The sequence below is a fragment of the Haloferax sp. KTX1 genome (genome assembly GCF_902410085.1).
In the GTDB taxonomy this organism is placed as follows: Archaea; Halobacteriota; Halobacteria; order Halobacteriales; family Haloferacaceae; genus Haloferax; species Haloferax massiliensis.
Genome location: NZ_CABPRH010000018.1, coordinates 1 through 57,164, shown reverse-complemented (window position 1 = coordinate 57,164; position 57,164 = coordinate 1). Strand labels below are relative to the sequence as shown.

The following is a 57,164-nucleotide window of genomic DNA, read 5'->3' as shown; positions in this document are numbered from 1 at the left end:
GGGCAGATGCTCGCCAACTCGCGGCAGTACATGATCGTCAACCCGTGGTTCAGTCTCTGGCCCGGCCTCGCGATTCTCGCGACGGTCGTCGGCTTCAACCTGCTGGGCGACGGCCTGCGCGACGCAATCGACCCGCGGTCGAACGACTGACGATGCACGGACGACACCTCTCACCGACCGTCCGCCGCGGGGCCGGGAGTCGCCCGGCCGCCGCCAGTCGCTCGCCCGCCGAACTATCGCTCCCTCCCCGGGGCGGCGTCGGCACTCGCTCTCGCGGTTCTGCAGAGGCACCCATCTCACGCGCCGACGCCCCCCACGATTCCACGACCAATGTCTGACACGCTACTCACCGTCCGCGACCTGCACACCCACTTCCGCACCGACGCGGGGACCGTCCGGGCCGTCGACGGTATCTCGTTCGAGGTACAGCGCGGCGAAGTGCTCGGTATCGTCGGCGAAAGCGGCGCGGGAAAGAGCGTCGCGGCGCGGAGCATCATGCGTCTCATCGACTCGCCGGGCGTCATCGTCAACGGCGAGGTCCGCTTCGAAGACGACCTGCTCGTCGGCGTCGAGCGCGGCGACGACCCCGATGGCGAACCCCGACAGGACCCCGAGATGCTGTCGAGCCGCGAGATTCGCGAGCGCGTCCGGGGCCGCGAAATCGCGATGATATTCCAGGACCCCACGGAGAGCCTCAACCCGGTGTTCACCGTCGGCGAGCAGTTGAGCGAGATTATCGGGCTCAACCGCGACGTGTCGGCGGCCGAGGCCGAGGCCATCGCGGTCGAGCGCCTCCGCGAGGTCGGTATCCCCGAGGCCGAACGCCGCATGGACGACTACCCCCACGAGTTCTCCGGCGGGATGCGCCAGCGCGTCCTCATCGCGATGGCGTTCGCGTGCGAACCGAGCCTCGTCATCGCCGACGAACCCACGACGGCGCTCGACGTGACCGTCGAGGCGCAGATTCTCGACCTCGTGAAGGACCTCGCGGCGCGCTACGACACGTCGTTCGTCTGGGTCACCCACGACATGGGCGTCGTCGCCGAGATATGCGACCGCGTGGCCGTGATGTACCTCGGCGAAATCGTCGAGCAGGCGACCGTCGACGACCTCTTTCACGACACGAAACACCCCTACACCGAGGCGCTCCTCGGGTCGATTCCGCGGCCCGACCGCGACGTGGACGGCCTGTCGCCCATCGAGGGCATCATGCCCGAGGCTATCAACCCGCCGCAGGGCTGTCGCTTCCACACGCGGTGTCCGCACGCCCGCGAGGCGTGTCTGCACGCCCACCCCGACGCCCGCGTCGTCGACGAGGGCGAAGACGAACGCGGCGACGGAGCGACACACCCCGCCGGCGGGGCCGCCCTCACCGAAGTCGCCGCCGCGCCGCACCGAGCGGCGTGCCTGCGAAACGACGCCTTCGCGGAGGCGGGCTACTGGGAGAGCGCCCCGCTCGACGACGCCGAGTCGGTGTCGGCTTCGACCGCCGCCGAGTCGGCTTCCGATTCCGCCGGTGACACCACCACCGACGCTCCCGACGCCTCCGATGCCACCGACGACGTTCCGGCCGTCGCCGCCAGCAACGGCTCCACCGTCGCCCCCGACGCCGACCCGCTTCTCAGCGTGCGCGACCTGCGGAAGTACTTCGACGCGAGCGACGGCTTCCTCGACCGCCTCCGGTTCGACCGGGACGCGGGACTGCTCCCCTTCTCGGTCGACCGCGAGCACGTCCGCGCGGTCGACGGCGTCTCGTTCGACATCCAGCCCGGCGAGACCCTCGGCCTCGTCGGCGAGTCCGGCTGCGGGAAGTCCACGCTCGCGCGGACGCTCCTCCGGTTGGTCGACCCGACCTCCGGCGACATCGTCTTCGACGGGGAGAACCTCGCGGAGCTCTCGAAAGAGGAGCTTCGAAAGCGCCGCAAGCGCATGCAGTTCGTCTTTCAGGACCCGCAGGCGTCGCTCGACCCGCGGATGACCGTCGGCGAAACCGTCGAGGAGCCGATGCGGGCCCACGGGCTCTACGAGGGCGACCGCGAGGGGCGGGCGCGCGAACTGCTGGAGACGGTCGGCCTCGACGCCGGCCACTACAACCGCTACCCGCACCAGTTCTCCGGCGGCCAGCGCCAGCGGGTCAACCTCGCGCGGGCGCTCTCTGTCGACCCCGACTTCATCGTCTGCGACGAACCGACCTCGGCGCTCGACGCGTCGGTGCAGGCGCAGGTGCTCAACACGATGAAAGAGCTCCAAGACGAGTTCGGGCTGACGTACCTGTTTATCAGCCACGACCTGAGTGTCATCCGCCACGTCTGCGACCGCGTGGCCGTGATGTACCTCGGCGAACTGGTCGAACTCGCCGACAAGGACGACCTGTTCGAGTCGCCGAAGCACCCCTACACCCGGGCGCTCCTCTCGTCGATTCCGGTGCCCGACCCGCGGGTGTCCCGCGAGACCGTCCCGCTGTCCGGCGACGTGCCGTCGCCGATTCACCCGCCGAGCGGCTGTCGGTTCCACACCCGGTGTCCGAGCCTCGTCGCCCCGGCGGAACTCGGCCTCGGCGACGACGAGTGGGACCGCGTGCGCCGGTTCGTCAGGGCCGTCCAGCGCGAGTCCCCGGACGTCGCCGCCGACGACGCGCGGGCGACGTACTTCCCCGACGGTCTCCCCGCCGGCGACGCCGGCACGACCGTCGAGCGCGCGCTCTCGCTCGCATCCGAGGGCGCGTGGCGCGACGCCGCGTCGCTCCTAACCGAGACGTTCGTCGAGCCGAGCGCCTGCACCTCCGAGGTGCCGGCGCTGGAGTCGCCCGACGGACTCGACCGTATCGTCAGCTGTCACCACTACTCCTGAAAAAGCGCCGCCGTCTTTTCGTCGCGTTACTCTGACCCGAATCGGTCGGCGACCTCGCCCACGGTTTCGAAGGCGACGCCCGGCGCGTCGGCGACGTGTTCGACGAACGATTCGAGCCGGGCGAGCCGGTGGGCCTGCCCGATGACCTGCGGGTGCATCGTGAGGACGAAGACGCCGCCGTCGACGTTGTCGACCATCCAGTCGAACTGCTCGCGCCACTGGCGGAACACCGCTTTCTCGTTCGCGTAGCCCCGCTCGCGGTTGAACGCGAACGCCGGGAAGTCGTCGCGTTGCCACGAGACGGGCACCTCGACGATGTCGGTCTCGGTGCCGCGTTCGAAGGGGGCGTCGGCGGGCGCGGCCCACCCCTCGCGGACGCGGTACGGCTCGAAGTCGGTCGCCATCTGGCTGGAGTCCCACTCGAAGCCGAGTTCGTCGAGGATGCCGAGCGTGTGGGTCGAAAAATCCCACGAGGGCGAGCGGTAGCCGGTCGGCCGCCGGCCCGTGAGGTCCACGATGCTCTCGACGCCGCGTTTCACGTCGTCGTACTCGGCCGCCCTCGACTCGTACTGTCCCGGTCGGGTGTGGGACCAGCCGTGGTGTTGGATGTCGTGGCCGCGGCTCCACACCTCCTCGGCGGCCTCGGGGAAGCTATCGATGGTGTGGCCCGGCGTGAACCACGTGGTCTCGACGCCGAACTCGTCTAAGCGGTCGAGGACGCGGGGCGCGCCCACGTCGACGCCGAACAGCCCTCTCGACAGTTTCGTCGGACTGTCCGGCGACTCGAAGGAGTGTATCCACGAGGAGACGCCGTCGAAGTCGAACGTGAGGCAGACGCTGTGGTGAGTCACGCTTCGACCTACGAAAATCGATGTGATAGCTGTTTCCATGCCGCACCCCCGGCCGGCGACCTATCGTCTCCTGCCCCGCGAGTTATCGAAACGCCGGCGCGACCTGTTCGGCGAACAACTCGGCGCTCGTCGTCTCGGGGAAGTCCACGAACTCCACGACGACTTCGCCGAAGCCCATCTCGTCGAACGTCGCCAGTCGCTCGCGGACCTGCTCGGGCGTGCCGACGAGCGGGTACTCGCTGTCGGCGACGTGTTCGGGTTTGAACCGCGGGAAGTGCTCGTCGAGGAGGGCGTCGAGTTCCACCTCGTCCTCGCGTATCAGACACCGCGCGAACCACGAGCGCTCTATCTCCTCGAACGGCCGGCCGTATCCCTCGCAGTGGCGTTCGAGCACGTCCAGTTTGTGTCGCATCACCTCCGGCGGTCCCCAGAAGTTCCACGAGTCGGCGAACTGGGCGGTGATTCGGAGGGTGAACGACTCGCCGCCGCCGCCGACCATGACGGGCGGGTGCGGGTCTCGGACGGGATACGGCCGGCACATCGCCTCGTCGAGGGTGTAGTAGTCGCCGTCGAAGCTGACCGTCTCCTCGGTCCACAGTCGCTTGAGCATTCGAATCGACTCCTCCAGCATCCGAAGGCGAGTCGGCGCGTCCGGCCAGTCGTAGCCGTAGGCCCGCGCCTCGCTCTCCTTCCAGCCGGCTCCCATGCCGAGCTTCAACCGCCCCTCGCTCACGGCGTCGAGGGTCGCGGCCTGCTTGGCGAGGAGCGCGGGGTTCCGGAAGTGGTTGTTCACCGTCTTCGGGTAGAGGTACACGTCTTCGGTCTCGCGGGCGATACCGGCCAGCGTGACGAAACACTCCGTCGTGGGGCCGGTGCCGGTCATGACGTGGTCGGGGACGGCGACGCCGTCGAAGCCGAAGTTCTCCATCGCCACGGCGAACCCGACCTGCGCGTCCCACGAAATCTCGTCGCAGAACGCCAACTGGGAGTGAACGGAGTCGCCGGCGCTGGTCGGAACGTTGACTGCGAACTGCATACGAACGGCTCACGCGCGACCACGAAAACAGTTACCACTTCTCGCATCGCGCCACCCGCTGCTACACTTCACTCGCCGCCACCCCAACACGTACTACGGTTCGCGCCCTCCCGAACCACATGACGGACCACCAGCGCGCGGCAATCGTGACCGGCGCGTCAAGCGGCATCGGTCGGGCGGTCGTCGAGCGACTCCGAGCGGACTACGACCACGTCGCCTGCTTCGACGTCGCGACCGGCGAGACCGACTGGGACGACGAGCGCGTCCACGAGTTCGCGGTCGACGTTCGCGACCCCGACGCGGTCGCGGACGCGGTGGCCGCGGTCGAATCGGTCGCCGACGTGGCGGCGCTCGTGAACAACGCGGGCGTCTCGCGGGCCGTCTCTCTCGCGGACCTCGACCCCGACGAGTGGGACCGCGTCCTCGACGTGAACCTCAAGGGGCAGTACGTCGTCGCCCGCGCCGTCGCCCCGGGAATGGTCGAGCGTGGCGAGGGTGCCATCGTCAGCGTTTCCAGCGTCGCCGGCCTCCGCGGAAGCGCCACCGGCGGCGTCCACTACTCCTCGTCGAAGGCGGGCGTCTTCGGGCTGACGAAGGGGCTGGCGAAACAGCTCGGCCCCGAGGTGCGCGTCAACTGCGTCGCGCCGGGACTCGTCGAGACGCCGCTTCTCACCGAATCGAACCTCTGGACCGAGGAGTCGCTCGCCGAGTACGCCGCCGACCTCCCGCTCGAACGTATCGGGACGCCCGAGGAAGTCGCCGACGTAGTCGCGTTTCTCTGCGACGGCGCGAGCTATATGACGGGCACGGTGCTGACCGTCGACGGCGGTTCGATGCTCCGGTGACGCGATGTGCGACTTCGCTCGGGGGGTTTCGCGTCGCGCCGACTGAGCCGGTCCGGTATCCAAACATATCATACTACGTTTCATATATGAATTCCGAAACTACTGTTCTTCGTTCGAATCCTCGCACGACTCGTCGTCGGTTGCTCTGTCCGGTGGGTCTCGCCGGTGGCCTCGACGCGTCTCGCGCGTCGGCCGCGATGCGCAGTCCAGTTAGAAAACGCGCTATTTCGTCCTATACAGGTCTCTGAACCTCTCTACGTCCCGTGTCTCAGAGGTAACGACAGGACGGGCGTGGTCGGACTAAATTGCCGTGCTCCGGTAGTCCGCGACTCGGCGACGAGACAACTGGCTACTTCCGTCTATCCGAGGGTCAAGGCGTCTACAGCGGGCGGTAACCCGGAGACACGGCTGAATCGGTGGACGGGGATAGTCGTCTTGGTCGAGCGAAAATCGGCCGGCCGGGTGTCGGGGAGAGAACTCGAACAAAATATATCCAAAAATTGGTTATTCTGTAGTTCACTCGGATACCGGAGTATTCTGACACCACTGTCGTCCCGCAACGTTGAGCCTTTCAAAACATATTACGCCGCCGCCGCTGTACCGGACGCTCGGGCACAACCATGGACTACGTCAAAGAAGATGACACGGTCGTCGTCAGGCTGGACCCCGGCGAGCGGGTCCTCGATTCGCTCGCGTCGGTGCGCGACGAGTTCGACATCGAACACGGCTTTCTCACGGGTATCGGTGCGGTCGACTCCGTCACGCTCGGCCACTACGACGTGGACGATCAGGAGTACCTCGAAGAGGAGTTCACGGGCCAGTTCGAGGTGACGAGCTTCCTCGGCAACATCGGCCCCGACAAGATTCACACGCACATTCAGGTCGGCACGCGCGACTTCGAGACGCTCGGCGGCCACTGTTCCGGCGCGCGCGTCTCCGGGACGTTCGAGGTCGTCATCCACCTCGGCGAGACGCCGTTGACCCACCACCTCGACGAGCGGACCGGCCTCGACGTGTTCGACATCTGATTAGAGACGGGCCACGCCGAACCGAGCGAGTCGCGGTGCGGCCTCTCGGTCGTTTTCCTGTGCGCCCGCTGTGTGTCGCGAGCGGCGCGCTCGTGGGGTGGCGGTGGCGATGCGGAGAAAGAAAAGTCGGCGCTGTCGGGGCGTCGGCCGGTGGTGGAGGGCCGAAGCGAGGGGGAGGGCGTGCGGTCGGCGGACTGGCCGACGCCCCGAACGCGCCGAACGAGGGGTCCGGGGGGCGTCCGCCGACGCGGGTTCCGCCGCGGGGACGCGGCCGGGGACCGGTGGTCGCGTCGCCGTCGGCGGGGCAACCGCCGTTCCGTCTGAGTGCGGCCGGCGGCAACTATTCGTAGTCGGTACCCCACATTGTCGGTTCCTCGGTTACTACCGTGTGTAACGTGAGTAGCGCGAGTAGCATGTGTACGTCGGTATGTGTGGCTTCAGGCGCTCTACAGTCGGCTCGTGCGCGAATCTCCCAATCGAATGACTTTCGACGCGGGGGGTCGTGGCCGAGAGTGATAGATGAAACGACACCTCCGCGTTCACATCGTCCCCCTGTGGCGCGAACACGACCGCATCGTCGGCCCCATCGAGGACGACCGGCCGGATAAGGTCTACCTCCTCGAACACGACGACCCGTCGGTCGAGCGCCCGACGTATCACGAGGCGGTCGTCGACCGCATCGCCGACGTAATCGGTTCCTCGCCGGACGTCGAGTACCTCGACCTCTTCGACATGTACGAGGTGATGGGCGCGATTACGACCATCGCCGACTGGCACCCCGACGACTTCGTCCGCGTCAACGTCACCGCCGGCACCAAGCGCGCGGCCGTCGGCGCGACGATGGCCTGCATGGACGAACACACCGACGCCGAACCCTACGTCGTCGACCCCGAGGTCCGGCCGCACGGCCTCGACGCGCCGGTCACTGAGGGCTTCGAGCGGGCGTCGCTCTTGACCACCTACCAAATCGACTCTCCGTCCCCCGACCAGGTCGCCGCGCTCGCCATCATCGAGGCCCACGACACCGACGCCAAACACGCGAAAAAGAAGACGCTCATCACCGAGGCGGCCCGCTACGGCCTCGACTTCATGCGCGGCCGCGTCGACGGCGACGCCGCCGACTACGACCCCGTCACCGGCGACTACAACGTCCTCGACAACCGCGTCACCGCGACGCTCGAACACCAGGGCTACGTCACCGTCACCCGTCGCGGAACCCGCCGGTATCTCGAACTCACGGAGGAGGGCAGACAGACGCTCCGCGCGTTCCGCCACCGGGCCGAATCGGTCGTCTCGGACCTCGAAGCCCGGACCGAAGACCCCTCCGAGAACGTCGATTTCGCCCTCGACAACCCGGTCGACGCGCTCGTCGAAAATCGGTAGGGATAGTCGCCACTCTCGCACCCCGAGGGTAACTGTTAGTACAGTCGAGAAGATATGCTGACATATATGCCCTCCAACAAGCAGACGCGCAGAGCCGTCCTCGCGGCCGGCGGCGCGACCGCCCTCGCGTCGCTCTCAGGCTGCGTCGCCCGCGCGTTCAGTGCCCTCGACGTTGAGCGCGACTACCGACGCGACGCGCCGGTCGGCGACGTGGCGGGCGCGTGGCCGACCTACCAGCGCGACTTCGCCAACACCGGCCACACGACCGACCCCGGACCCACAGCGGACGCGAGCGTCGAGCGAATCGCGTCCGGCGACGCGGCGCTCGGCACGTCGGTCGCGCTCGCCGACGGTCGCGGCGTGCTCGGCTACAGCGACGGCGAGGGCGAGGACGGCGTCTACCGCGCGCTCGACCTCGATTCCGAGACCGCTCCCGCCGAGTCCGACGACGCGTGGACCGTCGATTACGCGCACGGCAAATCCACGCCCACGCTCGCCGGCGACGCGATGTTCGTCTCGACCGCCGAGTTCGTCGCGGCCTACGACGCTCGAACCGGCGAGCGGTGCTGGCGGACGAGCGAGGGCGGTTACGGGACTCCCGAGAACGCCCCGGTGCTCTCGGCGGGGACGCTCGCGGACGGCGGCGGGTCGACCGTCTTCGGGCGCGACCCCGCGACCGGCGAGGAGCGATGGAGCTACGACGCCGGCAGGGCGTCGCCGGGACTCGTCGCCCGCGACGGCGTCGTCTACACGCCAATCGGCGTCGACCACGAGCAGACCGGCGTCGCCGCGCTCGACGCCGCGACCGGCGAGGAGCGGTGGCGGCGCGAGGACCTCCCGCAGACCGGCGTCCCGCTCGCGGTGGGCGACGCTCACCTCTACTACGACGCCCACCGCGGGAACGTGTTCGCCCTCGCCCTCGAAGACGGGTCGACGCAGTGGCGGGCGTCGGTTCCGCTCCCGGAGAACGGCAGCCCGCGGACCGCCGTCGCGGGCGACACGCTTCACGTCCAGTCCTCGCGGGGGAGCCTCGCCGCGTTCGACGCCGCCGACGGCGCGACGAACTGGTCGCTGTCGCTCGATGCGGATACGTTCTCTCGGCCGCCGGTCGTCGCCGGCGACACCCGTTTCGTGGCGAGCGACGACCGCCTCGTCGCCGTCTCGGCGGCGTCCGGCGAGGAACTGTGGTCGAAGGCGCTCGATGTCAGACCCACCGGCGGTCTGTCGGTCCGCGGGTCGGAACTCTACTTCGCCGGAACCGGAAGGGACCCCGGCGTGTTCCGCGTGGCGGACTGACGCCGGCGGGTCGTCGCCGCCGCGCTCGGAAGTTGCGCCGACCGACGACGCCGTCTCCCGTCAGTCGAACGTGTACGTCCGATACCGTCGAATCGCGTACCGGTACGCGCCGTAGGAGACGCCGACGGTCACGAGGAGGTACAGCCCGAGTCCGACGGCGAGAAGCGGCGTCGCCGAGAGGTGGCCGGTGACGCCGAACCACGTGGCGACGAGGCCGATGACGGTTCCGGGGCCGACGACGAACATGAACGCCATCAACACGAGCGTCGAGGGAACGACCGTCTTCGCGCCCCAGAACTCGCGTTCCTCGTATATCGGGTAGGCCGCGCCGATGCCGACCGCGAAGGCCGCCGCGGCGACGCACATACAGACGCCGACGAGCGCGAAGCCGACCGCCGACAGCGGCGACGTGCCGAGGGCGACCGTCGCAAGCGGGAGCGCCGCGGCGACGGGAACGCCGAGGACGATCCCGGCGAGCACGCGCCCGCGGACCAGCGCCCGCGGCGCGGTCGCGGTCAACAGCAACAGCGGGAACTGCGGGCGGTCGTCGCCGAGGGGGTTGAGGCCGAACGTCGCGCCCGCCAGATAGGTCCCGAGGCCGGCCCCGCTCGCCGCGAGAAGCGGCCCGAGGCCGTCGGCCGAGGACTGGACGATGGTCGTCCCGAGCGGGCCGAGGAAGAACACCAGCATGACGAGGTGCGTGAACTTCTGGGGGTGGCGGACGCCGCGGACGAGCAGGCCCCACGCGACGCGGCCGCCTTTCGTCGCCGACAGCGGCCCCGGGACCGAGAAGCCGCCGGGCGAGCCGTTCGCCTCCACGTCCGCCGCCGCCGACGAGCCTCGGTCGCCCCCGGTCGCGCGGTCGGTGAACCAGAGCGCACTCGCCTGTCGGGTGGCGACGACGAGGCCGACGGGCGTGAGCGCGACGATGGCCGCGAAGGTGGCGACGGCGACCGCAGAAAACGGTCTGGCGAGCGGCGTTCCGACGAACGCGAGCGCGAGGTAGTCGCCGAGCGGGCCGATCGCCAGCGTCGCCGCCAGCCACTCGACCGGGAGCGACCCGTCGGCCAGCGACCGACCGACCGACTGCGAGACGAGGACGAACGCGACCGTCGCGACGAAGCCGACGACCTTGAGAACCCGCCGGACGCCGGGCAGGCGCTCGAACGCACGGAGCACGGCGATGCCGGCCGCATAGCCCCAGACGGTCGTACAGCACGCGAGCGGGACGACGACGAGGGCCGCCGTCACCAACAGCGACGGCGCGCCGAGACCGGCCGTGAACGTCGCGGCGACGACCGCGAACGGGAGTCCGAACCAGAGGGCGATTCGCCCGATTTCGGCCGCGATGAGTCCGATGACGACGGCCCGCGGATGGACCGTCGTCAACACGAGCGACTCGTGTTCGACGCGGCCGATTCGTTCGAGCGTTCGGAACGTCGCCAGAAGCGCGAGCGCCACGGGCACCCCGGTGGCGGCGAGGTCGAAGAAGGGAATCTCGGTCACCGACTGCGCGCTTCGGCCGGCGACGTAGACGACCGGGAGCGAAAACAGGAGGCTGCCGCCGAAAAACAACAGGAGTAACAGGAGCCCGACGATTCGGCGCGTCTCGGAGGCGTATCCGCGGAGGCTCCGCACGAACTCGGCGCGCCCGATTCGCAGGCCGTGGCGAACGTCGCGTCGGAGGCTCATTCGTCTTCGACACCCGACAGTTGCGGCTCGTCGCTCGTGACCGCGAGGAACGCGTCTTCGAGCGAGCCCTCGCCGCCCGTCTGGGCGCGCGATTTCACCTCGTCGGGCGTCCCCTCGGCGACGACGCGACCGTCGAACAGGACGCCCACCTCGTCGGCGACGGCCTCCACGACGGGGAGGATGTGCGTCGAGAGGAAGACGGTCGACCCCGAGTCGGCCACGTCGCCGATGGACGTCCGAATCTGTCGGGCCGCGCGGGGGTCGAGCCCGGAGGTCGGCTCGTCGAGAAACAGCACGTCCGGCTCGTGGAGCACGCTCTGGATGAACGCGGTCTTCTGTTTCATCCCCTTCGAGTACGTGCCGATGCGCTTGTTCGCGTCGCCGACGAGGTCGAACTGGTCGAGCAGGTCGTCGATGCGCGTCTCGGCCGTCTCCGACGGCATGTCGCGGAGGTCGGCGACGTAGTCGAGCTGTTCGCGGGCGCTGAACTCGTCGTACAGCGGCGGCGTCTCCGGGAGGTAGCCGACGTGGGGCGCGAGGTTCCCGCGGTCGCTCACGTCGAGTCCGCAGATGCGGACCGAGCCGCTCGTGGGCTGTGAGAGCCCCGTCAGGATACGCATCGTCGTCGTCTTCCCCGCGCCGTTCGGCCCGAGAAAGCCGTACACTGTTCCGCTCGGAATCGACAGCGAAACGCCGTCGAGCGCGACCTCGGAGCCGTAGGTCTTCCTGAGGTCGACCGCTTCGATGGCGACGGCCGCGTTGGTGGAGGGCATGGGACGACCCCCGATTCACCCTCCGGACGCCTAACGGTTGCGACTTGATACGCGAGCGACAGAACCGCGTCGATTCGCCCGCCGTCTCAGGGAGTCGTCGCCTCGGGGTTCGTCGGGCGAATCGACCGATAGAACGCCGTCGAGTACGCGGCGAAGAAGCCGCCGATGAGCCCGCTGAAGAGCACGAGACCGACCGCGAGGGCGACCATGCCGACGATACCGACCGTCGGGAGACTCGAAAACGCCGACGCGGCGGGAGCGCCGGCACCCGACCCGGCCACCGCGGCCCCTTGATGCCGGAGCGACGGGGTGAGCAGGAGCGAGATGACGACAGCGACCGCGCCGGCGAGGACGCCGCCGAGGCCGGTGATGACCGAGTAGCCGAGGACCGAGACGATGTTGCGCCTGACGCAGGAGACGCTTCGTTTGATGCCGTCGACCGCGCCGAGGTCGTCGATGACGATGGCGTGGCCGAAGAACTGCACGACGAACACCACGGCGAGGTAGGTGAGGACCACGGCGAGGACGACGACGGCCAGAATCGCGAGCGCGACGGTACTCGTCTCGCCGCCGGCCCCGAGGACGGCGATGCCGACGAACACCGAGGCGAAGACGCCGACGAACGACAACACGAAGTTGACGACGAGCAGGGAGAAGTACACCACGAGCAGCGAGACGTAGTGTGACTTCCCCTCGCTGACGAACGTGCCGAGCGAGGTGCGACCGTCGATGGCCTCGTTGGCCATGCCGAGGACGCCGCCGAGGAAGAACGGGGCGATGAATATCGTGAGTCCGCTGAACCCCAGCGAGATGATGCTCCCGATGAACGGGCTGACCGCCTGCGCGAACACCGACGGGAGTTGAATCAGGCTGAACGCCATGGCGACGACGAACAGTATCGGGTTCCGTCTGAGAGAACCCGCGGCCGTACCGATGGATTGGAGGGCTGCCATACCGGCCACGTCTCGACACCGCACAATCAATGTTTGGTTGACAGGTCGTCGCGTCACCTCCGCTCTCGGACCCACGAAACGGCCGATGACGGCCGTGAGAAGGCTCGTTGGCCCGGGATTGTAATTACACGAGTCCCGGCGTGGTCGTCGCTTTCACGGGTGACCGGCCCGGTCACGGAGGAACGCGTCGACGGCGGCCGCGACTCGTTCGGGGTCGTCACCCGGGCCGCCGTGACCGAGTGCGTCGAACTCCACGAACCGGCTGGTCGGGAGGGCGTCGTGGACGTTTCGTGCGCTCTCGCGGAGGAAGTCGGGGCCGTCGGTGCCGGCCAAGACCACGGCGGGCGCGTCAACGTCCAAGCGGGCCGGAAGCCGGTACTGCTCGACGGCGCGGTTCATCCGGACGACCTCCTCGGCGAGGGCCACGCAGTCTGGCCAGACGGGCCACTCGTCGAGCCACGCGTCGAGGTCGTCGATGCCGTCGGGGTGGAGCACCTGCTCGACGTAGCGTTTGACCGCCTCGCGCCGCGCTCCCGCCTCGACGAGCGCGGCCATGCGCTCCGAGAGGTCCGCCTCGCTTCGGTACGCCTCCGGAAGCACCGCCGGTTCGTAGGCGGCGACGGCGGCCACCCGCGCGTCGGTCGCCGCTTCGAGGGCGGTGAGCGCGCCGTAGGAGTGACCGAACAGCACCGGGTCGCGTCCGGTCGCCGCGCGAATCGCTTCGACGAGTTCCCGGACGCACTCGACTTCGCGCTCCAGCACCGCCTCGGCGGGCGTCGACTCGGCGTCGTCCAGACAGGTGCCGAAGCCGGGTCGCTCCGGGACGACGACCTCGTAGTCCCCGAGATGCGGGACGACCGGGTCCCAGAACGCCGGCGGTGCCATCCCGCCGTGACAGCACAGGAGCGGCGTGTCGTCTCCGAATCGGTCGTCGGTCAGTTCGGCTCCGGGTTCGAATCGAATCGGTTGCATCGCGGTCTCGCTTGTCGCCGGCGGCGGCTAAGTCGCACTCTCAGTCGTGCGGCGCTTTAAGTGCACTCCCGGGACGCCGACCGCCTCGGCCGCTTCGACACGCCCATGACCGACCGCCGAGAGAGCGGACGTATGGGTCTCATCGCCGAGTTCGACATCGACTGCGACGCGCTCCCGCTGACCGGGGTCGCGGCGGCGGTCTCGGAGGCGACGCTCGCGCTGGAACTCCAGTACAACCACGGCGAGCGCCCGATGTTCGTCGTCACGGTCACGGGGGGGTCGGCGCGGGCGCTCGAAAGCGCCATCGACGACTCTCCCGACGTGGCCGACTGGACCCGAATCGGCGAGTCGGGCGAGACACGCCGGTATCAGGCCGTTCCGGCGCGGAGCTTCGAAGAACAGCTCGGTGACAGCCTCGACGACCTCGCCGGGCTGGAATCTCTCGCCACCGCCGACGCCATCATCGAGCGCATCGAGGTCCGGCCTGCGGGCTGGCGACAGACCGGCTGGTTCGCGGACCGCGACGCGTTCGGGCGGTTCGCGTCGTTCTGGCGGCGGAACGCCGGTTTCGACCTCCGACGCCTCGCCCGCGACGGCGACCCCGAACCCCCGGGCGAGGGACTCACCGACCGACAGGACGAGGCGCTCCGGACGGCGTACGAACTGGGCTACTTCGACATCCCCTGCGGGGCCACCCTGCGGGAGGTCGCCGACGAACTCGGCATCACCGCCTCCTCGGCCTCCGAACGGCTCCGACGGGCCCAGACCCGGCTCATCGCCGGGACGGTGGCGACGACGTGGCCGCCGCTTCCGGACTGACGACCCAACGACCCGAAGAACCAACGAGCCGACGGCCTGACCGGTTGAGTCGCGCCCGGCGGCCGGTCTAACTCAGTCGAACGACTGCGCTCCGGCCGGCGAAGTAGACGCCGCCCCCGGCGACGCTCGGGCCGATGTCGAAGCGTTGGCGCTTGCCAGCGGCCAGCTCTTGTCGCGTGTTTCCGGTGGGGGCGTCGAGGACGGTTACCGCTCCACCGCTGTCGTCGTGCGTCGGGACGAACACCCTCCCCGCGCCGACCGCGATGCCGCTCGCATAGCTTCCGGCGTAGCTTCGATTATCCCAACAGCGAGTGCCGTCCGCCAGCGCGAGCGTGACCAGTCGGTCGTCGGTCGCGACGTACACCCGACTCCCGTCGGTCGCGATGGTCTCGGGCCGTCTCGGTCGACTCTCGCCCCTCGTCTTTCTCGGTTCGAGCCGATAGCGCCAGCGCCGTTCGCCGGTCTCGGCGTCGAATCCGAGCACGATTCCGGCCTCTGTCCCGACGAGGACGGTCCCCTCGACGACCGAGACGTTACACGCGATTCGGGCGCTCGTCTTCGCACGCCAGCGCTCCGTCCCGTCAACCGCGGCCAGCGCCCGGACGTAGGTGTCGTCGCCGGCGGTGTAGACGGTGCCGCCGGCGACGGCGGGCGTCGAGTTGGACGGGAACCCGGTCGCGGCCCGCCAGCGGGTCTCGCCGGTCGAGAGCGCCAGCGCGTGCGTCGCCACGCCCGCTTGGACGTAGACGGTGTCGCCCGCGACGACGGGGCTCGCCCCGAAGATGCCGCCGCCGAGTCCCTCCCGTTTCCAGCGTCGGTCACCCGTCGCCGCGTCGAAGGAGTGGGTCTCCTCGCGGGTCACGACGACGAGCGTTCCGCCGCCGACGGCGGGCGCGGGTTCGGGGTCGGTGAGCGGTCTGGTCCACGCTCGCTCGCCGGTCTCGGCGTCGACCGCGGAGAGTTCGTCGTCCATGTCGTGGACGTAGACGGTGCCGTCGGCGACGACCGGGACGTGATGGCCCACGTGAGTCTCGACGGGGGCCGTCCAGTCGATGGTGAGGTCGCCCTCGGGGACCGCCTCGGCCGCGACGGCCCCGGTGTTCGTCGTCGGCCCCATCACGCCGCGCCAGTCCGTGGTCGCCGGTTCGACGGGGTCGTACTCGGGGCACTCCCCGTTCGTGGGGTTGTACTCCGACCGCGTTCCGAGACAGCCTGTAGCGCCGATGGCGACGGCGCTTCCGAGACTCGCCAAGAGCCGTCGCCGAGTCGGGCGCTGGTCGGCGTCGGTCATGCGACCTTCACCACCCCGCGGTGCGCGTGGGTCAGGTACAGCGCGTCCTCCGTGACGACCGGCGACGCCACCGGTCGCCTGTAGTACGGTTCGACGAAGTAGTTCCCGCTCCGGAGCCACTCGTCGGCGTCGCCGCCCCACAGCCGCGCCCCGTCGGCGGCGGAGACCGCTCCGGTTCGGATGTAGACCCGCCCGTCGGCGACGGGGGGACGAGCGAGATACGGGAGTGCCGTCGGGTCGCGGTCGTAGCTCGGCGGCGCTTCGTTCACCACGCGCCACTGTTCGACGCCCTCGCTCCGCGAGAGCGCGTAGAGGTTCTTCCCGCCGACGTAGACTCGCTCGTCATCGACCGTCGGCGGGCCGGCGGCCTCCGAGCCGGTCACGAACCGCCAGCGTTGCTTTCCGGTCTCGGCGTCGAGCGCGTAGACGGTTCCGCCGGCGGTCGCGTACAGCGCGTCGTCGGTGACGGCGAGGCCGTTGGGCGACCGGCCGTACCGGCCGTCGAGCACCGTCCGCCAGCGCCGCCCGCCGCCGTGGTCGTAGCCGAGGACGACGACCGCCTCGCGCTCCCGCTCGAACGGCGTGAAAGCGGCGTAGACGCCGCGGTCGTCGGCGACGGGCATCGTGGTTTCGACCGGTTCGTCCGGGCCGGCGAGGAGCTCCGACGGCCCCGGCCGGTCGGCGGTCCACAGACGACTCCCGTCGCTTCCGACGGCGTGCAGGCGACCGCTCCCGCTTTCGACGTACAGCCGGTCCCCGTACGCCGTCGGCGTGCCGAGCCGGCCGCCGAGGTCCGCGGTCCACTCGCTCGACCCGTCGCTTCCGACGGCGTGGAGGGCGCCGTCGTACCCGCCGACGACGACGGTTCCGGAGTCGTCGCCGGCGACTGCGGGGCTGCCGCCGAGGCCGTCCGCGAAGCCTTCGACCCACCGGAGCGACCCGGACGAGGTGTCTATCGCGGCCAGTGGGCTCACGAAGTTGTTCGGCCTGTAGTAGTGGGTAGCGAGCCCGGCGACGTAGACGGTGCCGTCGGCGACGACCGGCGGGGAGAGCGCGCCGTAGAGCGGCGGGTCGGCGGAACTCCGCGAGACGCTCCACGAGACGGTTCCCTCGGCCGGGCCGGCGGGCGCGTGACCTGTCGCCTGCGGGTCGTAGCCGGCGGTCGGCCACGCCGTCGTCGGCGCATCGAACGTCGCGTCCGGAGTCGGTGGGGAACCACCACAACCGGCGACCCCGCTCACGAGCGCGGCTCCGCCCGCGGCCAGCACCTCGCGTCTGGAGAGCATACGCCCGCCGTCTCGGCGCGGGATAAAAACCTTCGTGGCTCCCCGCTCGGGGACTCGCCGGCCGCGGCCGGTCGCGCCGCCGTCGGAACCCCAAACGTATTATCAGTCGGTCCACACGTCCTCGCTGATGCCCTCCTATTCGAGACGCGACGCGCTGAAGGCGATTCCGGCGCTCGCCGCCGGTCTCGCCGGCTGCGCGACCCTCACGGGCCGCGACGACTCGCTTCCGATGCCGACCGCGTGGACGGCGGACGTGCGAACCCCGACCCGCGCCCGCCGGCCGCCGTCCGGTCCCCTGCTCGTCGGGACTGGAAGCCCGTTTCACGCCGACCCGATGGTGACCGCGGTCGCCCCCGAGACGGGCGAGGAGCGCTGGGCGGTGACCGGTCGAAAGGGTCACCGGTCGCCCCTCGGCGTCGACGACCGCCGCGCCTACCTGCTTTCGAAGGCGGGACGGGCCGCGGCGGTCGACTACGAGGCGGGCGAGCGAGCGTGGACCACCGAACTGACGGGCGTGGACAGAGCCGACCCGGGCGTCGTTCAGTACCCGCCGGTCGTCGCCGGCGACACCGTCGTCTTCCCCATCTCGGGCACGGAAGACGACGTGGTAGACCGACTGCTCGGGCTGTCCCGCGAAGACGGCGACCGGCGCTTCCGCGCCGAACTTCCGGCGTCGCTGGCCGGTGCGCCCGCCGCCGCGTCCGCCGGCGACGGCTCCGATGCCGGTGTCGTCGCGCCCGTCCTCGACGGGACGCTCCGCCGGTTCGCAACGGACGGCTCCGAATCGTGGCGCGTCGACGTGGGTCCATCGCCATCGTCGGTGGCGGTCGCCGGCGACACCGTCTTCGTCGGGAGCGCGACCGAGGAACTGCTGGCGCTCGACGCTGCGACCGGCGAGGTTCGGTGGCGCGCGCCGCTCCGAAACACCGTGTTCGCCCGCCCGCTCGTCTCCGACGGCCGCGTGTACGTCGGCGGCGCGGACTACTTCCTGTACGCCTTCGACGCCGCGACGGGAACCCGGCTGTGGCGGGACGAGCTAGCCGCCCCCGTGACCTGCGGCCCGACCCGCGTCGGCGACCGACTGGTGACCGTCGTTGGCTCGGACATCCTCGTTCGGGGGTCCAGCGGAACCGTCCCGTTCAAGCCCACCGCGCTGTGCGTCCACGCGACCGACGGGACGCCTCTCAACGAATACCGGTTCGAGGGCTACCTCGACGGCGGCAGGGTGAACTGGGCCGTCGCCGCGGGCGACGGCGTCTACGTCGGACAGGAGTGGCAACTCGCCCGCCTCGACGCGGAGGTGCTCGATGCCGAGTGAGCGTCCGGAGCGCCCGGAGCGGACGGCTTCGGCCGGGAACCGGGACCGAAACGTTTCCCGCCGGGAAGTGCTCGGCGGCCTCGCGGCCGTCGGTTCGCTCGCCGTCGCCGGCTGTAGTTCGATTCCCGGACTCGGCGGGAGACGACCGGTCTGGCGACGCGATATCGACGGCGCGTTCATGGCCGGCCCGCCCGCCGTCACCGACGAACTGGTTCTCGTCGGGATGCAGGACAAAGCGCTGTACGGCCTGCGGCGCGGGGACGGCTCGACCGCCCTCCGGTTCGAGACGGGCGGGCCGATAGAGGCGCGGCCCGCCGCTCCCGCGTCCGGCGGCCCGTACCACGTCCACAGCACCGACGGCGACCTCTACGCCGTCGACTCGGCGGGCGACGAACTGTGGCGCGACGAGGGTACGTCCCACCGGGCGCGACTCGTCCGCACCGGGTCGCTCGTCGCCGAACTCGACCTCGCCGCCCCCGAGAACACGCTCACCGGATACGACCCACAGACCGGCGACCAGCGCTTCGAACAGGCGGTCTCGTCGTACTTCCTCAACGGCGTCACCGACAACTCGTTCGTGGTGCCCGTGCCGGTGAGCGAGACCGAATCGCGCGTCACGTCGCTCTCGCCGGCGGACGGGAGCGTCCGATGGCGGACCGAGCCCCGGCGGTGGTATTCCAACGTGGTCGCGGACGCCCGACTCGTCGTCGCCGCGAGGGACGGAACGCTGGCGGCCTTCGAACGGTCCGACGGGAGCGTTCGGTGGCGCGTCCCCATCGGCGACGTGGGACGGACGATGGTGCTCGGGTCGCAGGCGTACCTCACCCGCGACCGGGACGGCGGGCGGCAGGAACTGCTCGCGTTCGACCGGGAGACCGGCGAGCGCCTGTGGGAAAACCCCACGGGCTACCAGATTCGGGCGGTCGAGGCCACGGACGACGCGGTGTTCGTCGGGAGCCGCGTCGACGACCCCGACGGCGGGATTCTCGGCCGAATCGACTGCTTCGGTCTCGACGGGACGCGACGGTGGCAGACCGTCACTGGACTCCCGTCGCTCGACTCACTCGGCGTCACGGACTCCCGTGTCGTCGCTGCTTGGGACCGGGGCTTCGCGGTGTTGGCCCGAGGGTCGGGCGAGACGCGGTGGTCGTACGAACCCGACTCGTACAGCCGACTCTCCCTCCGCGTCGAGCCGTCGTCGGTGTTCGTCTCGTACGTCGAAGAGGGCGTAGTCGCGCGGTTCCCGCTGGGGTGACTCCCACTCGGCGCTGGGCGCGCGGCACACCCACCAACTTATTGACGCGCCGAGGTGATACCTCGCCAACGAGGCACACGAACCGATGGACGACACACGCCGCGCACCCCCGCTGGTGCGCCTCATCGAGTCAGTCGAAGACCGCACCTACGGCAAGGTGAGCGACTCGCTCGGGGCGCTCCGAACGGCGTCGACCGAGGACCGAAAGCGGGCGCTCCGAGAGCTTCGACGCCTCGCCGACGACCGGCCGACCGCGTTCGAGTCGTTCCTCCCCGCCGTCACGCCCTTTCTCACCGACGACGACCGCGCCGTCCGGCTGTTGACCGCGAAGGCGCTCGTCGCGGTCGCGGCGGACGCTCCCGACGCGGTCGCGCCCGCGGTTCCGGCGCTCGTCGAGCGCCTCGCCGACGAGGACGAGTTCTACTACGTCCGCGCGCGGTCGGCCGAGGCGCTGGGATACGTCGCGCTCGAACACCCCGACGCGGTCGCCTCGCCGGCGGTGCTCGCGGACCTCCGCGTCGGCCTCTCGTTCGACGAACCCGAGGTGAAACGGAAGTTGGCGAAGGCGCTCGAATGCGTCGCGCTCGGCGACCCCGGCCGGCTTCGCCACCGCGTCTCGACGCTCGTCGAACACCTCGACGACCGGGACGTACTCGTCAGATACCACCTCTGTACGGCGATAGCGGCCATCGGCTGTGACGCCCCGGACTCGCTCGGCGCGGTCCGGGCGGCGCTCTCCGCTCGGCTCGCCGACGAGAACGCCTTCGTCCGGGGGCGCGCCGCCGAGGCACTCGGACTGTTGGCCCGCGAGCGCGGCGGGTCGGTGACGGTTCCGGACTCGGCACTCGATACGGAGTCGGACGAGGCGGCCGAGTTCGTCGCAGAGCGGGTCCGCTTTCTCCGGGCGTCGGGTGACGGCGATGGCAGTGACTCGCCGGCCGACGGCGTCGGGACGCTCGCCGGTGTTCGAAACACGACCGCGGACGCGGTCGCCGAGATTACGTCGCCCGACGCGGACGGCGAGTGTCCCCATTGCGGTGTCGACCTCCCCGAGGGCGCGCCGCCGATGTGTCCGAGTTGCGGCGTTCCGCACTGAGTCGGCCGGCGCGGCGAATGACGCTCTCGGGGGCGTCTCTGTCGCCCGTCTCGCCCTCCGCGCGCCGTTTTCACTCCCGGCCGTCGGCGAAGTCGACGCCCGTGATTTCGAAGCGAGTGCCTCCCTCGGCGGATTCGGTGGCGCGGACCTCCCAGCCGTGGGCTTCCGCCACCTGCTTGACGATGGCGAGACCGAACCCGGTTCCCGAGCGCGACGTGGTGTACCCGGCCTCGAAGACGGTGTCGCGGTGGTCGGTCGGGATGCCGTCGCCGTCGTCGGCGACGTAGAAGCCGTTCGGGAGGTCGCCGACCGTCACCGTCACGTCCGGACCGCCGTGCTCGACCGAGTTGCGGACGAGGTTCTCGACGAGTTGCTGGAGCCGGCTCCGGTCGGCGACGACGGTCACCGTCAGCTCGTTTCGGAGGTCGGCGTCGGCCGTCTCGACGGTCCGCCAGCAGTCGGCGACGAGCGAGGACAGCGACACGAGTTCGCGGTCGCCGACGTCGTCGCCCTCGCGGGCGAGCGTCAGCAGGTCGTCGATGAGGTCACCGATACGGTCGAGCGCCTCCGCGGCGGTGGCGAGCCGGTCGCTGTCGTGTTCCTCGCGGGCCAACTGGACGTTGCCGGCGGCGACGTTCAGCGGGTTCCGCAGGTCGTGGCTGACGACGCTGGCGAACTCGCTCAGTCGCTCGTTCTGCCGCTGGAGCTGTCGCTCGCGCTCGCGCTGCTCGGTCGTGTCGCGGTACATCCAGAGATGGCCGGTCCCGTCGGGCAGTTCGATGGGTTCGTAGCTGCGGGCCAGCGTCCGGCCGTTCTCCAGTTCGACCGACTCGGCGTAGACGGGCTCGGACTCGGATATCAGTTCGTCGACGCGCTCGACGAAGCCCACCGGGTCGGTGGTGAGTTCGCCGGCCTCTCGTGCCAGTTTCCGACAGTCCGCGTCGACGAGGTTCGCGGGTGCCCCCGGGATGTCGAACAGTTCGAGCAGTCGGTCGTTGACGGCGAGGACGGTCCGGTCGCTGTTCTCGGCGAGGACGCCGACCGGGAGCGCCCCGACGAGCGTCGAAAGCAGGGCGTTGGTCCGTTCGAGCTCGTCTTCGTGGTCGACGCGCTCGGAGACGTCGCGGCTGATTGCGACGAAGCGGTCTTCGCCGGCGAGGTCGAGTCGGCGGGCGTGGACCTCGACCGGGAACGTCGACCCGTCCTTGCGGGTGTAGACGCTCTCGACCCGTCGTCTGCCGCCTTTATCCATGTCGTTCCAGATGGCCGTGGCTCGCTCGGCGTCCAGCGTTCGGTCCAAGTCCCAGACCTTCATCTCGGTGAGTTCCGCGGCGCTGTAGCCGGTCGCCTCGCACAGTTGGGGGTTCGGGTCGATGATGTCGCCGTCGACGTTGTGGACGTTGACCATGTCGGGCGACTCCTCGAAGAGCGCGGTGAGCCGCGCCGTCGTCTCTCGGAGTCGTTCCTCGCGCTCGATGCGCTCGGTCACGTCCTGAAACAGCGAGAAGACCGCGACGACCTCGCCGTCGTCGTCGGTGACGACGCGGTTGTGCCACTCGCAGCGGATGTGTTCGCCGTCCTTCCGGACGTTCTCGTCGACGCTGTGGTAGCCGCCGGTGTCCGTGGCGAGTTGGTCCGTGACCGTGTCGACGTTCTCGTAACTGTCCTCCGTGACGATGGCCTCCCAGGTGCGGTCGCGCAGTTCCGCCTCGGAGTAGCCGAGAATCCCCTCGGCGCGCTCGTTGACGCCGACGATGCGGAAGTCCCTGTCGTACTCTATGACGCCGAGGGGCGACTGCTCGATGAAAAGCGAGAGCCGTTGCTCGCTGGCCTTGAGAGCGCTCCGCGAGCGGTACTGCTCGACCGCGTTCTCGATGCGGTTGGCGAGGACGGTGTACTGGCTGGTCCCGTGTTCCTTCTGGAGGTAGTCGGTGACGCCCGCGGAGATGGCGTCGCTCGCGACCTCCTCGCTTCCTTTCCCCGTGTAGAGGATAAACGGCAGTTCGGGGTCGTTCTCGCGGACGGCGTCGAGGAAGTCGAGACCGTCGAGGCTGGGCATGTCGTAGTCCGAGACGACGCAGTCGAACTCCTCGTCGGCAAGCCGGTCCAGTCCCGCCGCCACCGACGTTTCGGTCGCGACCCGGAATCGGTCGTGCTCTCGTTCGAGGAACGCCGCCGTCAACTCCGCGAAGGATTCGTCGTCGTCGACGTGCAGGACGGCCACCTCGTTCACCGTCTCACTCATAGCTGTTCGCCGTGAGTGTTCGACGGAAGATACTTAATCGTGACTGGGCCGGCGGCTCGGTCGAAGACGCGCGAGTTCGCGGCCTCGGTGAACTGTTCGCTCGCCTCGCGGGCCTTGACCTCCAACACCGCGAGGGCGCGGCCGCGCTGTTGCTGTCCGAACCGTAGACCGGTCCGAGACGAGACGCTGCGAGCGGCGGCGGCCGTCGACGACGACTGACCGCGAACCTCCGTCGTCCTCCTCACGAACCCTCTTATCGCGGCCCGCGGGACGTACCGACGGTCCCCGACTGGGAGCGAGTAATCATCCGATTAAAAATATGTTTCTGAAAACAGAATCGTTCTGATATTTAGATGCTCATTTCTCTCCCGACGCGTTCGGACAAGCGATGCCGCAGGCACATTCACGAGACGCCGTTCTACCGATACCGCCGTTGAGGGGCTTTTACGGGACTCGACGGTGGTATCTCGTCTGCGTGTGAACCCCTCTCGGAAACCACCGTCCACGAAGCGTGGTTCGTGACAGCATTGACCTCGGGGGCGAGAGATACTGCTCCTCACTGGCTTGAATCGCGGTTTCACCGATGAATCCCCCTTGAACTACACCCGCCTCGCTATCGCTCGTCTTCGAGAGATTTCGGGTGACGAGCGATTTCGACACCAGAGTATCAGATATAGATATAGTATCTAATTCTGAGTGTTCTGTGTTGAAACCCGGCTAGCGAGCTCGTGGGTCGGCGCGGGCGTCCCCGTACAACTATACTGATTGCCGGTAATCACGACGGTACGATGCGCGCAGTAACTTTCACAACTCCCGGCGGCCCGCTCGAAATCCGGGAGATTGACGAACCGGAACTGGACGAGACGGGCGTCGTCGTGGAGACGGAAGCGTGCGGTATCTGCCGGAGTGACTGGCACGCGTGGCGGGGGGACCCGCTCTGGGAGTCCCGGGATTTCGACGACGGACACGTTTTCGGCCACGAACCGGCCGGTGTCGTCGTCGAGGTCGGCAGCGAGGTCGAGCACGTCCGCGAAGGCGACCGAGTGACGGTCCCCTTCAACCTCGGTGACGGGACGTGTCCGTCCTGTCGGTCGGGTCGCTCGAACGTCTGCGACAACCGCGTCCCGCTCGGACTCGCACCCGAATCGAAAGGCGCCTTCGGAGAACGGTTCCACGTGCCGTGGGCGGACTACAACGTCGTCCACCTGCCGGACAGCGTCTCGTCGGTCGAGATGGCCGGTCTCGGCTGTCGGTTCATGACCTCGTTTCACGCCCTCGTCCACCGCGCAGACGTCACCGCGGGCGATTGGGTGGTCGTCTACGGATGCGGTGGTGTCGGCCTGTCCGCCGTTCACATCGCCGACGCCCTCGGTGCCAACGTCGTCGCCGTCGACCTCTTCGACGAGAAGCTGTCGTTTGCGAGCGAACTGGGCGCTGTCGAAACGGTCAATGCGAACGACGTCGCCGACGTCCCGGCGGCGGTGAGGGCGCTGACGGACGGCGGTGCCCACGTCTCTGTCGACGCCCTCGGAATCGCTGAAACGTGCCAGAACGCGGTCAAGAGCCTTCGAAAGAGGGGCCAGCACGTGCAGGTCGGCCTCACGTCGAACGAGGAGGGCGGCGAGGTCGCGCTCCCGACGGACCGGATGGTACTCAACGAACTCCAGTTCATCGGCGCGGTCGGTATGCCTCGACCGCGGTACGACGAACTCTTCAGAATGATGGACCGTGGCGGGCTCGACCCGTCGGCAGTGATATCCGAGACGGTGTCTCTCGACCGGACCCCCGAGATACTGGCTTCGATGACGGACTTCGACACCGTCGGCATTCCAGTGATCACCGAGTTCTGACGGTGGCACGGGAAAGAGCGCAGCCAAACGGGGGACTCCGCGCTCGCGTCGGCGGCCCGAACCCCTTCGACAGCCCGAATCGACTACTCCGGAATCCCGTATACCTCCCGAGACCAGTCTTGTTCGAGCGTATCGTAGACCGGCCGGTTCCGGTCCAGCCCGTCGATACGCCGTTGGTCTTCCGCGTCGAGTTCCCAGTCGAACAGCGTACCGTTCTCCGCGATGTGCGTCGCGGAACTCGATTTCGGCAGGACGACGACGTCCTTCTCGACGGCCCACTTGAGGACGATTTGCGCGGGCGATTTGTCGTACGTCGCTGCGATATCCTGAATCGTCGAATCTTGGAGCACCTCCGTCCGCCCGAGCGGTGCGGCCGCTTCGACGGCCACCCCGTTCGACTGGCAGTAGTCGACCAATTCGCGCCGCTGGAACCAGGGATGGAACTCGATCTGATTGACGGCGATGGGGACGTCGGTGACGTGCAACGCATTGCTGAGCTGATAGCCGCTGAAGTTGGATACGCCGACGTTGCGAACCCTCCCGTCGTCGGAGAGCGTCTTCATCGCGTCGAGCGTCTCTCGGAGCGAAATCGCCGGGTTCGGCCAGTGAATCAGATACAAATCGAGATAGTCGGTGCCGAGTCTGTCGAGCGAGTCCTCACACGACTCGATGACGCTCCCGTAGTTGAGATTCGCCGGCAGTACCTTCGACGTGAGAAACAGCTCGTCGCGGTCGTAGTCCGCGAGCGTCTCGCCGATTTCGCGCTCGTTTCGATACCCTTCGGCCGTGTCGACGTGAGTGTAGTCGCCGTCGAGCGCGGCGCGAACAGACGCGCGAACGGTCGCTCCATCGATGTCCCACGTTCCGAGACCGACCTTCGGGAGGTCGTCTCCGCTCGGAAGTCTGACTGTCGAACTCGTCATCGGTCGATACATCAGTACGCCATCGTATCAATCTACCCCCGTGCGGGGAGACGAGAACGAACGCAGTTCGGGTCAGACGGGTCGGGACTGAACGCGCAACGGTTCGGAGTTGTCCCGGTCGCTGCGTCGTGGACGTGCCGACGGCGAAAGAGTTTACTTGCAGATGCGGGTGATACGTCGTATGGTACCATCGCTGCCACCGATCGGGCTCGGAACGTGGGAGAACGACGACCCGGCGCAGTGCGCCCGGTCGGTCAGGACGGCCCTCGAACTGGGGTACAGACACGTCGACACCGCGGAACACTACGGAAACGAATCGGCCGTCGGCGACGGGATCGCGTCCGCCGACGTGCCTCGCGACGAGCTGTTTCTCGCCACGAAAGTCCACCCGATAAGCGGTGGGATGACCCACGACGAAGTCCTCGACGAGGCCGAAGCGAGCATGGAGCGACTCGGCGTCGACTATCTCGACCTCCTCTACGTCCACTGGCCGGTCGGGGAGTACGAGGCCGAGGAGACGCTCGGCGCGTTCGAACACCTCGTCGAGGAGGGCCTCGTGCGGAACGTCGGCGTCTCGAACTTCGACGTCGACCTCCTCGACGAGGCCCGCGGAGTCCTCGAATCACCGCTTTTCGCACACCAAGTAGAGATGCACCCGTTTTTACCGCAACGAGAGCTCGTCGAAGACGCACAGCGCCACGGTTACACGCTCGTCGCGTACTCGCCGCTCGCACGCGGCGCGGCTCTCACGAACTCGGTTATCTGTGATATCGCCGACCAGTACGAGACGTCGCCCGCGCAGGTGTCTCTCGCGTGGGTGACGAGCCACGAGAACGTCGTCGCGATTCCAAAAGCCACCTCGCGTGCCCACCTCGAAGACAATCTCGGTGCCGCCGCGCTCGAACTGGACGACGAAGCCATCGCCCGCATCGACGACATCGAACGGCGCACGCGATTCGTCGAGCGCGACGGCGCGCCGTGGCAGTGAGCGCCCCGACGAGTCGGTGTGCGACGAGAGTGAACGTATTCGATGGTCGCCACGAGGACGCGAGGACGATATGACAGGCGTACCCGTGTAATGCGCTGGGAATCGGACCGGCCTGTGTCCGACGATAGTAAACCGCGGCGTGGCGGGCGACGTCCGCGCTGAGCGTCCACAGCGACGGTTCGCTCTCGTGATCCGGGGAACGCAACCCAATCGACGCTGTCGCGTCGCAGCGTGCGACTGTTCAGTCGTGTCGAACGCGACCCGAACGCGCCGAACACGAGGGGATTGGTTAAGTCGCTCCCGTACGAGACGCCCCTATGGACGTGCAATCGATGACGGACGACGGCGAAGAGATACTGGACGGCGTCCACCTCGCGCAACTCGCAGCGGGGAGTCGGGGCAGCGTTCAACACTTCCGTATCGAGTCGGGCGCGCTCGTCGGAACGCACAGCCACGAACACGAACAGATCGGATGGGTGTCGTCGGGGGAGTTGCTGTTCACGGTCGACGGGGAAGAGTACCTCGTCGGGCCGAACACCTCCTACGTGATTCCCGGTGCGACCCCGCACTCGGCTGAGAACCGCGGCGAGGTCGACGCCGTCGGTATCGAGGTGTTCTCACCGCCGCGACCGACACCGCCGTGGGAAGGTGACGACGAATAGGCGGGACCCCGCCCCGCGACGACGGACGCGCCGTCGACAGCAGTCGGCGACGCCGGTCGTGCGCACCGACCGCCGCGACCGTCCAGAACCGATACGAGTCTCCGAGACCCATGCCAACAATTATCATTTCCGTCCCGCATGATACTGTCATGGCCACCGGTACTATCGGGGCGTTCGAACGGTCGCTCACGGTCGTCGGCGTGGAGTTGACGCGTGCGACCCCCGCGACGTTTGCCGAGACGCTCGCGGGCGTCGTCGACGAACCGGCCGTCGGAACCCCGCTCGGGTTCGACGGCGTCTCGCTGACGGACACCCCCGTAACGACGGAACTCACGCCGAGAGCCCTCACCGAAGCGCAGACCGGCGTCACGCCGGTCGGGCGCGCCATCGCGCAGTACGGGACGCTCGTCGTCGAGTCGAACGCCGCCGGGAACGAACCCGTCTCGCTCTACCCGCCGACCCACGTCGGCGTCGTCCGCGAGAGCGACGTCCTCGCGGACGTGACCGAGGCGATGCCGCACCTCGCCGAACGGTTTTCCGACGGCGAGTCGGCCGTCTTCGCCACCGGGGCGAGTGCGACCGGCGATATGGGCGCACTCGTGAACGGCGTCCACGGGCCGAAAACGGTGCGCGTGGTGCTCGTGGAGGGACTATGAGCCTCGAAGACCGCCGGGAGAAAGCGAGGCACATCCGTCACCTACTGGAGACCGAAGGCGGCGCGATTCGCGAGAACACGACCGTGTTCAACGAAGACCGGTACGAAGTCTCCGAGCGCTTCGACGACTACGAGGACCTCCGCGGTCGGGCGCGCCGAATCAAGGAAGACGCAATCGACCGGTTACCGGAACTCATCGACCGGCTCCGCGAGAGCGTCGAAGCGAACGGCGGCGAGCTGTACGTCGCCGAAGACGCGGCGGACGCCAATCGGTACATCGAAGGCGTCGTCGACGGCGAAGACGCCGAGACCGTGGTGAAATCGAAGTCGATGACGACCGAGGAGTTGGACGTCAACGACCACCTCGAAGACGTCGGCGTCGACGTCTGGGAGACCGACCTCGGCGAGTTCGTCCTCCAGGTCGCGGACGAGTCGCCGTCGCACCTCGTCGGCCCCTCGCTCCACCGCTCGCAAGAAGACGTCGCTCGACTATTCAACGACCGCTTCGACCCGGACGAACCGTTCGAGACGGCGGAAGAACTCACCGCGTTCGCGCGTGACTATCTCGGGGAACGCATTCGTTCTGCAGACGTGGGGATGACCGGTGCGAACTTCGTCCTCGCGGACTCGGGCACGATTACGCTCGTCACGAACGAGGGGAACGCCCGCAAGACCGCGGTGACCCCCAACACGCACGTCGCGGTCGCGGGCGTCGAGAAAATCATCCCGAGCGCCGACGAACTTCAACCCTTCGTCGAACTCATCGCGAAGGCGGCGACGGGACAGCCCATCTCCCAGTACGTCACGATGCTCACCCCGCCCGTGGAGTCGCCGACCATCGACTTCTCTCGGCCGACAGAACCGCTCGGGTCGGGCGACGACGACAGGGAGTTCCACCTCGTCCTCGTCGACAACGGTCGGATGGCGATGCGAGGAGACGACCACCTCGAAGAGACGCTCTACTGCATCCGGTGCGGGGCGTGCGCGAACTCCTGTGCGAACTTCCAGCACGTCGGCGGCCACGCGTTCGGCGGCGAGACCTACACCGGCGGCATCGCGACGGGGTGGGAAGCCGGCGTTCACGGACAGGACTCGGCGGCGACGTTCAACGACTTCTGTACGGGGTGTTCGCGCTGTGCGGACGCCTGCCCCGTCAAAATCGATATCCCGTGGATAAACACGGTCGTCCGCGACAGAATCAACCGCGAACCGGTCGAAAGCGCCTTCGACTTCCTCGTCGAGGGGCTGACTCCCGATGCGGAGCCGGGGGGGCTCGACGCGCAGAAGCGCCTGTTCGGGAACTTCGGGACGCTGGCGAGGGTCGGGTCGGCGACGGCACCGCTCTCGAACCGACTCGCGGAACTCGGACCGGTGCGGTCGGCGATGGAGCGGTTGTTCGGCGTCGACGCCCGGCGCGACCTCCCGACGTTCGAGCGGGAGACGCTCACCGACTGGTTCGCCGCCCGCGGCTCGCCGGACAACGACGGGCGCGAGGTCGTCGTCTACCCCGACGCGTACACCAATTACGTGCTCGTGAACCGGGGGAAGGCGACGGTGAGGACGCTCGAAGCGCTGGGCGCGCAGGTCGAACTCGCCACGCCGCAGGAGAGCGGCCGGGCACCGCTCTCGCAGGGGATGATACGGACCGCAACTCGGCGAGCGTCCGCGGTTGCCGCCGACCTGACGACGTACATCGACGACGGGTTCGACGTCGCGGTCATCGAGCCCTCGGACCTCGCCGCGTTCCGCCGAGAGTACGGGAAGCTCCTCGACGGGGAGACACACGAGCGACTCGCGGAGAACTCCTACGACGTCATGGAGTACGTCTACGGCTTGCTCAACACCGGGGCCGACGCGGGCGTGCTCGCCGAGCCGTCGGAGCCGCTGGCGTACCACAGCCACTGCCAGCAACGCACCCTCGGCGTCGAGACGTACACCGAAGCCGTCTTGACGGAACTCGGCTTCGACCTCCTCACCTCGGACGTCGAGTGCTGCGGGATGGCGGGGAGCTTCGGCTACAAAAGCGAGTACTACGAACTCAGCATGGACGTCGGGGGGGATCTCGAAGCGCAGTTCGCGGACGCGACCGACCGCACGCTCGTCGCGAGCGGGACCTCCTGTACCGAACAACTCGGCGACCTGTTCCAACGGGAGGTCGTCCATCCGGTCGAACTCATCGCACCGGACGGATGACGTAGACCGGTTCGGACGCTCCCCCCGCGGAGCGGTCAGCCGAACTCCCTCGCGGGCGTCAGCGGTGACTCCGCACAACGTCGCGAGTCCGACCGGAACCGTGGCGTTCATCCACGCTGTGCGGCGGTTCTCAACGCGTTCGCGCTTCGGTGTCGAGGCCGACGGCGGCAGACTTTTCTCAGATTGTGCGAATGTATAGCACATGACGGACACCGGCACCCAGCGGGACGGACCAGTCCCGATTTCCGAGGAAGCCGTCCTCGAAGTGAGCGGCATGGACTCGGTCCCGGAGATGGGAATCGTCGAACAGTTGTGGGAGACGGACCCGATTCCGAAAGCGGGGCTTCGAGACAGCGTGTTCGATGCGGTCGAAACGCTCGACTTCGACGCGGTGCCGGACGGCGGCGAAGTCGCCGTCGGGGTGGGGAGTCGCGGTATCGCAAACCTCCCGACCATCGTTAGCGCCGTCGTCGACGCGCTCGACGACCGCGGGTACGAGCCGTTCGTGGTCCCGGCGATGGGGAGCCACGGGGGCGCGACCGCCGAGGGCCAACGCGAGATGCTCGAAGCGCTCGGCGTCACCGAAGCGCGCATCGGCTGTGAGATTCGAGCGACGATGGACACGGTCGTCATCGGGAAGACGCCCGTCCGAGACGTCGAGGTCCACGCGGACGCGAACGCGGCGGCCGCGGACGCGATAATCCCGGTCAACCGCGTGAAGCCCCACACGGACTTTCAGGGCGACGTGGAGTCTGGGCTCTCGAAGATGCTCGTCATCGGGATGGGCAAACAGCGCGGCGCGAAAGCGGCACACGACTGGGCCGCCGACTGGAGTTTCCGGGAGATGCTCCCCGAAATCGCGCGTCTACACGTCGAGAACCTCCCGATTGCCGGCGGCATCGCCATCGTCGAGGACGAACACGACGACACCGCGCTCATCGAGGGGGTGCCGCCGTCGGGGTTCTTGGACCGAGAGGCGGAATTCCTCGAACTCGCCTACGAGCGCCTCCCGACCATCCCGTTCGACGAGGCCGACGTGCTCGTGGTCGACCGGATGGGAAAGGACGTCTCCGGGGCGGGCATGGACACGAACGTCATCGGCCGAATCGTGTACGGGTTCGAACCGGACCCGCCGAAACCGGACATCACACGGATATTCGTTCGCGGGCTGACGCCGGCCTCCCACGGGAACGGTTCGGGACTCGGGTCGGCGGACTTCGTCCACGCGGACCTGTTCGAGGAACTGAACTGGGGCGACACGCTGGTCAACGTGCTCACCGCGAGCACACCGCGGGCCGCTCGGATTCCGCCGGCCGTCGAAACCGACCGGGCCGGTCTTATCGCCTCGCTGTCCACCGTCGGCGTGAGTGCCCTCGAAGCGCCGCGCGTCGTCCGCATTCGCGACACGATGCGCCTCGACCGCATCGCCGTGTCGGCACCGCTCGTCGAGGAGGCGCGCGAACGCGACGACCTGCGCGTCGTCGAAGCGCCCGCCCCCGTCGAGTTCGAAGACGGGCAGTTCGTCGACGACGTCCTCGAAGCGGGCGACCACTGACCGTGGATGCACGAGAAACACTGATAACGCTCGAACGAAACCGTGTGATATGGAGCCATCACTCATCCTACCGCCGGAGCGCGACGAACGGTGGGACCTCGCGAAACAGGTCGGCGTCGACACCGCCGTCGTCCACACGCTCGAAATCGGCGACGGGTCGCGACCGTGGCAGTACGACGAACTGCTCGCGTTGACTCGGGAGTTCCGTGACTACGGCCTCGACGTCGGGGTCATCGAGGGCTGCGTTCCGATATCCGACGACACTCGACTCGGGCGCGACGGTCGCGACGAGGAGATAGAGCGGTTCAAGCAGTACCTCAGAAACCTCGGTTCACTCGGCGTGCCGGTCGTCGCCTACGACTGGATGGCGGGCAAGCGCTGGGCGCGGACCTCCACGGCGCTCCCCGCCCGCGGCGGGTCGCTGACGACGGCGTACAGCAACGAGTTCATGGAAGACGCGCCCCAACAGGAACTCGCCCCCGTACGCGCAGACGAGTTGTGGGACGCTCTCGAACACTTCCTCAACGAGGTGGTCCCGGTCGCCGAGGAAGCGGGCGTGAAACTCGCCTTGCACCCCGACGACCCGCCGATAGAGAACCTCCGCGGGGTCGACCGAATCATCACGTCGCCGGAGCACTACGAGCGCGTGATGGGGATGTACGACAGCGAACACAACGGAATCACCTTCTGTCAGGGGAACTTCGCCGCGATGGGCGCGGACGTCCCGGAGACGATTCGGCGCTTCGGCGACCGAATCAACTTCGTGCATTTCCGCGACGTCGAGGGAACGAGCGAGCGGTTCGTCGAGACGTGGCACGACGAGGGGCCGACCGACATGCGCGCCTGCGTCCAAGCGTACCGCGACATCGGCTTCGAGGGGCCGGTCCGACCCGACCACGTCCCGACGATGGCCGGCGAGGAGAACTCGAACCCGGGGTACATGACGCTCGGGCGACTGTACGCGACGGGGTATCTGAAGGGGCTGCTAGAGGCGGTCGAGTAACGGCCGGACGTCCGCGCCGTGACCGCTCTGCTCTCGACCGATGTACCGACGCCAGAGGCGGCGGTTCGACACGGGCGAGTACGGCGGAATCCCGAGCGTCGACACGCCGAACCCAGTTCCTGTCCGGCTTCAGTCAGGCGATTCGGTTGTCGGGGTCCGCGCCGCCGATGAGGCTCTCTATTCCCTCGGCAATCATCCGGGGGCCGTTCGTCACGGCGTCGCGCGTCGACCCCGCGGTGTGCGGTGAGAGGACGACGTTGTCCATTTCGAGGAACGGGTGGTCCTCCGGGAGGGGCTCGGTCTCGAAGACGTCGAGCGCCGCCCCCGCAATCGACCCCGTTCGCAACGCGTCGACGAGCGCGGCTTCGTCCACGAGCCCCCCGCGGGCGGAGTTGACGAGTATCGCGGACTGGTTCATCCGAGCCAACTCGTCCCCGCCGAGCAGACCTTGCGTCTCCTCGGTCAGTCGCGCGTGAAGCGTCACGGCGTCCGCGCGTTCGAGCAGGCCGTCGAGCGTCGCGCGTTCGACGCCGGCGTCGTCGAACGTCGACTCGTCCTGATAGGGGTCGTACGCGAGGAGTTCGGGGCCGAACCCCGAGAGCCGCCGGGCGACCTGTTGACCGATGTTTCCGAACCCGACGATACCGATGGTCATCGCCTCGACGTCGCGGGGTAACCGGTCCGGGTCGAACTCTTGGCTCCACTCGCCGGCGTGGAGCGCGCTCGTGTGGTGCGGAATCTCGCGGACCTTCGCGAGCAAGAGGCTGACGGCGTAGTCGGAGACCGCGTTCTTGTTCCGTCCGGGCGCGTGGAGGACGGCGACGTCGTTCGTTTCGGCGGTCTCGATATCGACGTTCTCGACGCCTCCCCGTGCGGCCCCGACGACCTGCAGCGAGTCGCCCGCTTCGATTACCGACGCGGAGACCGGCGCTTTGTGAACGACGAGAGCGTCCACGCCGTCGAGGTGCTCCTCGATACTCGACGTGTCGTAAGCGGACGGCCCCCTCGACTCCATCTCCATCGTGACTTCTCGAAACCGTTCCGCGGAGACGTCGGCTTTCCAGTCGATACGGGAGAGCGACACGCCTTCGGATTCGAGGAACGACGCCGCCTCGTACATGTACTCGCTCGGCTGTTGCGGGTCTCCGCAGAGGAGCACGGTTTCAATCGTCATTCGTTTCGGTCTCCCGCTCAATCGACGTTAATTTTTCCCACGTGGCGGCGGTCCCCTCGGCGGCCAGTCGGTACGCGTCGTGGACCTCCCGGTACGCGTCAGTGTGCGCCGGCGTCGGGTCGTGCCGGCGTTCGACCCCGACGACGCGTTCGACGGCGGATTCGACGTCGTCGTACAGGCCGACGGCGAGACCGGCGCAGATGGCGACACCTCGGGCACCCGCCTCCTGACCCGTCGGGACGGCGACCCGTTCGCCGAGCACGTCGGCGAACATCTGGGACCACACGGCGCTCTTTGCGCCGCCCCCGCCGAGGCGAACGTCGGTGAGTCCGTCTTCGGACGCGAGCTCCAGCAATCGGTCGCTCAACGAGAGGGCGACGCCCTCGTATATCGACCGTACCATCGCGGCCCGGTCGTGTTCGATAGTCAGGCCGACGAACGCGCCGCGTTCGTCCGGGTCGTCGGTCGACCCCTGAAGGTTCGGGAGGAACACGAGCCCGTTCGAGCCGATTGGGACCTCCGCAACCGCCTCGTTCAGTCTGGCGTAGAACGCGGCGTCGGACGCCGCCTCGTCGTCCCAATCGCGACAGCACTCCCGAGTGAACCAGTCGACCGCGGCCGCGGCGGACCGTGTTCCGCGGTACTGGAGCCACGCGTCCCCGAGGTAGCGCCGACTCAGCCCCCCGCCGTCGGCTGTGTTCGGGTCGGCGGAGACGTAGATGCTCTGTCCCCACGTGCCGACGATGAGCGACCCCTGCCCCGGTCGGAACGCGCCCGACCCGAGCGCGACAGCGCCGACGTCGTGAAGGCCGGACGCGACGGGCGTCCCGGCTTCGAGCCCGGTCTCGCCGGCCGCCGCCGCCGTCACCTCGCCACAGACCGCCGTACTCGGGACGACGGGCGGCAGCGCGTCAGCGCAGTCGCCGAGTCCGAGCGTGTCGAACAGCTCCGACGAGTACGCCTCATCGTCGATGTCGTAGAAGACGCTCGCTTCCATCTCGTCCGTACAGACGACGTCCGTGAGCCGGTATTTGAGGTAGTCCTTGCAGAACAGGAGCCGGTCGATGGCGTCGTAGACCGCCGGTTCTTCCTGCCGAATCCACCCGAGGATGCTCAACGGGTCGGCGACGAACGGGTCGTACCCCGTAATCGCGCGAACCGCTTCCGAGCGGCCGCGTTCGTCCCACGCCTCGACGACGTCGCTCGCGCGGCTATCCAAGGACGTGATACCGTCTCTGACCGGCTGTCCGCGGTCGTCGAGGGCGTACAGTCCGTGTCCGTGGCCGGAGACGCCGACCCCGGCGATGGCATCCGCCTCGACGGTGGACTCGCCGAGGACCGCTCGAATCGTCTCACACGTCACGTCCCAGAACGCCGAGAGGTCGCGCTCGACGCGGCCGGCGCGGGGGCGCTCGTTCGGCGTCGGCCGAACCGCGACCGCCCGCTCTCTCCCGTCGGTATCGAACACCGCGGCTTTGACGTTCGTCAACCCCGCGTCGACTCCGAGGAGGAGTGGGTCGTCAGTCGTCGTCATCTGTCACACGTACAGGCTCTCACCGGCGCTCCCGGAGAGCGCGGCGACCTCCGTCATCACGTCGGCGATTCGGTCCTGAACGTCCCGGCAGACTCGGTGGGGCGTGAAGTCGCGTTTGTCCGGCGACCACTCCGCGTCGCCGAAGAACCCCTGTCGGTCGTCGTCGACGCCCTCGGGGGGGAGGATGCTCGACTCGTGGTCCCGATAGAACTCGCAGGCCGTCCTGGCGAACTCGTACTGATATCTGGTGTTCTTGTTCAGCTTACACACCCCGGTCGAGAGGAGCTCTCGGACCTGACTGTCGGACAGTCCGGACGACCCGTGAACGACGAGCGGCGTATCGAGACCGTGGTCCACCAGGGCCTGCCCCACGTCGCGTGCGATGTCCGGGCGGAGTTCGAGGTCGCGGCCCTTCGAAACGCCGTGTTCCGTCCCGATGGAGATTGCGAGGAGGTCGACCCCCGTCCTCTCGATGAACTCGACGGCCTGTTCGGGGTCGGTGTAGTACGCTTCGGTCGTCTCGACGCCGCCTTCGAGCCCTTTGATCATGCCGAGTTCGGCCTCGACGAGCATGTCCTGTTCGCGGTTTCGAACCATCTCGACCACCTCGCGGGTGCGCGAGACGTTCGCTTCGAACGGCTCGTGCGAGGCGTCGACCATCAGCGAGGAGGGGACCCCGGAGGCGACGCACGATTCGAGGAACGCGCGGTCGTCTGCGGGGACGTGGTCGACGTTGAGAAACACGCCGACGTCGGCGTCTTCGCCGAGCTTCTCGACGTGCGTCGCCAGGATATCTAACCCCGTGTCGGGGTCGCCGTTCCCGGCGAACGCGGCGGTGTCGCGTTTCACCTGAACGACGAGGTCCGAATCGGCACGCTCCGCGCCGCGGACGAGTCCGGTCAGGATGTTCGTCTCCGTGATGTTGCTCGCGACGAACCCGTACCCGCTCGTTCGCGCCCGGTCGTAGACCGTGGATAGCTCCGACCCACGTGAGTATGTCATTGATTGTCATTCACGGAGTGCTCTGAAATACGTGTCGGATACTTTCGAACGTCGCGGCGTCCACCGACTCGACCCGATTGGTGGCAGTCTGTTCGACGATGGTGAACGCGACGTCGATTGCTTCACTTCACCGCGTCGAACGGGACCCCGCGTCAGTCGGTCGATTCGGCCGGATTAGCAACCGACCGTTACGATACTATAGATGTAATACGAATCTCTCGACGCTGTGCGACGATAGCGAACGGAGAGCTGCGTGCCGGCGGTTTCTCGGATAGAGTTCGTAGAACGTGCGGGTCGAGAGGTCGATATCGAACCGATTCGACACCCGCTCGTCACGTTCGCGGGTCGGACCATCCGGTCATAGTGAACTGGACTCGGGAGATGGAGTGATTCGAAGCCGAGACCGCCACGGGACGGGTCGCTCGGTCGGGCGCTCTCGTACCGATCGGCGTTAGACAGTCGTGACCGTGTTTTCGAGGACGCCGATGTCGTCGATTTCGATGCCGACGTGGTCGCCGGGTTCGAGGGAGAATCCCTCGTCGGGGACGAGTGCCGTCCCGGTCAACAAGACCGCCATCTCGGGGACGACGTTGTGTCGAGTGAAGTACGAGACGAGTTCCTCGCACGACTTCACCATCTCCGACGTCGAGGTCGACTCTCCGTAGAGAACGGTCCCGTCGCGTTCGATGCGCATCGACATTTCGAGCCCGTGCGGGTCGCTCACCGACTCGGTGGACGCGACGCACGGTCCGATTGAACAACAGCGGTCGTATATCTTCGCTTGCGGCAGGTACAGCGGGTTCTCGCCCTCGATGGAACGACTGCTCACGTCGTTGCCGACAGTGTAGCCGACTATCTCACCCCGGTAGAGGACCACCGCGAGTTCGGGCTCTGGGACGTTCCACGTGGAGTCGCCCCGGACACCCACTGTCTCCCGTGGACCGACCGTCCTGCTCTCCGTCGCCTTGAAGAAGATTTCGGGACGGTCCCCCTCGTAAACGTCGAGGTAGACGTCCGGTGTCCCGCTTTCGGCCTTTCGCGCCTGCTCGCTGATGTGGTACGTGACGCCCGTGGCCCACACCTCGTCGGGAGCCACCGGACGCCCGATTCGCTCGTCGAGATAGTCGGAAGAGAGTCGCTCCGCGTCGTCGATGAGCCCCTCGGCGACGTCGTCGATAGTCTGCTCAGTGATGTTTGCCGCCCGAGCGAGATCGGAGAAGGTCTCTACGTTGGGGTTCGCACTGGTGAGATCGTAGACGTCGTCGCCGTCGGACGCAGCGAGTGCTGAACGCTCTGTCCCCGCAAGTGCGTGGTAGCGCATGAAAAGACGGAACGCCCACTACTACATAATTGTTACTGAGGGACGTGGTTTCCGCATCGCCGCGAGTGGACGAGGGGTTCGCTCACGATATGGATGGGCCGGAAATGACGGAAAGAAGAGACGGGTTGGTTGCGGCGGTGTCACAGTTAGTCACGCGACCGATGGCTGATAGTCTGATGTGCCGCCTCTTCCTCCCGTACAACACACCATGTGTTATCGTTGCACATGAACCTTTGGGCGGAACCCCCGTTTTCCGGTCAGTCGGACCGGACGGTATGCTCCAGCGTTCGAATACCCTCGATATCGACTTCGACGCGGTCGCCGTCGGAGAGCGGACCGATGCCTTCGGGGGTCCCGGTGGAGATCACGTCCCCCGGTTCGAGCGTCATGTACGTCGTAATCTCTGCGATCAGTTCTGGAATCGTGAAGATGAACTCGGCCCGCGAGGAGTCCTGTCTCGTCTCTCCGTTGACTCTGAGTTCGATGCTCGCGTCTGCCGGGACCTCGTCGGGGGTCGAGACGACGGGCCCGAGCGGTGCGCTGTTGTCGAACGCCTTGCCGCGAATCCAGTTCTGTTCGACCTCTTGGTCGTCTCGGTTCGAGATGTCGTTCAGACACGTGAACCCGGCGACCACGTCCATCGCGTCGCCCGGTTCGACGTTCCGGCACTGCTCGCCGATGACGACGCCCAGTTCGGCTTCGTAATCGACGCGCTCTTTCCCGGCGGGAAGGGTGACCGCGTCGCCGTGCGCTGCGAGCGCGTTCGGCGGCTTGAGGAACAGCAGCGGTCGCTCCGGGATGTCCATCCCCGTCTCCTCGGCGTGTTTCTCGTAGTTCAGACCGACGCATACGATTTTACTCGGCTCACACGGCGGGAGAATGTCGACCGCTGCCGGGTCGAACGTTCTGCCACCGAACGAGACTCCGTCGTCGGTCCATTCGCCGGTTCTGACACTCCCCGCCGGGTCGCGGAATCTCACGCGATGCATGTCTGAGGGAGACACGCGCTCCTGGCAAAACGGTTTCGCCGTCGACAACTCCGGCGTCGAAACATCGACTTTTCACCGCGATGGTCCCGACTCCGTTCGCGGGCGAGTGACGCGAGTCCCTAGCGATGACGAACGGATATCCGACAATCGTGAACAACAATTATTAACGATGAATGTTAACCAGTGTCTAGAATGGGAACGAACATGGCAAACACGATCGGGGCGTTGGGGACCTCGCTCGAAATCCTCGAAGCGCTGAAAGCGCGGGAATCAGCTGGCGTCACGGAGTTAGCCACCGAACTCGGCCTCCCGAAGAGTACGGTGTACAGTCACCTCCGAACGCTCCGAGAACACGAGTACGTCGTCCAGCGAGGCGGGAAGTACTGCATCGGCCTCAAGTTCCTCAGCTTGGGCGAACACACCCGAGACCGGATGCCGCTTTACGAGGTGGCGAAGCCCGAGGTGAACGGACTCGCCGAGCAGACCGGCGAGCTCGCGAACCTGCTCGTCGAAGAACACGGCGAAGGCGTCTACCTCTTCCGCTCGAAGGGCGAACGGGCGGTCTCGCTCGATACGCACGCCGGCATGCGCGTCAAGCTCCACTGTACGTCGCTCGGGAAGGCAATCCTCGCGTACCTCTCCGAGAAGCGAGTCGACGAGATCATCGAGCGCTGGGGCCTCCCGGCACAGACCGCGACGACCATCACCTCGCGCGAGGCGCTCGAAGAAGAGCTCGCGGCGGTTCGCGAACGCGGATACGCCTACGACAAGGGAGAACGCCTCTCGGGCCTCCGGTGTATCGCGGCACCCATCAAGAACCCGGACGGTCACGCCATCGGGGCCGTGAGCGTCTCCGGCCCGACGAGTCGGATGAAGGGAGAGCGGTTCGAATCGGTGGTCCCGGAGCAGGTCATGAGCGCCGCAAACGTCATCGAACTCAACCTGACGTACTCGTAGCGTTCTGCACGCCGAGAGGCGTGCCTTCCGGACATTCACGCGACCGACCTTCGTTTCCCCCCTCTTTCGGCCGCTGTCGCCGTCCCGTTCTGTCTCGAACTCGCGGCCGACCGACGCACTCCCCCGAGCAACTGCGCTGGGCGTCCGGTTGGCGGCGTCGACAACGAAAACACGGTGACTCAGCAGAGCCGTCACATAGAGGGGCCGACGCGGGTGATAGCGAACTCTGTCAGGCCGTGTCCCTCGGCGAGACACGCCTCGCCGTTTGCGACGGCGACCAGTCGCTCCAGTAAGTCGCCCGGCGCGTCGCGCCGCGCCGAGAGGTCGATATCGTTCGGGAGCGCCGCCGCGGTCCCCGGGTCGCCTGTCACCTTGACGACCGGGACGAGCGGGTGCCCGGAGAGGATTCCGTCGCCGGTGACGTGAACGACGACGTTCGCGCCCGCTGCGGCGAGCGCCGTCGTCGCCTCGGCGAACCGAGACGGTGCGTCGACGGCGGCGAGGCCCGCCGAGAGGGTCGCGCGCTCACCGTACGGGAGCACTTCGGAGACGGCGTTTCCCCCCCACGCTCGCGTGACGTCCTCGAACGGGCGGTCGCGGGCGAACCGGCCGACGCGAGTCGCGCGCGCCGGGTGGCCCTCGTGTCTGTCGAGGAGGGCGTCCATCGAATCCCGTGCCTCGTCAGTTGCGGCGTCGCGCGCCTCGTCCGGGTTGGCGACCAGACGCTCGTTACCGGCGGCGACCACGCGACCCCCGGCGTCGACGATCTCGTCGGCGACGTGGCCCACGAGCGGGTCGGCCGACTCTATCGTGGACGCGTCGAGGTCGCTCGAAACGACGCCGAGCGTCAGGTCGCTGAGGTCGGCGACCGTCTGTGACGTGCGCCGCGACCGGGCGAGTTCGGTCGCGGCGTCGACGCCTCGTTCGACGCACTCGTCGGTCCCGCCGACGCCCTGAATGGACAGTTCGCGGACGGCGACGCCGCGGGATTCGAGCGCGGTCGCCACCTCGGCGCTCTGGACTTCCTCACACCCGAGTCCGACCACGACCGTTCCGGCGACGTTCGGGTTCTGCGCTATCGACAGGAGCGTCCGGCGAGTCTGTTCGTTGTCGGCACCGAGCTGGGCGCAGCCGTGGTCGTGCGGGGTCGCCACGGCTCCGTCCACGCGCGCGGCGATTCGCTCGGCGACGATGTGCGAACAGATGACCGACGGGAGAACCAAGACGTTGTCGCGGACACCGACCGTTCCGTCCGCTCGCGGCGTCCCCTCGAACGTCCGACCGGAGATTCTCGGAGTGCTCATGCCGACTCACCTCTCCCGGCCGCCCGGTCACCGCGGCCGCGCGTACTCTCGCAGTTGTGGGTGTGGACCCACTCGCCGACCGCTATCGCCTGCGTCGCCGCTCCGATGACCTCGCCGTACTTCCGGATTTCGCCGCCCGAGTCCACCGGTTCGAGCGCGACCTTGTGCCCGAACGGAACGTCCTCCGCGAGGACGACAGTTCGGTCGTCGGTCTCGATTTCGGTGTCCGCGTCGAGGTCGTCGACCGTCGTTCCCACGTTGTCTGACGCGCTCAGTCGGAGGAGGGCGTCGTCCAAGACACGACCCTTCATCCGCTGACCTCCGCGGTCAGCTCTTCCGGCTGTATCTCGTTTATCGCGAACTCCTCCAGTCGGCGGTGTTCGGCCTCAGTGCGGCGGCCGTTCGCCACCTCGACGAGCGTCTCGAAGATGCGGGCACCGACCGAGTCTATCGACTCGCCGTCGAAGACCGTCCCCGCGTTCACGTCGATGTTGTTCGACATCCGGTCCCACGTCTTCGGGTTTCCGGTCACCTTGATGACGGGCGCGAGGGGGTTCCCGGTCGTGCTCCCCCGGCCGGTCGTGAACGCGACGACCTGCGCACCGCCGGCGACCTTTCCGACGACGCTCTCGACGTCGTACCCCGGCGTGTCCATGAGGACGAGTCCGCCGTTCGTCGGCAGTTCGTCGCCGTAGTCGACGATGCCGCGAATCGGCGACGTCCCGCCCTTGGAGATGGCTCCAAGGCTCTTTTCTTCGATAGTTGTCAGCCCGCCCTCCTGATTTCCGGGCGTCGGCTGTGCGCCGCGGAGGTCGACGCCCATCAACTCGGCCATCCCCTCGCGCGCCTCGACGCGTTCCAAGATACGCTCCCGCGTCTCTTCTGTGACGCATCGGTCGGCGAGGATGTGTTCCGCGCCGATGAACTCCGGCGTCTCGCTGAACGAGGCGGTCCCGCCCGCCTCGACGAGGCGGTCGCACGCGGCACCGACGGCGGGGTTGGCGGCGATTCCGCTCGTCGCGTCGCTCCCACCGCATTCGACCCCGAAGACGAGTTCGGAGACGTCGGCCTCTTCGCGCCTCGCGCGGTCCGCCTCCGCTTTCAGTCGGCCGAGGCGGTCCGCACCTTCCGACAGCGCGTTCGCGGTTCCGCCCGCCTCCCTGATGGTGAGCGTCTCCGTCGCCTTCCCCGCGGTTGCGATGTCGTCCGCAACCGCCTCGGCGTCGATGTCCTCCGTTCCGAGTTCGACGACGAGCGCGGCTCCGACGTTCGGGTTTCGGCCGGTTCCGACGAGGACGCGCTCGGTCTGTCGTCGCGCCGGGTCGGGCTGGCTCGTTCCGAGTTGGTGCGGCGTCGCCCGCGCCCACGCCCCCGCCTCGTCTGCGATGGCGGACGCGACCGAAGACGCCGCGACCGACGTCGGAACGACGGCGACGTGGTTTCGGACACCGACCCGGCCGTTCGACCGTCGGTATCCTTCGAACGTATGTCCCATGTTCACAATTCATGGCTAGCACCGTGTTAGTCTTTTCGCTGGCGGGGGAGGGGTTTTAGTAGTAGTCCTCCCGTCTCCACGTGTATGCTTCCGTCCGGACTCGTCATCGCGGACGACCTCACCGGGGCGACGGACACGGGTCACGAGTTCGCCGCTCGCGGACTCCGAACGCTCGTCTCGGCGTCGCCCGCGCCGTCGGAAAACCCGCGTTCCGAGACGGACGTCCGGGTCGTCGATACGGACAGCCGGTACGCCGACCCGTCGAGGGCGGCGGCGGCGGTCCTCGACGCCGTCGGTCCCGGTGACCACTCGTTCGTCTACAAGAAGGTCGATTCGACGCTCAGGGGGAACCTCGTGAGAGAGACCGACGCCGTGCTCGACGCGACGGCGGCGGACCTCGCGCTCGTGGCACCCGCTTCCCCGAGAAACGGGCGGACGACCGTCGAGGGCTACCATCTCGTCGACGGCACTCCGGTCGCGGAGACCGCCGCCGGCGACGACCCGGACAAACCCGTCGAGACGTCGCACATCCCAACGCGGTACGCCGAATCGTCCTCCCCCGTCTCTCGGTTGCCGGTGAACCGCGTGGCAACGGGACCGGCGGCCGTCGCGGACGCGTTACGGGACCGGGCGCGGGCCGGTCGTGGCATCGTCGTCGCCGACGCGTCGCACGAACGGCACCTCGAAGCCCTCGCGGACGGCGCGGCACGCTCGGGACTGAACGTCGTCTACGTCGGGAGCGCGGGGCTCGCGAGATACGTCGAGACGCCGCCTCCCCGCGGTGCCGGGCCGGCGTCGGTTCCCACGCGAGACCGAACGGTCCTCTGTGTCGTCGGGAGCACGAACCCGGCGACGCTCGACCAACTCGACGCGCTCCCGGCGGAGTCGGTCGTCCCGCTGGACCTCGGGAGGGCCGTCGAGAACCCGGCCAGCGCGAGTGCCGACGCCGCCGCGGCCTGCTCGGAACGCCTCGCGGACCGCGGGGTCGCGGTGTTGGTCTCCGCGCCCGACGAAGACGCCCCGAGCCGCGCGCTCGACGCGGGCCGACGGCTCGGCGTCGATGACCAGACCGTCCGCGCTCGGGTGGCCGAGACGCTGGGTTCGACCGTCGAACGGCTCTGGGCCGGGGGAACCCCCGACGCCGGGGTCGATGTTCGTGACCGGCGGCGCGGTGGCCGCCGACGCCTTCGAGTCGCTGGACGCGACTGGTGTGTTCCTCTCCGGGACGGCCATCGAAGAGGGGATTCCGCTCGGCCGTCTGTCGGGCGGGGTCGCCGACGGCGTCCCGGTCGTGACGAAGGCCGGCGCGTTCGGCACCCCCGGGGCAATACGTAAGTGCATCGCCCGTTTGAGTGGGGACGATGAGCACGAGTAACCCCTTAATCGCCGTGACGATGGGCGACCCCGCGGGTATCGGTTCGGAAGTCGCCGTCAAAGCGTTCCCGTCCGTGACGGAGTTCGCGCGCGTGGTCGTCGTCGGCGACCTCGGCGTGATGCGCCGCGCGAGAGACGCCTGCGACGCGGAGTTCGACGTGCGGGCGGTCGACTCCGTCGACGCCGTCGACGACGACCCGACCGCGCTGTCGGTCCTCGATTGCGACAACGTCGACGACCTCGTCCACGGCGAACTCCGCGAGGAGTACGGTGCCGCGAGTCTCGCGTACGTCGAACGCGCCATCGACCTCGCGGTCGACGGGGAGATAGACGCAGTCGCCACGGCCCCCATCAACAAGCAGGCGACGCGGATGGCGGGCAGCGAGCACGCGGGCCACACCGGGCTCCTCGCCGCGCGGACCGACACGGAGAACTACTCGATGATGCTCATCGAGGACGACCTGCGCGTGACCCACGTCAGCACGCACGTCCCGCTCCGCGAGGCGTGCGAGCTCGTGACGACGGAGAACGTCCTCGAAACCGTCCGCGTGACCGACGACGCGCTCCGGAACCTCGGTATCGAGTCCCCCCGCGTCGCCGTCGCTGGGTTGAACCCGCACGCCGGCGACGGCGGCCTCCTCGGCGACGAGGACGACGACGAGATCGTGCCCGCGGTCGAGCGTGCCAACGAAGACGGCATCGACGCGACCGGACCGATATCCCCGGACACCGCGTACGTCCGCGCCGCCCGAGGCGAGTTCGACTGCGTCGTCTCGATGTATCACGACCAGGGTCACATCCCGTTGAAGATGCTCGGGTTCGACGCGGCGGGGGGCGTCAGCGGCGTCAACATGACCGTCGGGTTGCCCATCGTCCGAACCAGCGTGGACCACGGGACCGCCTTCGACATCGCCGGCGAGGGAGTCGCCAGCGAGACGAGCATGGTCGACGCGATTCGGGTGGCCGCCGACGTCAGCCGTCACCGCTGATGTCGACGGTGACCGCGACGACCCCCGCCGAACCCGACTGGCCGACGCTCACCACGACGTGATTTCGACGTCGCGCAGTGGCCGTTCCAGGGGAACGCTCACCTGACCGCCCGTGAACTCGGAGACGTACAGCGCGACGATAATCTCCAGCGACCGCGTCGCCTCCCCGCCCGTCGACGGGTTCTCCGCGTCGCCGCGGAGCATCGATTCGATGCGTCTCGCCGCGTTCGGGAACGCGTTGCGGTAGTCTTCGTCCCAAGTCCACGCGCCGTCGATACCGGGGAGGTCGGTCTCGACGTGCTCTCCGTCTTCGAGCCGCCAGTAGCGCCACTCCCCGTCGTCGTTGTTCATGTACAGTTTCCCCTCGGTGCCGACGAACTGGAGCGTCATCGACGAAATCTCGCGCGGGACGGTACAGTCGACGGTGACGAACGTCCCGTCGTCCATGACGACGAACCCCCCACCGCCGGCGTCGTCGATGTCGGCCGCCGCGTCGAGCGACTCGACGGCCTCGTTCTCCCCGTTGATGTAGCCGGCGACCCGGTCGGCGCGGGCGTCGAGGAGGAAGACCAGCGTGTCGAGGAGGTGAGTGGAGTTACGCATGAGCTCCATGCGGAACTGCGTCGCCACCGACCGAACGTCGCCCAGAAGCTCTTCTTCGACGAGGAGGTCGCGGAGGCGACGCAGTTTGTCGGTGAACCGAAACGAGTGGTTCACGACGAGTTCGGTGTCCGTCTCGTCACAGGCGGCGACCATCTCCTCCGCGTCGGAGACGGCCGAGGCAATCGGCTTCTCGCACCAGACGACGTCCGGGTCGGCCGCCGAGTGTGCCGCGTCGACGACGTGGTCGGCGTGGAGATACGAGGGCGTACAGACGGAGACGACGTCGAGGTCTTCGTTCGCCAGCATCGCTTCGTGGCCGACGTACCGCCCCTCCTCGGGGATGTCCCACGCCTCGCCGAAGCGACCGAGCTTCGTCTCGTCGACGTCGGCCACCGCGACGAGTTCGATGTCATCGGTCTCGTCGTACCCGCCGGCGTGACTCGCACGCACTTTCGCTTTCCCGATCTGCGACTCGTCGTGCATCCCGAGGATTCCCATGCCAGCGATGCCTCCGGTTCCGATGATTCCGGCCCTGTAGGTCATGGTTACTCGTAGGTGTGCACACTGCCGGTCGCGTTCGCTTCGACGTACTCCCAGTCGTAGTCGACGCCGAGGCCCGGGCCGTCGGGGACGGGAACGGTCCCGCGTTCGTCGATGGTGTCGAACATGTCCGAGTAGTCACCGCGGTAGACCGGTGGCTGGGTGTTGTTTGCGAGCGGGTGGACGAGCGCGAGTTCGTAGTAGTTCGCGTTCCGGGCCGCCGCCATGCAGTGTCTCTGTGCGGGGCCGGGGGCGTGGAACTCCACGTCGAGGCCGAAGCCCTCGGCGACGCGGACGATTTTCATCGCGCCGGTGATACCGCCGTCGTACTCGGGGTCCGCGCGGACGAAGTCGGTCGCCCCGCTGGCGACGAAGTCCGTGTGCGGTTCGAGCCCGCGGACGTGCTCGGTCTGGAGCAGCGGCGTGTCGATGAGTTCGCGGAGCTTCTGGTGGCCGTGCTGGGAGATGCCGCCGTCCCGATAGGGGTCTTCGAGCCAGAGGTAGTCGTACTCGTCGCACGCGCGACCGACTTTCAACGCGTCGGCGAACGTCGCCAGTTCGCACGCGGGGTCGACCATCAGGTCCATCTCGTCGCCGACGCGTTCGCCCACCGCCCGGACCGTCTCGACCTCTCGGCGCACGTCTCGGGCGTCGTCGCCCCCGCCCCAGCCGTGAATCTTGAACCCGGGGAACCCGGCGTCACGACACTCCTCGGCGAAGTCGGCGTAGGCCTCGGGCGAGTCGAGACCGCCCGCCTCGTCGGCGTGATACGTCGACGCGTACGTGGGGAGTCGGGTCCGATACGTCCCGAGGAGTTCGTGAATCGGCGCGTCGTAGTACTTCCCGGCGAAGTCCCACAGCGCGATATCGACCGGGCCGATTCCCATCCGGTCGTACTTTCGGAGCGCCCGCTTGACCTCGCTCCAGTGGCGCTCTCGTTCGAGGGGGTTCTTCCCGACGAGGTAGTTCGCGAACGTGTTGATCTGCGCCGCGCCCGGCGAGTTCCCGCCGACGTACTCGCCGGTGATTCCCTCGTCCGTGTGTATCTGGAGCGCGAACAGTTTTCGCTCGGTCGTCTCACCGGGGGCGTAGACGAGGTTGAACCCGTGGCCGTCCGTGCCAACGTCGTCGAGCGTGTAGCTGAATTCCGTCGACTCGATTTTCGTGATAGTCGGTGCCATACGTCGGCTCACACAGGGGCACCTAATAAATGCTCTCACGCCCCCGGCACTCGGTTTTCCCGAAACTCACGTCGTGTTCGCCCTTCGAGAGAAACTGCGTTCGAAGCCACGTGACCCCGGGCGTCGACACCGGCAGTCCCACGATGAACACTCCTTCGAACGCGGGACGAGAGGGCTCCCAGCGTCCGTCCTGTGATATTCGATTTCCGCCCCGCCGTTTACTATCGCCGCACGAAAACCCGAATCAGCCCTGTGAGACGCCGATACGCACGCTCAGCGGTGTATCTCCATTACCATTACAAACATATATTTGTAAATGTAATTGTGAATACATATGCTGGGGCGGCGGTAGTTGGTAATGAACGATTGTCATGTGTTACTTTAGTTCATAATTATAGATCATGCGGTCGGTCGGACAAATTCATCGAATGTACACTTGTTTTCTAATCGTAATCTGTGGGTTGACGCTCTCCTCTGTGGGGTGTTGTCAATACTCACGTTCATCATCGGTAAACGGAACCGGGCGGACGGACGCAGACGGACCTGCGAAGGCGACTCAGAATCGCCGTTCGAACGCGTTCACCCATCCGAGGGACACCGACCGAGAGGGCGGCGGTTTCGCCGGACCGCCGTGGTCGAATCCACAGCATCTGCACCGACGGACGGGCGCTGTTCGATGCTGTCGTACGAATTCCGCGGAACGGCGCTCGTCCGGTTCGGGCTACTCGATGCGCGCGGTCTCGCCGACCGTATCTTCGAGGATTTTGATGACCGCAGAGTGGTCGTCGCGACCGTACCCGGAGGTCTCCATCGCCTTGTACGCCTCGTGGACGACGGACGTCGCGGGCATCGGCGAGCCGTACTCCTCTCCGGCCGCCGTCGCGATCTTGAGGTCTTTGTACTGGTACGAGGCGAAGAACCCCGGGTCGAAGTTCCCGCGGATGACCCGCGGCGCTCGCTCGCGGAGCGCCCAACAGCCGGCGGCACCGCCACTGATCGCGTCGACGACGGCTTCGAGGTCGGCACCCGCCCGCTGCGCCAACACCAGCGCCTCGGAAACCGCCTGAAGCGTACACCCGACGACGATTTGATTACACGCCTTGGTAATCTGTCCGGCGCCGGCGTCGCCGCAGTAGGTGACGGTCGAACCCATCGCGTCGAAGAGGGACGCGTGCGCGTCGAACGTCTCGCGCGAGCCGCCGACCATTATCGAGAGCGTCCCGTCTCTGGCCCCCTCTTCGCCGCCGCTGACTGGTGCGTCGAGCATCGAGACGCCCCCCGCTTCGAGCTCCTCGGAGAGCCGCTCTGTGGCGACGGGCGAGATTGTGGACATGTCGATGAGCACGTCACCGCTGTCGAAGCCGTCGGCCAACCCGCCGTCACCGTACACGACCTCCTCGACCGCCTCGGTGTCCGGAAGGACGGTGACGACGACATCCGCTTGGGAGGCGACGGCGGACGGAGCCGACGCGGCCGTCGCCCCCAACTCGGCTAACGAGTCGACCGCCTCCCGCGAGCGGTTGTGAACGACGACGTCGAACCCCGCATCGAGGACGTTCTCCGCCATCGGTTTTCCCATGATTCCGACGCCGACGAACCCGATAGTTTGTGGCATGTGGTATCACGAATCTCGCCCCGTCCACTTAGCAGTTGAGGTGACAGCAATCGAACAGAACATAGATTTATATACTGTGGTACGCTCCGCCAAACTATGGCTCACGACACGAACGCGGAGACGGGCGATTGGCTCGCCCGCGACGAGGCGGCGCGAGCGTACGTCGTCGGGGCGACCCGTGCGGTCGAGTCTCTCCTCGCTTCGACCTACGGCCCCCGAGGGTCCACGTCTCTCGTGCAGACGGTCGACGGGCAACAGGTGCCCGAGACCGTCGTGACGGCCGATGCGGGTCGACTCCTCGACGCGATCGAACGCGGTGACGGGTTCGTTCACCCGATTGCCGCGCTGTTCGTCGACGGGCTCGACTCCGTCCGGCGCGGGCTCCACGACGGGACCACGACCGCCGCGCTCCTCGCCGCCGGACTCGTCGAGGAAGGTGCTCGACTCAGCGAGTCGGGCCTTCACGAGGGCACGTTGACGGTCGGATACGCGATGGCCGCGAACCGGGCGGGGAAGGTACTCGACGACCTCGCGCGCCCGATTACCGCCGCCGACCGCGACCGCCTTCGCGAGGTCGCCGACACGGCCATGACGACCGACCTCTCGCGGTCTCGTCGGGACGCGTACGCCGACGTCGTCTCGACGGCGGTCGCCGAGCTCGCGGGGTCGACGGAGGGGCAGTGGTTCGACACCGACGACGTCAGCGTGCGAACGCGCGCCGGCGACGGGGTAGCACTCGTCCGCGGCCACGTCGTTCGACGACGACCGGGTGCCCACGAGACGAGCGAGAAGAGCCGGCTCTCGTTCGACTGGACGCCGTCCGTCGAAGGTGTTCTGTCGGACGCCCGAATCGCCGTCCTCGAACGCGACATCGATGTCGAAGAGACGGCGACCAGTTTCGGGAGCGGCGAGGGCGCGACCGTCTCGCTCGGCTCGGCAGGGGCGATGACGGCCTACACCGCGGCGCGTACCAGCGCGATAGACGACGTAGCGGCGAGCGTCGCCAGCCTCGGTGTCGACGTGCTCGTCGTGCGCGCCGAGCTCGACGATGCAGTCAAGAACGCGCTCGAATCGCGGGGCGTCGCGGTCGTCGACCGCGCGCAGTACCCGAAATCGGACGTCCACCGCGTCGCCCGTGCGACGGGGGCGCAGGTCGTCGGCCACGTCTCCGACCTCGACGAGTCGAAGCTCGGCCGAGCGGGGCGCGTGACCGAGCGGCGAGTCGGAGACGAGAAGTGGACGACCATCGGGGAGTGCGAGGGACCGGTGTTCACCGTCGTCGTCGAGACGCCCACCGAACAGGGGCGGACGGCCCACGAACGACTCGTCGAAGACGCCGTCGAGACGACGGCGGTCGCGGCGATGGACGGACAGGTCCTCCCGGGTGCGGGCGCGGCACCGCTCGCGGTCGCTCGGGACCTTCGACGGTTCGCGAGCGGCGTACGGGGGAAAGAGCAACTCGCGATCGAGGCGTTCGCCGACGTGTGCGAATCGCTCGTGCGGACGCTCGCCCGTAACGCCGGCTACGACCCGCTCGAAGCTCTCGCCGCCGTTCGAACCGCGCACGCCGACGCGGCGACCGACCCGGCACCGGTCGGCTTCGATGCCGCGCGCGGCGAACCGGCGGACGCGTGGGAACTCGGCGTCGTCGAGCCGCGACGAGTCTTCTCACAGGCGCTCGACAGCGCCGTTGCGACGTCGGAACAGCTCTCCACCATCGACGCCGTCGTCTCGCCCGGTATCGATTTAGACGAACTCGACCCGCAGATAGAACACGACTAGCTCGAAGCGATTTTCGCGCTCCGCAGAACGGAGACAGTGACGACCGGGTGTTCGGTTACTGTACCGGCGGCGTCGGTTCGTCGTCCGCGAGGTCCGACGCGGAAAGCCGTCCGTCGATTCGGATGAGTTGGACCGCGAGGTCGGTCGCCGCACCGAGGATATCGCGCTGGAGACGACGCGGTTCGACGACCGGGTCCGCGTCGAGAACGTCCCGAATCTCGCCCGAGAGCGCGTCGACGCCCATCGAAGAGCGGCCCTCCGTGTGGGCGACGCGCAGGCGGAGCACGCCCGTCCAACCGTCGAGTCCCGCGCTCGCGGCCAACTGTCGCGGGATTGCCGTGAGCGCGCGAGCGAACCCCTCCATCGCGAGCTGTTCGCGGCTCGCGGTCCCGCGCGCGGCCTCACGGACCGACCGTTCGAGGTCGATTTCCGTCGCCCCGCCGCCGGGGACGACCCGCTCGTCGGCGAGCGCGTGGAACGTCGCGCTGATCGCGCTCGTGGCACTGGCCTCGAACGCCGAGACCGACCGCGGGTCGGGTGCGCGGCACAGGAGCGTGTACACCCGTTCGGCGGTCCCCTCGACGGTGACGAACTCTCGCCCGGCGAGTCGTTCGAACCCCACGTCGGCGGTTCCCATCGTCTCGGGCGTCGCGTCTTCGAGCGTGGGGACGACCTGCCCGCCGGTGTTGCGAACGAGCCGCCGCATGACGTCGTCGTCGACGCGCTCGATCGCGGTGATGCCCGCGTCTGCCACCCGCGTCTTCACGCGGTCGTTGATTGCGCCCTGCGTCGCGATGAACCGGCACCCGGCTTCGGCGGCGTCCGACAGCGTCCGCCGGAACTGGTCGCGCTCGTACGCACCGATGTCCGCTCGGTCTTCGAACGAGTCCGCGTCGAGTGAAATCGACCGCTCGGACGAGTCGGTCGCCCCGCCGAGTCGAGGGACGTCCACCGTCGACGAGAGGAGCGCGACGCCCGCGTCTCGTTGACGACGAGGCATCGCCTCCGAGACCAGCGGCGTCTCGATGACGACGCCGTCGACGAGTTCGGTGTCGCCGACGCCGCCGATTCGAGCGACCACGTCGACGCTCGCCCGACCGCCGTCGACGGAATCGTCTGCCGCCGCGTCGGTGACGGCGTTCGCGATGGCTTCGCTCACGTGGCGGCGGGTGGCCGGGTTCCGCGTCCCGGTGAGCGCGGTCTCCGCAACCCGCTCGGCACCGACGAGCGACAGTGGACGGGCACGCGCGTCGAGTCGGTCGATGGCGACGTCGAACGCGTCCCTGTACCCGCGGGCGACGACCGTGGGGTGAAGCCCCTGTTCGATGAGGTCGTCCGCCTGACTGAGCAGCGCGCCCGTCAACAGCACCATCCGAGTCGAGCCGTCCCCCCGCTCGTCACGGAAGTCGGTCGCCGCGTCTCGAAGCAGGCTCGTCGCGGGGTCGTCGAGTTCGAGTCGTTCGAGGAGCAGGCTACTCGAAGCGGTCGTGGTCACGCGCCCGCCCGATTCGACGACGAGCTTGTTCGTCCCGAACGGCCCCAGCGTCGTCCCCACGAGGTCGCACACGCGGTCGACGTCGGCGAGGAGCGCGTGCCGTGCGTCGGAGTCCATAACCGTCCTGTCGATGGTCGCTCATCATAAGTGTACGGGACTGATACACAATACCATTCTCATATTGTGTATGATAAATCGCCATCAATGGAGAAACATTTAAGTCCATTGTGTATGTTGACCTTATCACAATGTCACGTAGTGGCACGGGCAGTGGTGAACGTAGTGAAGACGCCAGTACCGAGACCGACGAGCATCCATCGAGACGGCGGTTCATGCAGTCGACGGCGGCCGCGTCGACCGTCGGGGCACTCGGTGCGCTCGCAGGTTGTACCGGTGGCGGCGGAGAAAACAACGACGACAGCGGGACCGACTCGAACACGGACTCGGGGTCCGACTCGAACACGGATTCGGGGTCCGATTCCAGCGGTTCCGAGAGCATTACCATCGACTACCTGAACGCGCAGGCGGCGGAGAACTCTTCGATTAAGTCGCACTTCCAGGAGTCGTTGAGCACCTTCGAAGAACAGCAGGGCAACGTCACGGTGAAGATGCAGACGGCGTCCTACGGGGACATCCGGTCGAAACTCGCCTCGACGGTGTCGAGCGGGAATCCGCCGACGATGGCCGAGTCCGGCGGTGGCGGGCTCCAGTTCTACCTCGACGGGAAGGTGCCCGACCACTCTCCCTTCATCGAGGGGACGGACCGGCTCCCCGGCGACTACACGGCCGCGAACCTCGATTCCGCGAAATACCGCGGTGAGTACTGGTCCGCGGGCGGGATGCGCCACACGAACAGTAACCTCGGAATCAACCCGAAACTGTTCAGTCAGGTCGGCGTCAGCGACCCGGCCTCGGAGCTCTCGACGTGGAGCGGGTTCCTCGACGCGGTCCGTCGAATCGACGAGCAGACTGACGCGATCGCCTACGAGGAAACCGGCGTCCCCGGCGACCTCGAATCCTACTGGGGCTACGCGCGGACGGCATACACCGGCGGCACCGACCCGTGGATGCGCCAGAGCGACGACCCGGAGCACCCGACTATCGTCGTCGCCAACGAGGACCACGAAGACCAGGGCAAGACCGACGGCATGATCAAGACCTGCGTCAAGATGGCCCACGAGTTCAGCAGTTCGGAGTCCGCCCAGCGCGGCGACGAGGAGATTCCGTCCCTCATGCTGACCGGCAGGGTCGCGTCGTTCAACTACGCCGTCCCGACGGCGAACCGCTGGCGCGCTATCAAAGAGGACGTCCAGTTCGGCTGGAACGGCGGCGAGGGCGACTTCATGCTTCTCCCGCACCCGAAGGTCGACGCCGAGTTCGGCAGCAACTTCGGCATCAGCGAACTGGAGGGCGTCGAAGGCGAACACGGCGGCCACATGTGGGCACTCGAACAGCAGCAGACGCTGTTCAACGCGAGCGACACGAAGCAGAACGCCGCGTGGGACCTCAACATGTTCCTCCTCGGCGACGACGAGTTCGTCCTGCCCGCGTGGGGCGAACACTACGAGTCGCTCCCCGGACTCCAGCCCAAACTGCAGAAGATTCTCGACGAGTACGAACTCGCACAGAGCACCGAGCAGGCCTACAAGAACGCCGACACCTACGGCGAGCAGTACTCGACGACGGGCGCGTCGTGGGACGTCAGAGACACCGACCCGATTCGGTGGACCGATATCAACGAGACCATAAGCGAAGCCATCGCCGGACAGCACACCATCGAGGAGACGCCGTCGCTCGTCCGCTCGCGCATCCAGGACCGCCTGGCACAGTAGACGGAGGGAGACACCTCAACAGGCCACCCAAACGATTTTATACGCTATAAAATACCACAATATCATGTCACAAGAAACCGCACAAAACATCAGACAGAAGTATGGGCTAGAGGAGACCACGCTCATGGACCGGGTTCGGGAGAACTGGATCGGCTACCTGTTTATCGTCCCGACGTTCGTGATGTTCACGATCCTGTTTTACTACCCCATCGTCAGAGGTGTCTACCTGACGTTCACGAACACCCGGCTCGGCCAAGCCGGTGGTTTCGTCGGCCTCGAAAACTACTCGTGGCTGCTGACGAACGACCTGTTTCACTTCGCCTTCGGCTGGACGCTGGCCTTCGTCTTCGGCACGACGCTCCTGCAACTGGTCATCGGCCTCATCGCGGCCCTGCTCCTGAGCGAACTCCGGAGTCGGTGGCGAGACTGGACGAGCGCGATCATCATGTCCCCGTACTTCTCCGCGCCGCTCGCGGGAGGTGTCATCTGGATGTGGTTCCTGAACAGCGACTTCGGGATGCTCCCCATGATACTCTCGGACTTCCTCGGCGTTCAGGCGCCGGCGTTCCTCGCCGACGGTATCTGGCCGTACGTCTCGCTCATCGTCGCCCAGTCGTGGCACGACTACGGGTACGCGGGCATCATCTACGCCGCCGCTATCGTGGGAATCCCCCGCGAGCAGTACGAGGCGGCGGCGCTGGCCGGGGCGGGGCGACTCCGGCGCTTCCGTGACGTGACGTTACCGCACCTGGTCACGCCGACGATTATCATCCTCGCGCTCCGCACCGCGTGGAACGTCGCGGAGTTCGCACAGCCGTTCGAGTTGACCGGCGGTGGCCCGGGAACCCGGACGATGTTGATGAGTATCCTCACGTACGAGACCGCGTACGTCAACCTGCAGTTCTCGCGGGCGTACACGCTCGGAATGGCCATGATCCTCGTCTCCATGACCGCGGCCATCTTCTACGTGACCGTCATCAAGGACGAAGAGGAGCTGTACGTCTAACCATGATTAACGAGACTCGCCGCAGCCGATTCCTGCTGTACGCCGCCCTCGGTGTCTTCGCGGTCTTCGCGCTGACGCCGTACTTCTGGGTCGTCCGAACGTCGCTTCTGACGAACTTCGCCGCGATTAGCCCCGAGACGGGCTACCTTCCGGCGCTGGACGCGCTGACGCTCGCCGCGTACACGGACATCTGGAACCAGTTCGACTTCGTGACGTTCTTCCAGAACAGCGTTATCGTGTCCATCTCGGCGACGCTCATCTCGTTGGTGTTCTCGATCCCGGGCGCGTACGCGTTCGCACGACTGGACTTCCCCGGGCGGAAGCTCCTGTTCTACACCGCCGTGTTCACGATAATGTTCCCGTGGATCGTCATCACCATCCCGGTGTACGAGGTGTTCTACGTCTTCGGACTGATAAACACCCTGCCGGGCATCATCATCGCCCTGTCTATCTTCGTCCTGCCGCAGACCATCTGGTTGTTACAGGGCTTTTTCAGACAGGGCATCCCGGAGAACATCGAAGAGGCGGCGCTCATCGACGGGCACACGGAAATCGGTGCGTTCCTGCGCATCGTCCTCCCGCTTTCGGCACCCGCGGTGGGCGCGGCCGCGCTCTTCTCGTTCCTCACGGCGTGGAACAACTTCCTGTGGGTGTTCGTCCTCACGAGCGACGAGGACGTCCGAACCGCCACCGTGGCGATTCACTTCATCCTCGGGAGCGACGTGCTCCGCGAGTGGAACATCCTCATGGCGGCCGTGGTGCTACTGGTCGCGCCACCGGTCGTCTTCTACGGCCTCTCACAGCGCTACGTCGGAGAAGGTCTCGGGGGTGCCTGACGACCCGAGTTCCAGTGGCGGACGGAGCCCGTCTGCCACCCCGGGGACACGAATAAATAACAGACCGACAAACCAACCACACAATACGTTACCATGGCACGCGTTGAATTTGACAACATTACGAAAGTATTCGAAGACACGTCCGGCCCAATCGTCGCCGTCGAGGAGCTGTCACTCGACATCCCCGACGGCGAGTTCGTCGTCTTCGTCGGCCCCTCGGGCTGCGGGAAGTCGACGACGTTGCGAATGCTCGCCGGGCTCGAAAAGATCACCGACGGAGAGATTCGCCTCAACGGCGAACCGGTAAACGACGTCTCGCCCCGCGACCGCGACATCGCGATGGTTTTCCAGTCGTACGCGCTGTACCCCCACAAGACCGTTCGCGGTAACATGGGGTACGGCCTCAGCCTGAGCACCGACCTCAACGAAGAGGAGGTCGACCGGCGGGTCGTCGAGGCCGCGGAGATGATGGGCATCGAGGACCTGCTGGACAAAAAGCCCGGCAGCCTCTCGGGCGGGCAGCAACAGCGCGTCGCGACCGGCCGCGCAATCGTCCGCGAACCGGCGGTGTTCCTGTTCGACGAACCCCTCTCCAACCTCGACGCCCAACTCCGCAAACACATGCGGACGGAGCTCTCGCGCATCCACTCCGAACTCGGCATCACGACGATATACGTCACCCACGACCAAGAGGAGGCGATGACGATGGCCGACCGAATCGTCATCCTCAACGACGGACAACTTCAGCAGGTCGGCTCGCCGAAGGAGGTGTACTACCGCCCGGCGAACACGTTCGTCGCCGACTTCATCGGGAGTCCGAGCATGAACTTCTTCGACGTCGACCTCGAAGTCGCAAGCGACGGGACCGGAACGCTCGTCGGGAACGGCTTCAGGTACAGCGTCTCCGATTCGCTCGTCGACCTCGTCGGCGGCGAGGGCGAATACGTCCTCAGTATCCGGCCGGAGAACCTCAACGTCGATCCGTCGGCCCCCGGCGAGAAGTCCTTCGAGGCGACCGTCGACGTCGTCGAGGTCATCGGCTCCGACAACTTCATCTACCTCGACGTCGCGGGCAAGGAGTGCCGCCTCCGCGCCCCGTCCGAAACCGAACCCGAAGAGGGGGACGTCATCACCGTGACCTTCGAGGAAGACGACCTCCACCTGTTCGACCGCAACACCGAGGAAGCGCTGATTCACGGACGCGAGCGCGCTGAATCGTCGCCGAAGATGATCGAATCGGAAGCCTAACGAACCGCACCCCCCGCGGGGGCGGAAATGCCGACGGCGTCGTTGCGGCGGGAGGCGGGGTGCGGGAGG

The 57,164-nt window shown here is 67.4% G+C and carries 48 protein-coding genes and 1 pseudogene (1 of these 49 running past the window's edge); 26 read left to right on the top strand and 23 right to left on the bottom strand.

Annotated elements, in window-relative coordinates; all coding sequences use genetic code 11:
- On the top strand, positions 1-150 hold the end of the coding sequence (locus FY251_RS19515) for an ABC transporter permease (protein ID WP_187367457.1). It extends 831 nt beyond the left edge of the window; only the last 150 of its 981 coding nucleotides appear in the window; its start codon lies off the left edge, out of view; the stop codon is at positions 148-150.
- Positions 151-330: 180 nt separating this feature from the next.
- Positions 331-2,850: an ABC transporter ATP-binding protein gene (locus FY251_RS23315; RefSeq protein WP_148416662.1), complete on the top strand. Its 2,520-nt coding sequence runs from the start codon at positions 331-333 to the stop codon at positions 2,848-2,850.
- 26 nt (positions 2,851-2,876) lie between these two features.
- Here the strand turns inward: FY251_RS23315 and FY251_RS19505 are convergent, their stop codons facing one another.
- Both FY251_RS19505 and FY251_RS19500 read right to left on the bottom strand, forming a co-directional pair.
- Complete coding sequence (locus tag FY251_RS19505; RefSeq protein ID WP_148416661.1) at positions 2,877-3,701, bottom strand: polysaccharide deacetylase; 825 nt, start codon at positions 3,699-3,701, stop codon at positions 2,877-2,879.
- A gap of 82 nt (positions 3,702-3,783) precedes the next feature.
- Complete coding sequence (locus tag FY251_RS19500) at positions 3,784-4,737, bottom strand: LLM class flavin-dependent oxidoreductase (protein WP_148416660.1); 954 nt, start codon at positions 4,735-4,737, stop codon at positions 3,784-3,786.
- Positions 4,738-4,856: 119 nt separating this feature from the next.
- Here FY251_RS19500 and FY251_RS19495 point away from each other — a divergent pair, with 119 nt between their 5' ends.
- The 4 genes from FY251_RS19495 (at position 4,857) to FY251_RS19480 (ending at position 9,289) form a co-directional block, all read left to right on the top strand.
- Positions 4,857-5,582, top strand: a complete 726-nt coding sequence (locus FY251_RS19495) for an SDR family NAD(P)-dependent oxidoreductase (RefSeq protein WP_148416659.1) — start codon at positions 4,857-4,859, stop codon at positions 5,580-5,582.
- A gap of 620 nt (positions 5,583-6,202) precedes the next feature.
- Positions 6,203-6,610 (top strand): PPC domain-containing DNA-binding protein, encoded by a 408-nt coding sequence (locus FY251_RS19490; protein ID WP_148416658.1) that lies wholly within the window; start codon positions 6,203-6,205, stop codon positions 6,608-6,610.
- Positions 6,611-7,129: 519 nt separating this feature from the next.
- Complete coding sequence (locus FY251_RS19485; RefSeq protein ID WP_148416657.1) at positions 7,130-7,993, top strand: DUF6293 family protein; 864 nt, start codon at positions 7,130-7,132, stop codon at positions 7,991-7,993.
- Between the two features lie 66 nt (positions 7,994-8,059).
- Positions 8,060-9,289, top strand: coding sequence for a PQQ-binding-like beta-propeller repeat protein (locus FY251_RS19480; protein WP_148416656.1), 1,230 nt, complete (start codon positions 8,060-8,062; stop codon positions 9,287-9,289).
- A 60-nt stretch (positions 9,290-9,349) separates the two neighbouring features.
- Here the strand turns inward: FY251_RS19480 and FY251_RS19475 are convergent, their stop codons facing one another.
- From FY251_RS19475 to FY251_RS19460, 4 genes are all read right to left on the bottom strand, one after another.
- Entirely contained in the window at positions 9,350-10,981 is a 1,632-nt protein-coding gene (locus tag FY251_RS19475) for a hypothetical protein (RefSeq protein WP_148416655.1), read from the bottom strand.
- The gene (locus FY251_RS19470) at positions 10,978-11,754 is read right to left on the bottom strand and encodes an ABC transporter ATP-binding protein (protein ID WP_148416654.1); all 777 of its coding nucleotides are present in this window, start codon (positions 11,752-11,754) and stop codon (positions 10,978-10,980) included. Before FY251_RS19470 ends, FY251_RS19475 begins: the two co-directional genes overlap by 4 nt.
- Positions 11,755-11,840: 86 nt before the next feature.
- A complete protein-coding gene (locus FY251_RS19465; protein WP_148416653.1) occupies positions 11,841-12,707 on the bottom strand; it encodes a hypothetical protein in 867 nt (288 codons plus the stop codon).
- A gap of 153 nt (positions 12,708-12,860) precedes the next feature.
- A complete protein-coding gene (locus FY251_RS19460) occupies positions 12,861-13,679 on the bottom strand; it encodes an alpha/beta fold hydrolase (protein WP_148416652.1) in 819 nt (272 codons plus the stop codon).
- A 105-nt stretch (positions 13,680-13,784) separates the two neighbouring features.
- Between FY251_RS19460 and FY251_RS19455 the strand changes: the two genes are divergently transcribed.
- Entirely contained in the window at positions 13,785-14,498 is a 714-nt protein-coding gene (locus tag FY251_RS19455; protein WP_187367459.1) for a helix-turn-helix domain-containing protein, read from the top strand.
- A 67-nt stretch (positions 14,499-14,565) separates the two neighbouring features.
- Here the strand turns inward: FY251_RS19455 and FY251_RS19450 are convergent, their stop codons facing one another.
- Together FY251_RS19450 and FY251_RS19445 are read right to left on the bottom strand one after the other, a co-directional pair.
- Positions 14,566-15,789, bottom strand: a complete 1,224-nt coding sequence (locus tag FY251_RS19450; RefSeq protein WP_148416650.1) for a PQQ-binding-like beta-propeller repeat protein — start codon at positions 15,787-15,789, stop codon at positions 14,566-14,568.
- Positions 15,786-17,075, bottom strand: a complete 1,290-nt coding sequence (locus FY251_RS19445; RefSeq protein WP_148416649.1) for a PQQ-like beta-propeller repeat protein — start codon at positions 17,073-17,075, stop codon at positions 15,786-15,788. Before FY251_RS19445 ends, FY251_RS19450 begins: the two co-directional genes overlap by 4 nt.
- Positions 17,076-17,202: 127 nt before the next feature.
- Between FY251_RS19445 and FY251_RS19440 the strand changes: the two genes are divergently transcribed.
- From FY251_RS19440 to FY251_RS19430, 3 genes are all read left to right on the top strand, one after another.
- Positions 17,203-18,393 (top strand): PQQ-binding-like beta-propeller repeat protein, encoded by a 1,191-nt coding sequence (locus FY251_RS19440; RefSeq protein ID WP_148416648.1) that lies wholly within the window; start codon positions 17,203-17,205, stop codon positions 18,391-18,393.
- Entirely contained in the window at positions 18,383-19,648 is a 1,266-nt protein-coding gene (locus FY251_RS19435; protein ID WP_148416647.1) for a PQQ-binding-like beta-propeller repeat protein, read from the top strand. The genes FY251_RS19440 and FY251_RS19435 overlap by 11 nt, the downstream gene beginning before the upstream one ends.
- Positions 19,649-19,733: 85 nt before the next feature.
- Positions 19,734-20,744 (top strand): HEAT repeat domain-containing protein, encoded by a 1,011-nt coding sequence (locus tag FY251_RS19430; protein WP_148416646.1) that lies wholly within the window; start codon positions 19,734-19,736, stop codon positions 20,742-20,744.
- A 70-nt stretch (positions 20,745-20,814) separates the two neighbouring features.
- Here the strand turns inward: FY251_RS19430 and FY251_RS19425 are convergent, their stop codons facing one another.
- A complete protein-coding gene (locus FY251_RS19425; protein ID WP_148416645.1) occupies positions 20,815-22,989 on the bottom strand; it encodes a PAS domain S-box protein in 2,175 nt (724 codons plus the stop codon).
- Positions 22,986-23,234 carry a hypothetical protein gene (locus FY251_RS22700; protein WP_187367456.1) on the bottom strand — a complete coding sequence of 83 codons (249 nt, stop codon included), beginning with the start codon at positions 23,232-23,234 and terminating at the stop codon, positions 22,986-22,988. The genes FY251_RS19425 and FY251_RS22700 overlap by 4 nt, the downstream gene beginning before the upstream one ends.
- Before the next feature lie 543 nt (positions 23,235-23,777).
- Between FY251_RS22700 and FY251_RS19420 the strand changes: the two genes are divergently transcribed.
- The gene (locus FY251_RS19420; protein WP_148416644.1) at positions 23,778-24,839 is read left to right on the top strand and encodes a zinc-binding dehydrogenase; all 1,062 of its coding nucleotides are present in this window, start codon (positions 23,778-23,780) and stop codon (positions 24,837-24,839) included.
- 83 nt (positions 24,840-24,922) lie between these two features.
- On the opposite strand, the gene FY251_RS19415 is transcribed toward FY251_RS19420, so the two are convergent.
- Positions 24,923-25,762: an aldo/keto reductase gene (locus FY251_RS19415; protein WP_148416643.1), complete on the bottom strand. Its 840-nt coding sequence runs from the start codon at positions 25,760-25,762 to the stop codon at positions 24,923-24,925.
- 181 nt (positions 25,763-25,943) lie between these two features.
- On the opposite strand from FY251_RS19415, the gene FY251_RS19410 reads away from it, so the two are divergent.
- From FY251_RS19410 to FY251_RS19385, 6 genes are all read left to right on the top strand, one after another.
- Complete coding sequence (locus FY251_RS19410; RefSeq protein ID WP_148416642.1) at positions 25,944-26,750, top strand: aldo/keto reductase; 807 nt, start codon at positions 25,944-25,946, stop codon at positions 26,748-26,750.
- 317 nt (positions 26,751-27,067) lie between these two features.
- Positions 27,068-27,412 (top strand): cupin domain-containing protein, encoded by a 345-nt coding sequence (locus FY251_RS19405; RefSeq protein ID WP_148416641.1) that lies wholly within the window; start codon positions 27,068-27,070, stop codon positions 27,410-27,412.
- 149 nt (positions 27,413-27,561) lie between these two features.
- Positions 27,562-28,068, top strand: coding sequence for an LUD domain-containing protein (locus FY251_RS19400; protein ID WP_148416640.1), 507 nt, complete (start codon positions 27,562-27,564; stop codon positions 28,066-28,068).
- The gene (locus FY251_RS19395) at positions 28,065-30,260 is read left to right on the top strand and encodes an LUD domain-containing protein (RefSeq protein WP_148416639.1); all 2,196 of its coding nucleotides are present in this window, start codon (positions 28,065-28,067) and stop codon (positions 30,258-30,260) included. Before FY251_RS19400 ends, FY251_RS19395 begins: the two co-directional genes overlap by 4 nt.
- Positions 30,261-30,462: 202 nt before the next feature.
- On the top strand, positions 30,463-31,815 hold the full coding sequence (locus FY251_RS19390) for a DUF362 domain-containing protein (protein ID WP_148416638.1): 1,353 nt from the start codon (positions 30,463-30,465) through the stop codon (positions 31,813-31,815).
- A gap of 49 nt (positions 31,816-31,864) precedes the next feature.
- Complete coding sequence (locus FY251_RS19385; RefSeq protein ID WP_148416637.1) at positions 31,865-32,818, top strand: mannonate dehydratase; 954 nt, start codon at positions 31,865-31,867, stop codon at positions 32,816-32,818.
- Between the two features lie 133 nt (positions 32,819-32,951).
- Here the strand turns inward: FY251_RS19385 and FY251_RS19380 are convergent, their stop codons facing one another.
- The 5 genes from FY251_RS19380 to FY251_RS19360 all read right to left on the bottom strand — a co-directional run bounded on the left by FY251_RS19380 (position 32,952) and on the right by FY251_RS19360 (position 38,838).
- Positions 32,952-33,992, bottom strand: coding sequence for a 2-hydroxyacid dehydrogenase (locus FY251_RS19380; protein WP_148416636.1), 1,041 nt, complete (start codon positions 33,990-33,992; stop codon positions 32,952-32,954).
- Positions 33,982-35,526 (bottom strand): FGGY-family carbohydrate kinase, encoded by a 1,545-nt coding sequence (locus FY251_RS19375; protein WP_148416635.1) that lies wholly within the window; start codon positions 35,524-35,526, stop codon positions 33,982-33,984. Before FY251_RS19375 ends, FY251_RS19380 begins: the two co-directional genes overlap by 11 nt.
- Positions 35,527-35,529: 3 nt before the next feature.
- Complete coding sequence (fba, locus tag FY251_RS19370; RefSeq protein WP_148416634.1) at positions 35,530-36,528, bottom strand: class II fructose-bisphosphate aldolase; 999 nt, start codon at positions 36,526-36,528, stop codon at positions 35,530-35,532.
- 451 nt (positions 36,529-36,979) lie between these two features.
- Positions 36,980-37,849 carry a fumarylacetoacetate hydrolase family protein gene (locus FY251_RS19365; protein WP_148416633.1) on the bottom strand — a complete coding sequence of 290 codons (870 nt, stop codon included), beginning with the start codon at positions 37,847-37,849 and terminating at the stop codon, positions 36,980-36,982.
- 257 nt (positions 37,850-38,106) lie between these two features.
- On the bottom strand, positions 38,107-38,838 hold the full coding sequence (locus FY251_RS19360; RefSeq protein WP_148416632.1) for a fumarylacetoacetate hydrolase family protein: 732 nt from the start codon (positions 38,836-38,838) through the stop codon (positions 38,107-38,109).
- 192 nt (positions 38,839-39,030) lie between these two features.
- On the opposite strand from FY251_RS19360, the gene FY251_RS19355 reads away from it, so the two are divergent.
- Positions 39,031-39,795: an IclR family transcriptional regulator gene (locus FY251_RS19355; protein ID WP_148416631.1), complete on the top strand. Its 765-nt coding sequence runs from the start codon at positions 39,031-39,033 to the stop codon at positions 39,793-39,795.
- Between the two features lie 191 nt (positions 39,796-39,986).
- Here the strand turns inward: FY251_RS19355 and FY251_RS19350 are convergent, their stop codons facing one another.
- From FY251_RS19350 to FY251_RS19340, 3 genes are read right to left on the bottom strand one after another with little or no spacing between them, the layout of a single operon-like run.
- Positions 39,987-41,099 (bottom strand): UxaA family hydrolase, encoded by a 1,113-nt coding sequence (locus FY251_RS19350; protein WP_148416630.1) that lies wholly within the window; start codon positions 41,097-41,099, stop codon positions 39,987-39,989.
- On the bottom strand, positions 41,096-41,410 hold the full coding sequence (locus tag FY251_RS19345; protein WP_148416629.1) for a UxaA family hydrolase: 315 nt from the start codon (positions 41,408-41,410) through the stop codon (positions 41,096-41,098). The genes FY251_RS19350 and FY251_RS19345 overlap by 4 nt, the downstream gene beginning before the upstream one ends.
- Positions 41,407-42,594: a UxaA family hydrolase gene (locus tag FY251_RS19340; RefSeq protein WP_148416628.1), complete on the bottom strand. Its 1,188-nt coding sequence runs from the start codon at positions 42,592-42,594 to the stop codon at positions 41,407-41,409. Before FY251_RS19340 ends, FY251_RS19345 begins: the two co-directional genes overlap by 4 nt.
- A gap of 84 nt (positions 42,595-42,678) precedes the next feature.
- Here FY251_RS19340 and FY251_RS19335 point away from each other — a divergent pair.
- The 3 genes and pseudogenes from FY251_RS19335 to pdxA form a co-directional block, all read left to right on the top strand.
- A pseudogene (locus FY251_RS19335) lies at positions 42,679-43,659 on the top strand (four-carbon acid sugar kinase family protein); the annotation flags it as partial.
- Positions 43,655-43,969 (top strand): nucleotide-binding domain containing protein, encoded by a 315-nt coding sequence (locus FY251_RS23210; RefSeq protein ID WP_306466185.1) that lies wholly within the window; start codon positions 43,655-43,657, stop codon positions 43,967-43,969. The pseudogene FY251_RS19335 and the gene FY251_RS23210, both read left to right, overlap by 5 nt.
- Positions 43,956-44,957, top strand: a complete 1,002-nt coding sequence (pdxA, locus tag FY251_RS19330; RefSeq protein ID WP_148416627.1) for a 4-hydroxythreonine-4-phosphate dehydrogenase PdxA — start codon at positions 43,956-43,958, stop codon at positions 44,955-44,957. The genes FY251_RS23210 and pdxA overlap by 14 nt, the downstream gene beginning before the upstream one ends.
- Positions 44,958-45,005: 48 nt before the next feature.
- Here pdxA and FY251_RS19325 read toward each other — a convergent pair whose 3' ends face one another.
- The 3 genes from FY251_RS19325 to FY251_RS19315 all read right to left on the bottom strand — a co-directional run bounded on the left by FY251_RS19325 (position 45,006) and on the right by FY251_RS19315 (position 48,896).
- The gene (locus FY251_RS19325; RefSeq protein WP_148416626.1) at positions 45,006-46,103 is read right to left on the bottom strand and encodes a Gfo/Idh/MocA family protein; all 1,098 of its coding nucleotides are present in this window, start codon (positions 46,101-46,103) and stop codon (positions 45,006-45,008) included.
- 2 nt (positions 46,104-46,105) lie between these two features.
- A complete protein-coding gene (locus FY251_RS19320) occupies positions 46,106-47,281 on the bottom strand; it encodes an enolase C-terminal domain-like protein (protein ID WP_148416625.1) in 1,176 nt (391 codons plus the stop codon).
- A 721-nt stretch (positions 47,282-48,002) separates the two neighbouring features.
- The gene (locus FY251_RS19315; RefSeq protein WP_148416624.1) at positions 48,003-48,896 is read right to left on the bottom strand and encodes an NAD(P)-dependent oxidoreductase; all 894 of its coding nucleotides are present in this window, start codon (positions 48,894-48,896) and stop codon (positions 48,003-48,005) included.
- Between the two features lie 96 nt (positions 48,897-48,992).
- Here FY251_RS19315 and FY251_RS19310 point away from each other — a divergent pair, with 96 nt between their 5' ends.
- Positions 48,993-50,678: a TCP-1/cpn60 chaperonin family protein gene (locus tag FY251_RS19310; protein ID WP_148416623.1), complete on the top strand. Its 1,686-nt coding sequence runs from the start codon at positions 48,993-48,995 to the stop codon at positions 50,676-50,678.
- A gap of 55 nt (positions 50,679-50,733) precedes the next feature.
- On the opposite strand, the gene FY251_RS19305 is transcribed toward FY251_RS19310, so the two are convergent.
- Complete coding sequence (locus FY251_RS19305) at positions 50,734-52,290, bottom strand: TCP-1/cpn60 chaperonin family protein (protein WP_148416622.1); 1,557 nt, start codon at positions 52,288-52,290, stop codon at positions 50,734-50,736.
- Positions 52,291-52,421: 131 nt separating this feature from the next.
- On the opposite strand from FY251_RS19305, the gene FY251_RS19300 reads away from it, so the two are divergent.
- From FY251_RS19300 to FY251_RS19285, 4 genes are all read left to right on the top strand, one after another.
- Positions 52,422-54,005, top strand: coding sequence for an ABC transporter substrate-binding protein (locus FY251_RS19300; RefSeq protein ID WP_255516759.1), 1,584 nt, complete (start codon positions 52,422-52,424; stop codon positions 54,003-54,005).
- 64 nt (positions 54,006-54,069) lie between these two features.
- Complete coding sequence (locus FY251_RS19295) at positions 54,070-55,011, top strand: carbohydrate ABC transporter permease (protein WP_255516758.1); 942 nt, start codon at positions 54,070-54,072, stop codon at positions 55,009-55,011.
- A gap of 2 nt (positions 55,012-55,013) precedes the next feature.
- The gene (locus FY251_RS19290) at positions 55,014-55,847 is read left to right on the top strand and encodes a carbohydrate ABC transporter permease (protein ID WP_042662165.1); all 834 of its coding nucleotides are present in this window, start codon (positions 55,014-55,016) and stop codon (positions 55,845-55,847) included.
- A gap of 93 nt (positions 55,848-55,940) precedes the next feature.
- A complete protein-coding gene (locus FY251_RS19285; RefSeq protein WP_148416621.1) occupies positions 55,941-57,095 on the top strand; it encodes an ABC transporter ATP-binding protein in 1,155 nt (384 codons plus the stop codon).
- The last annotated feature ends 69 nt before the right edge of the window (positions 57,096-57,164 follow it).

Excerpts from the sequence above, each read along its gene's own strand:
- FY251_RS19305 (WP_148416622.1), bottom strand. The coding sequence starts at position 52,290 with ATGGACTCCGACGCACGGCACGCGCTCCTCGCCGACGTCGACCGCGTG.
- FY251_RS19325 (WP_148416626.1), bottom strand. The coding sequence starts at position 46,103 with ATGACCTACAGGGCCGGAATCATCGGAACCGGAGGCATCGCTGGCATG.
- FY251_RS19445 (WP_148416649.1), bottom strand. The coding sequence starts at position 17,075 with ATGCTCTCCAGACGCGAGGTGCTGGCCGCGGGCGGAGCCGCGCTCGTG.
- FY251_RS19435 (WP_148416647.1), top strand. The coding sequence starts at position 18,383 with ATGCCGAGTGAGCGTCCGGAGCGCCCGGAGCGGACGGCTTCGGCCGGG.
- FY251_RS19285 (WP_148416621.1), top strand. The coding sequence starts at position 55,941 with ATGGCACGCGTTGAATTTGACAACATTACGAAAGTATTCGAAGACACG.
- FY251_RS19405 (WP_148416641.1), top strand. The coding sequence starts at position 27,068 with ATGGACGTGCAATCGATGACGGACGACGGCGAAGAGATACTGGACGGC.
- FY251_RS19365 (WP_148416633.1), bottom strand. The coding sequence starts at position 37,849 with ATGCGCTACCACGCACTTGCGGGGACAGAGCGTTCAGCACTCGCTGCG.
- FY251_RS19315 (WP_148416624.1), bottom strand. The coding sequence starts at position 48,896 with ATGCCACAAACTATCGGGTTCGTCGGCGTCGGAATCATGGGAAAACCG.
- FY251_RS19385 (WP_148416637.1), top strand. The coding sequence starts at position 31,865 with ATGGAGCCATCACTCATCCTACCGCCGGAGCGCGACGAACGGTGGGAC.
- FY251_RS19470 (WP_148416654.1), bottom strand. The coding sequence starts at position 11,754 with ATGCCCTCCACCAACGCGGCCGTCGCCATCGAAGCGGTCGACCTCAGG.
- FY251_RS23315 (WP_148416662.1), top strand. The coding sequence starts at position 331 with ATGTCTGACACGCTACTCACCGTCCGCGACCTGCACACCCACTTCCGC.
- FY251_RS19440 (WP_148416648.1), top strand. The coding sequence starts at position 17,203 with ATGCCCTCCTATTCGAGACGCGACGCGCTGAAGGCGATTCCGGCGCTC.
- FY251_RS19295 (WP_255516758.1), top strand. The coding sequence starts at position 54,070 with ATGTCACAAGAAACCGCACAAAACATCAGACAGAAGTATGGGCTAGAG.
- FY251_RS19345 (WP_148416629.1), bottom strand. The coding sequence starts at position 41,410 with ATGAAGGGTCGTGTCTTGGACGACGCCCTCCTCCGACTGAGCGCGTCA.
- FY251_RS19450 (WP_148416650.1), bottom strand. The coding sequence starts at position 15,789 with ATGACCGACGCCGACCAGCGCCCGACTCGGCGACGGCTCTTGGCGAGT.
- FY251_RS19290 (WP_042662165.1), top strand. The coding sequence starts at position 55,014 with ATGATTAACGAGACTCGCCGCAGCCGATTCCTGCTGTACGCCGCCCTC.
- FY251_RS19300 (WP_255516759.1), top strand. The coding sequence starts at position 52,422 with ATGTCACGTAGTGGCACGGGCAGTGGTGAACGTAGTGAAGACGCCAGT.
- pdxA (WP_148416627.1), top strand. The coding sequence starts at position 43,956 with ATGAGCACGAGTAACCCCTTAATCGCCGTGACGATGGGCGACCCCGCG.
- FY251_RS19425 (WP_148416645.1), bottom strand. The coding sequence starts at position 22,989 with ATGAGTGAGACGGTGAACGAGGTGGCCGTCCTGCACGTCGACGACGAC.
- FY251_RS19455 (WP_187367459.1), top strand. The coding sequence starts at position 13,785 with ATGACCGACCGCCGAGAGAGCGGACGTATGGGTCTCATCGCCGAGTTC.
- FY251_RS19475 (WP_148416655.1), bottom strand. The coding sequence starts at position 10,981 with ATGAGCCTCCGACGCGACGTTCGCCACGGCCTGCGAATCGGGCGCGCC.
- FY251_RS19310 (WP_148416623.1), top strand. The coding sequence starts at position 48,993 with ATGGCTCACGACACGAACGCGGAGACGGGCGATTGGCTCGCCCGCGAC.
- FY251_RS19485 (WP_148416657.1), top strand. The coding sequence starts at position 7,130 with ATGAAACGACACCTCCGCGTTCACATCGTCCCCCTGTGGCGCGAACAC.
- FY251_RS19375 (WP_148416635.1), bottom strand. The coding sequence starts at position 35,526 with ATGACGACGACTGACGACCCACTCCTCCTCGGAGTCGACGCGGGGTTG.
- FY251_RS19415 (WP_148416643.1), bottom strand. The coding sequence starts at position 25,762 with ATGACGAGTTCGACAGTCAGACTTCCGAGCGGAGACGACCTCCCGAAG.
- FY251_RS19465 (WP_148416653.1), bottom strand. The coding sequence starts at position 12,707 with ATGGCAGCCCTCCAATCCATCGGTACGGCCGCGGGTTCTCTCAGACGG.
- FY251_RS19320 (WP_148416625.1), bottom strand. The coding sequence starts at position 47,281 with ATGGCACCGACTATCACGAAAATCGAGTCGACGGAATTCAGCTACACG.
- FY251_RS19395 (WP_148416639.1), top strand. The coding sequence starts at position 28,065 with ATGAGCCTCGAAGACCGCCGGGAGAAAGCGAGGCACATCCGTCACCTA.
- FY251_RS19410 (WP_148416642.1), top strand. The coding sequence starts at position 25,944 with ATGGTACCATCGCTGCCACCGATCGGGCTCGGAACGTGGGAGAACGAC.
- FY251_RS19360 (WP_148416632.1), bottom strand. The coding sequence starts at position 38,838 with ATGCATCGCGTGAGATTCCGCGACCCGGCGGGGAGTGTCAGAACCGGC.
- FY251_RS19480 (WP_148416656.1), top strand. The coding sequence starts at position 8,060 with ATGCCCTCCAACAAGCAGACGCGCAGAGCCGTCCTCGCGGCCGGCGGC.
- FY251_RS19400 (WP_148416640.1), top strand. The coding sequence starts at position 27,562 with ATGGCCACCGGTACTATCGGGGCGTTCGAACGGTCGCTCACGGTCGTC.
- FY251_RS19420 (WP_148416644.1), top strand. The coding sequence starts at position 23,778 with ATGCGCGCAGTAACTTTCACAACTCCCGGCGGCCCGCTCGAAATCCGG.
- FY251_RS19460 (WP_148416652.1), bottom strand. The coding sequence starts at position 13,679 with ATGCAACCGATTCGATTCGAACCCGGAGCCGAACTGACCGACGACCGA.
- FY251_RS19350 (WP_148416630.1), bottom strand. The coding sequence starts at position 41,099 with ATGAGCACTCCGAGAATCTCCGGTCGGACGTTCGAGGGGACGCCGCGA.
- FY251_RS23210 (WP_306466185.1), top strand. The coding sequence starts at position 43,655 with ATGACCAGACCGTCCGCGCTCGGGTGGCCGAGACGCTGGGTTCGACCG.
- FY251_RS19340 (WP_148416628.1), bottom strand. The coding sequence starts at position 42,594 with ATGGGACATACGTTCGAAGGATACCGACGGTCGAACGGCCGGGTCGGT.
- FY251_RS19380 (WP_148416636.1), bottom strand. The coding sequence starts at position 33,992 with ATGACGATTGAAACCGTGCTCCTCTGCGGAGACCCGCAACAGCCGAGC.
- FY251_RS19490 (WP_148416658.1), top strand. The coding sequence starts at position 6,203 with ATGGACTACGTCAAAGAAGATGACACGGTCGTCGTCAGGCTGGACCCC.
- FY251_RS19430 (WP_148416646.1), top strand. The coding sequence starts at position 19,734 with ATGGACGACACACGCCGCGCACCCCCGCTGGTGCGCCTCATCGAGTCA.
- FY251_RS19390 (WP_148416638.1), top strand. The coding sequence starts at position 30,463 with ATGACGGACACCGGCACCCAGCGGGACGGACCAGTCCCGATTTCCGAG.
- FY251_RS19500 (WP_148416660.1), bottom strand. The coding sequence starts at position 4,737 with ATGCAGTTCGCAGTCAACGTTCCGACCAGCGCCGGCGACTCCGTTCAC.
- FY251_RS19355 (WP_148416631.1), top strand. The coding sequence starts at position 39,031 with ATGGGAACGAACATGGCAAACACGATCGGGGCGTTGGGGACCTCGCTC.
- FY251_RS19495 (WP_148416659.1), top strand. The coding sequence starts at position 4,857 with ATGACGGACCACCAGCGCGCGGCAATCGTGACCGGCGCGTCAAGCGGC.
- fba (WP_148416634.1), bottom strand. The coding sequence starts at position 36,528 with ATGACATACTCACGTGGGTCGGAGCTATCCACGGTCTACGACCGGGCG.